Annotated in this window: 53 protein-coding genes, 1 tRNA gene and 1 pseudogene (1 of these 55 running past the window's edge); 24 read left to right on the forward strand and 31 right to left on the reverse strand. The window is 61.7% G+C overall.

Translation table 11 applies throughout. From position 1 onward, the window contains the following. The 5 genes and pseudogenes from AC07UC_RS04250 to AC07UC_RS04270 form a co-directional block, all read right to left on the reverse strand. Positions 1-1599: the 5' portion of a hydantoinase/oxoprolinase family protein gene (locus tag AC07UC_RS04250; RefSeq protein ID WP_140770944.1), read on the reverse strand. The gene continues 444 nt to the left of window position 1, outside the view; 1599 of the gene's 2043 nt are visible here — the first part of the coding sequence; the start codon lies at positions 1597-1599; the stop codon falls past the left edge of the window. Between the two features lie 161 nt (positions 1600-1760). Beyond that, positions 1761-2151: pseudogene (locus AC07UC_RS04255) on the reverse strand (endonuclease domain-containing protein). 109 nt (positions 2152-2260) lie between these two features. After that, positions 2261-2887 (reverse strand): CDGSH iron-sulfur domain-containing protein, encoded by a 627-nt coding sequence (locus tag AC07UC_RS04260; protein ID WP_140770946.1) that lies wholly within the window; start codon positions 2885-2887, stop codon positions 2261-2263. A 121-nt stretch (positions 2888-3008) separates the two neighbouring features. Further along, positions 3009-3380 (reverse strand): hypothetical protein, encoded by a 372-nt coding sequence (locus AC07UC_RS04265; RefSeq protein ID WP_140770948.1) that lies wholly within the window; start codon positions 3378-3380, stop codon positions 3009-3011. A gap of 124 nt (positions 3381-3504) precedes the next feature. Then, positions 3505-3753: a DUF1127 domain-containing protein gene (locus AC07UC_RS04270; protein WP_494904243.1), complete on the reverse strand. Its 249-nt coding sequence runs from the start codon at positions 3751-3753 to the stop codon at positions 3505-3507. Positions 3754-3980: 227 nt separating this feature from the next. Here AC07UC_RS04270 and AC07UC_RS04275 point away from each other — a divergent pair, with 227 nt between their 5' ends. Next, a complete protein-coding gene (locus tag AC07UC_RS04275) occupies positions 3981-5498 on the forward strand; it encodes a winged helix-turn-helix domain-containing tetratricopeptide repeat protein (RefSeq protein ID WP_494904244.1) in 1518 nt (505 codons plus the stop codon). Between the two features lie 12 nt (positions 5499-5510). On the opposite strand, the gene AC07UC_RS04280 is transcribed toward AC07UC_RS04275, so the two are convergent. The 3 genes from AC07UC_RS04280 to AC07UC_RS04290 form a co-directional block, all read right to left on the reverse strand. Continuing rightward, positions 5511-5867 (reverse strand): hypothetical protein, encoded by a 357-nt coding sequence (locus AC07UC_RS04280; RefSeq protein ID WP_140770954.1) that lies wholly within the window; start codon positions 5865-5867, stop codon positions 5511-5513. Positions 5868-5935: 68 nt separating this feature from the next. Next, entirely contained in the window at positions 5936-7423 is a 1488-nt protein-coding gene (locus AC07UC_RS04285; RefSeq protein WP_494904245.1) for a pyridoxal phosphate-dependent decarboxylase family protein, read from the reverse strand. A 13-nt stretch (positions 7424-7436) separates the two neighbouring features. Beyond that, the gene (locus tag AC07UC_RS04290; protein ID WP_494904247.1) at positions 7437-8525 is read right to left on the reverse strand and encodes a PLP-dependent cysteine synthase family protein; all 1089 of its coding nucleotides are present in this window, start codon (positions 8523-8525) and stop codon (positions 7437-7439) included. A gap of 249 nt (positions 8526-8774) precedes the next feature. Here AC07UC_RS04290 and AC07UC_RS04295 point away from each other — a divergent pair, with 249 nt between their 5' ends. The 5 genes from AC07UC_RS04295 to AC07UC_RS04315 all read left to right on the forward strand — a co-directional run bounded on the left by AC07UC_RS04295 (position 8775) and on the right by AC07UC_RS04315 (position 12332). Next, positions 8775-10766 carry a transcriptional regulator gene (locus AC07UC_RS04295; RefSeq protein ID WP_494908891.1) on the forward strand — a complete coding sequence of 664 codons (1992 nt, stop codon included), beginning with the start codon at positions 8775-8777 and terminating at the stop codon, positions 10764-10766. Between the two features lie 100 nt (positions 10767-10866). Continuing rightward, on the forward strand, positions 10867-11046 hold the full coding sequence (locus AC07UC_RS04300) for a hypothetical protein (protein ID WP_056576321.1): 180 nt from the start codon (positions 10867-10869) through the stop codon (positions 11044-11046). A 70-nt stretch (positions 11047-11116) separates the two neighbouring features. Beyond that, positions 11117-11497 carry a YkvA family protein gene (locus tag AC07UC_RS04305; RefSeq protein WP_494904250.1) on the forward strand — a complete coding sequence of 127 codons (381 nt, stop codon included), beginning with the start codon at positions 11117-11119 and terminating at the stop codon, positions 11495-11497. A 108-nt stretch (positions 11498-11605) separates the two neighbouring features. Beyond that, a complete protein-coding gene (locus AC07UC_RS04310) occupies positions 11606-12088 on the forward strand; it encodes a DUF2127 domain-containing protein (protein ID WP_494904252.1) in 483 nt (160 codons plus the stop codon). Positions 12089-12158: 70 nt separating this feature from the next. Further along, positions 12159-12332, forward strand: a complete 174-nt coding sequence (locus tag AC07UC_RS04315; RefSeq protein ID WP_494904254.1) for a hypothetical protein — start codon at positions 12159-12161, stop codon at positions 12330-12332. A 23-nt stretch (positions 12333-12355) separates the two neighbouring features. On the opposite strand, the gene AC07UC_RS04320 is transcribed toward AC07UC_RS04315, so the two are convergent. The 3 genes from AC07UC_RS04320 to AC07UC_RS04330 form a co-directional block, all read right to left on the reverse strand. Then, positions 12356-12895 carry a cytochrome b gene (locus AC07UC_RS04320; RefSeq protein ID WP_494904256.1) on the reverse strand — a complete coding sequence of 180 codons (540 nt, stop codon included), beginning with the start codon at positions 12893-12895 and terminating at the stop codon, positions 12356-12358. A 188-nt stretch (positions 12896-13083) separates the two neighbouring features. Next, positions 13084-13392, reverse strand: coding sequence for a UBP-type zinc finger domain-containing protein (locus AC07UC_RS04325; RefSeq protein WP_023777710.1), 309 nt, complete (start codon positions 13390-13392; stop codon positions 13084-13086). A 61-nt stretch (positions 13393-13453) separates the two neighbouring features. After that, positions 13454-15151, reverse strand: a complete 1698-nt coding sequence (locus AC07UC_RS04330; protein ID WP_494904258.1) for an FAD-dependent oxidoreductase — start codon at positions 15149-15151, stop codon at positions 13454-13456. A 699-nt stretch (positions 15152-15850) separates the two neighbouring features. Here AC07UC_RS04330 and AC07UC_RS04335 point away from each other — a divergent pair. Next, positions 15851-17029: a restriction endonuclease gene (locus AC07UC_RS04335; RefSeq protein ID WP_494904260.1), complete on the forward strand. Its 1179-nt coding sequence runs from the start codon at positions 15851-15853 to the stop codon at positions 17027-17029. Here the strand turns inward: AC07UC_RS04335 and AC07UC_RS04340 are convergent. The 9 genes from AC07UC_RS04340 to AC07UC_RS04380 all read right to left on the reverse strand — a co-directional run bounded on the left by AC07UC_RS04340 (position 17026) and on the right by AC07UC_RS04380 (position 29438). After that, positions 17026-19107 carry an AIPR family protein gene (locus AC07UC_RS04340; RefSeq protein ID WP_494904262.1) on the reverse strand — a complete coding sequence of 694 codons (2082 nt, stop codon included), beginning with the start codon at positions 19105-19107 and terminating at the stop codon, positions 17026-17028. The two genes, AC07UC_RS04335 and AC07UC_RS04340, sit on opposite strands and share 4 nt — an antisense overlap. Beyond that, positions 19104-20081, reverse strand: coding sequence for a PD-(D/E)XK motif protein (locus AC07UC_RS04345; RefSeq protein WP_494904264.1), 978 nt, complete (start codon positions 20079-20081; stop codon positions 19104-19106). Before AC07UC_RS04345 ends, AC07UC_RS04340 begins: the two co-directional genes overlap by 4 nt. Next, on the reverse strand, positions 20078-22852 hold the full coding sequence (locus AC07UC_RS04350; protein WP_494904266.1) for a Z1 domain-containing protein: 2775 nt from the start codon (positions 22850-22852) through the stop codon (positions 20078-20080). Before AC07UC_RS04350 ends, AC07UC_RS04345 begins: the two co-directional genes overlap by 4 nt. Then, a complete protein-coding gene (locus AC07UC_RS04355; protein ID WP_494904268.1) occupies positions 22845-24344 on the reverse strand; it encodes an ATP-binding protein in 1500 nt (499 codons plus the stop codon). The genes AC07UC_RS04350 and AC07UC_RS04355 overlap by 8 nt, the downstream gene beginning before the upstream one ends. Before the next feature lies 1 nt (position 24345). After that, complete coding sequence (locus tag AC07UC_RS04360; protein WP_494904270.1) at positions 24346-25839, reverse strand: DNA cytosine methyltransferase; 1494 nt, start codon at positions 25837-25839, stop codon at positions 24346-24348. After that, complete coding sequence (locus AC07UC_RS04365) at positions 25836-26243, reverse strand: very short patch repair endonuclease (RefSeq protein ID WP_494904272.1); 408 nt, start codon at positions 26241-26243, stop codon at positions 25836-25838. Before AC07UC_RS04365 ends, AC07UC_RS04360 begins: the two co-directional genes overlap by 4 nt. 497 nt (positions 26244-26740) lie before the next feature. Then, positions 26741-27610: a hypothetical protein gene (locus tag AC07UC_RS04370; protein WP_494904274.1), complete on the reverse strand. Its 870-nt coding sequence runs from the start codon at positions 27608-27610 to the stop codon at positions 26741-26743. A 116-nt stretch (positions 27611-27726) separates the two neighbouring features. Beyond that, the gene (locus tag AC07UC_RS04375) at positions 27727-28194 is read right to left on the reverse strand and encodes a hypothetical protein (RefSeq protein ID WP_494904276.1); all 468 of its coding nucleotides are present in this window, start codon (positions 28192-28194) and stop codon (positions 27727-27729) included. A gap of 290 nt (positions 28195-28484) precedes the next feature. After that, positions 28485-29438: a DUF6615 family protein gene (locus tag AC07UC_RS04380; protein WP_494904278.1), complete on the reverse strand. Its 954-nt coding sequence runs from the start codon at positions 29436-29438 to the stop codon at positions 28485-28487. Between the two features lie 1051 nt (positions 29439-30489). Between AC07UC_RS04380 and AC07UC_RS04385 the strand changes: the two genes are divergently transcribed. The 9 genes from AC07UC_RS04385 (at position 30490) to AC07UC_RS04425 (ending at position 39440) form a co-directional block, all read left to right on the forward strand. After that, positions 30490-32202 (forward strand): tyrosine-type recombinase/integrase, encoded by a 1713-nt coding sequence (locus AC07UC_RS04385; protein ID WP_494904280.1) that lies wholly within the window; start codon positions 30490-30492, stop codon positions 32200-32202. An 11-nt stretch (positions 32203-32213) separates the two neighbouring features. Then, positions 32214-33281 carry a tyrosine-type recombinase/integrase gene (locus tag AC07UC_RS04390; protein ID WP_494904282.1) on the forward strand — a complete coding sequence of 356 codons (1068 nt, stop codon included), beginning with the start codon at positions 32214-32216 and terminating at the stop codon, positions 33279-33281. Between the two features lie 653 nt (positions 33282-33934). Further along, positions 33935-34333, forward strand: a complete 399-nt coding sequence (locus AC07UC_RS04395) for a hypothetical protein (RefSeq protein ID WP_494904283.1) — start codon at positions 33935-33937, stop codon at positions 34331-34333. Between the two features lie 632 nt (positions 34334-34965). Beyond that, complete coding sequence (locus AC07UC_RS04400; protein WP_494908892.1) at positions 34966-36006, forward strand: alpha/beta hydrolase; 1041 nt, start codon at positions 34966-34968, stop codon at positions 36004-36006. 69 nt (positions 36007-36075) lie between these two features. Continuing rightward, entirely contained in the window at positions 36076-37167 is a 1092-nt protein-coding gene (locus AC07UC_RS04405) for an alpha/beta hydrolase (protein WP_494904284.1), read from the forward strand. Positions 37168-37234: 67 nt separating this feature from the next. Then, positions 37235-37672, forward strand: a complete 438-nt coding sequence (locus AC07UC_RS04410) for a carboxymuconolactone decarboxylase family protein (RefSeq protein ID WP_494904285.1) — start codon at positions 37235-37237, stop codon at positions 37670-37672. Continuing rightward, entirely contained in the window at positions 37669-38142 is a 474-nt protein-coding gene (locus tag AC07UC_RS04415; protein ID WP_494904287.1) for a (R)-mandelonitrile lyase, read from the forward strand. The genes AC07UC_RS04410 and AC07UC_RS04415 overlap by 4 nt, the downstream gene beginning before the upstream one ends. 90 nt (positions 38143-38232) lie before the next feature. Further along, positions 38233-38715, forward strand: a complete 483-nt coding sequence (locus tag AC07UC_RS04420) for a cytochrome P460 family protein (protein ID WP_494904288.1) — start codon at positions 38233-38235, stop codon at positions 38713-38715. An 11-nt stretch (positions 38716-38726) separates the two neighbouring features. Then, entirely contained in the window at positions 38727-39440 is a 714-nt protein-coding gene (locus AC07UC_RS04425) for a DUF4405 domain-containing protein (protein ID WP_494904289.1), read from the forward strand. On the opposite strand, the gene AC07UC_RS04430 is transcribed toward AC07UC_RS04425, so the two are convergent. Then, a complete protein-coding gene (locus AC07UC_RS04430; RefSeq protein ID WP_494904290.1) occupies positions 39405-40295 on the reverse strand; it encodes a LysR family transcriptional regulator in 891 nt (296 codons plus the stop codon). The genes AC07UC_RS04425 and AC07UC_RS04430 overlap by 36 nt on opposite strands. A gap of 141 nt (positions 40296-40436) precedes the next feature. Here AC07UC_RS04430 and AC07UC_RS04435 point away from each other — a divergent pair, with 141 nt between their 5' ends. The 8 genes from AC07UC_RS04435 to AC07UC_RS04470 all read left to right on the forward strand — a co-directional run bounded on the left by AC07UC_RS04435 (position 40437) and on the right by AC07UC_RS04470 (position 46248). Next, entirely contained in the window at positions 40437-41429 is a 993-nt protein-coding gene (locus tag AC07UC_RS04435) for an aldo/keto reductase (protein ID WP_494904291.1), read from the forward strand. Positions 41430-41482: 53 nt separating this feature from the next. Next, the gene (locus tag AC07UC_RS04440; protein WP_494904293.1) at positions 41483-42154 is read left to right on the forward strand and encodes an FAD:protein FMN transferase; all 672 of its coding nucleotides are present in this window, start codon (positions 41483-41485) and stop codon (positions 42152-42154) included. A gap of 28 nt (positions 42155-42182) precedes the next feature. Further along, complete coding sequence (locus AC07UC_RS04445) at positions 42183-42359, forward strand: hypothetical protein (protein WP_494904295.1); 177 nt, start codon at positions 42183-42185, stop codon at positions 42357-42359. Between the two features lie 14 nt (positions 42360-42373). Beyond that, on the forward strand, positions 42374-42802 hold the full coding sequence (locus tag AC07UC_RS04450; RefSeq protein WP_494904297.1) for a hypothetical protein: 429 nt from the start codon (positions 42374-42376) through the stop codon (positions 42800-42802). Between the two features lie 4 nt (positions 42803-42806). Continuing rightward, the gene (locus AC07UC_RS04455) at positions 42807-43658 is read left to right on the forward strand and encodes an alpha/beta hydrolase (protein ID WP_494904299.1); all 852 of its coding nucleotides are present in this window, start codon (positions 42807-42809) and stop codon (positions 43656-43658) included. A 36-nt stretch (positions 43659-43694) separates the two neighbouring features. Next, on the forward strand, positions 43695-43853 hold the full coding sequence (locus AC07UC_RS04460) for a hypothetical protein (protein WP_494904301.1): 159 nt from the start codon (positions 43695-43697) through the stop codon (positions 43851-43853). Positions 43854-43864: 11 nt separating this feature from the next. Continuing rightward, positions 43865-44635 (forward strand): SDR family oxidoreductase, encoded by a 771-nt coding sequence (locus AC07UC_RS04465; RefSeq protein WP_494904303.1) that lies wholly within the window; start codon positions 43865-43867, stop codon positions 44633-44635. A 227-nt stretch (positions 44636-44862) separates the two neighbouring features. Beyond that, positions 44863-46248 carry an MFS transporter gene (locus AC07UC_RS04470; protein ID WP_494904305.1) on the forward strand — a complete coding sequence of 462 codons (1386 nt, stop codon included), beginning with the start codon at positions 44863-44865 and terminating at the stop codon, positions 46246-46248. 694 nt (positions 46249-46942) lie between these two features. Here the strand turns inward: AC07UC_RS04470 and AC07UC_RS04475 are convergent. The 10 genes from AC07UC_RS04475 to AC07UC_RS04520 form a co-directional block, all read right to left on the reverse strand. Further along, complete coding sequence (locus AC07UC_RS04475) at positions 46943-48640, reverse strand: DUF6538 domain-containing protein (protein WP_494904307.1); 1698 nt, start codon at positions 48638-48640, stop codon at positions 46943-46945. Positions 48641-48736: 96 nt separating this feature from the next. Then, positions 48737-48821 (reverse strand) — tRNA-Leu (locus AC07UC_RS04480). A gap of 139 nt (positions 48822-48960) precedes the next feature. Beyond that, the gene (locus AC07UC_RS04485; RefSeq protein ID WP_494904309.1) at positions 48961-49581 is read right to left on the reverse strand and encodes a 2,3-bisphosphoglycerate-dependent phosphoglycerate mutase; all 621 of its coding nucleotides are present in this window, start codon (positions 49579-49581) and stop codon (positions 48961-48963) included. Positions 49582-49622: 41 nt separating this feature from the next. Then, positions 49623-50444: a 4-hydroxy-tetrahydrodipicolinate reductase gene (gene dapB / locus AC07UC_RS04490; protein WP_202325174.1), complete on the reverse strand. Its 822-nt coding sequence runs from the start codon at positions 50442-50444 to the stop codon at positions 49623-49625. Further along, the gene (locus tag AC07UC_RS04495) at positions 50441-52297 is read right to left on the reverse strand and encodes an ABC transporter ATP-binding protein (protein ID WP_140770973.1); all 1857 of its coding nucleotides are present in this window, start codon (positions 52295-52297) and stop codon (positions 50441-50443) included. Before AC07UC_RS04495 ends, dapB begins: the two co-directional genes overlap by 4 nt. Before the next feature lie 162 nt (positions 52298-52459). Further along, positions 52460-53485 carry a glucokinase gene (locus AC07UC_RS04500; protein ID WP_494904312.1) on the reverse strand — a complete coding sequence of 342 codons (1026 nt, stop codon included), beginning with the start codon at positions 53483-53485 and terminating at the stop codon, positions 52460-52462. Positions 53486-53673: 188 nt separating this feature from the next. Further along, a complete protein-coding gene (gene mepA / locus AC07UC_RS04505) occupies positions 53674-54768 on the reverse strand; it encodes a penicillin-insensitive murein endopeptidase (RefSeq protein ID WP_494904313.1) in 1095 nt (364 codons plus the stop codon). Positions 54769-54830: 62 nt separating this feature from the next. After that, entirely contained in the window at positions 54831-55733 is a 903-nt protein-coding gene (locus AC07UC_RS04510) for an SDR family oxidoreductase (protein ID WP_494904315.1), read from the reverse strand. Then, positions 55730-56884, reverse strand: coding sequence for a tRNA epoxyqueuosine(34) reductase QueG (queG, locus tag AC07UC_RS04515; RefSeq protein WP_494904317.1), 1155 nt, complete (start codon positions 56882-56884; stop codon positions 55730-55732). The genes AC07UC_RS04510 and queG overlap by 4 nt, the downstream gene beginning before the upstream one ends. Continuing rightward, positions 56865-57557, reverse strand: a complete 693-nt coding sequence (locus AC07UC_RS04520) for a glutathione S-transferase family protein (RefSeq protein ID WP_010912586.1) — start codon at positions 57555-57557, stop codon at positions 56865-56867. Before AC07UC_RS04520 ends, queG begins: the two co-directional genes overlap by 20 nt. Positions 57558-57671: the final 114 nt, after the last annotated feature.

A 57671-nucleotide genomic window follows, 5' to 3' on the forward strand; every position in this document is an offset into this window, starting at 1 on the left:
GGGATGGGCGTCGACGGCGCGCTGCACCAGCGCGTGCGCCACGGTCGCGGCGCCATCGAGCCCGTCCTCGGCGAAAGCGGTTTCAAGGATGTATTCGGCCGACCAGCGTGTCAGCGTCACCAGCACCCGCTCCGAGATCACCTCCGGTGACGCCGCTATAGGCTGGCCACGGCCGTCGCGCTTGCGGGCGAACAGGTCGGCGCCAAGGCGGGCGGTGGCGGCATCCCAGTTGGCCTGCTTGCCAAGCACATGCGCCGCGTCCGAAGGGGTGAAGCCGCAAATATGCACCAGCCCGCGCGAGACCAGCCGGTTCAGGGTGGCGTTCTGGGCATTCGACGTCAGCAGCCGGTCGAGGGCGAGCGGGGTCGCGCCTATCGCCTCGTAGAGCCGCGCTTCCGGGGCGGTCAGCCCGGCGGCGAGCCTGTCCGGCACGCCGGTGCGAACCGCGAAGCGGCCGTCCATGCGGCCGGTGTTGGGCGCGCGCAGCTGACGCTCGAGTTCTGACGTCACCGCCTCGCCATGCGCCATGCCGGCCAGCGCCAAAGGCACCAGGCGGCGCGGCCCAAGCAGGATTTTCGGGTTGAGCGCGCCATCCTCCAGCGCCACTTCGGAATCGCCGCCCAGACCGAAAGTGCGCATGGCGACGGCCTCGACCATGGTGCGGAAGCCGCCGACGGTGGCGCCTTCCGGATCGAGCCGCGGCCGGCCGTTGTCGAGCACGGCGACGTCGGTGGTGGTGCCGCCAATGTCGGACACCATGGCATTGTCGAGCCCGGTCATGTGGCGGGCACCGACCAGGCTGGCGGCGGGGCCGGAGAGAATGGTCTCGATCGGCCGCTGGCGGGCGAACGCCGCCGAGACCAGCGCGCCGTCGCCGCGCACCACCATCAGCGGGGCGGCGATGTTGCGCTCCGTGAGAAAGCCTTCGGTCGCCGCCACCAAGCGGTCGATCATCGAGATCAGCCTGGCGTTGAGCAGGGTCGTCAGCGCCCGGCGCGGGCCACCGAGCTTGGCCGACAGTTCGTGGCTTGCCGTGACCGGCAGGCCGGTTTTCTCGCGGATCAGTTCGCGGGCGGCAATCTCGTGCGCCGGATTGCGGGTGGCGAAATAGGCGCAGACGGCAAAACCGGACACCGAGGCGCCGAGCTCCGGCAAGGCGGCCTCAAGCCCGGACAGGTCGAGCTTGGCGGCATTGCCGTGGACATCGTGGCCGCCCGGGCAAAACACCACCGGATCGGTGCCGAGCGCCGTCTTCAGCCCGTCACGGGCAAGATCGGCCTCGGAGAAGCCGATCATGACCAGCGCGACGCGGCCGCCCTGCCCCTCGACCAGCGCATTGGTGGCGAGCGTCGTCGACATCGAGACCAGCTTGATGTCAGCCGGATTGGTGCCGGCCTTTTCGAGCACCGCGTCGACGGCGCCGGAAATGCCGACGGCCAGATCGTGCCTGGTGGTCAGTGACTTGGCCTTGGCCAGCACCTTGCCCTTGTTCGGCCCCTGCTGCGGACCTTCGGTTTCAGACCACAGCACGGCATCGGTATAGGTGCCGCCGGTGTCGATGCCGAGGAACAGGGGTTTTGGCTTGGTCTTGGCGGTCATTGCTGATGGTGGTCCGATTTATCTGCCCCAGCCCTTAGCCGATACAGGCGGGCCGATAAAGCCGCGAGCGCTGGGCCAAGGGAGGAGAGCCAATCTCCCCCCTCGTGGGGGAGATGGCCGGCAGGCCAGAGGGGGGCGCTGTCCCGCCGACATCACCGCGACTACAGCTCCTCCAGCCGATTCGGTGAAGGCGCCGCTGCAAGCCCGGCCACAATCACAATATGCTGGCAGACATTGTCGATGTCGCGGATGATGTCGTCGTTCCAGAAGCGCAGGACGGTCCAGCCGTCTTGTTCCAGGCGCAACGTCCTTGCTTCGTCGCTGGCGAGCACATCGGCTTCTGCATGCTGGGAACCGTCGACTGACAAGTTTCTTCTCCGGGCAAGCGAAGTCGACAATGTAACCGGCGACCGGAAATTGTCGGCGGAAGCCAAGCCCCATCAGCCGATGCGCGCGAAGCTCGTTCCAGAGCTTCAACTCGGCTGATGTCATGACCTTGCGCATCGATCTGGCGTCTGCGCGATGTCTCGGAGGCAACGGTGTGTGGGGCATTGTTGCGCTCGGTGGCTATTGAAGTTGGTGCCCTACGGCGCCCCCCTCTGTCCTGCCGGACATCTCCCCCACGAGGGGGGAGATTGGCTGCGTCGGCCGCAGCGTCAAACTACCCCACAAATCCAACCTTCTTGTGCGACCCGTCGCAAAACGGCTTGTTGGCCGAGTGGCCGCAGCGGCACAGGAAAGCGACCGTCGTGCGATCGATCGTATGGCCGGTGCCGGTGACGATTTCGAGATTGCCCTCGAGCTTGAGCGGGCCGTTTTTCGTCGGGGTGACATTGAGCGGACCATTGCGCGCTTCGAGTGCCGGCGCTTCCTTTAACGGCGGCTCACCGGTAGCGGTGAAGCCGGCCTTGATATGGCTGTTGTCGCAGAACGGCTTGTTCTGCGAGGCGCCGCAACGGCAGAGCGTGGCGCGATGGAAGGTCTCGTCGCCCAGGACGATTTCGGCGTGCACGGCCAGCGGGCCGTTTTCACGGACGCGCACGGTGTTGACCACCGGCGGCTGCTCCTGCGGGCCGCCATCCTTCCTGATGTAGGTGATAGCGCCCGATGGGCAATTTTCGGCCAGTGCAACGATCTTTTCGACGCTGGCCGCCTCTGGGTGGATCCACTGCCCCGGCGCATTGGGCACGAAGACATGCGGGTCGCCGAGCACGCAATTGCGCGAATGGATGCAGCGCTTGCCGGAAAATCCGACGTCGATTTTGTCGCTTTCGACCATGCCGGCCATCGCGGTGCTCCTGTTGCCTGGAGCACGCCGCGTTTCAAAGGAAGCCGCGCGGCGTGCTCGGGGTGATCGTCTCGGCGCAGGCTAGGGCGCCAACAGGAAAACCGTCAAGCTGGCAAACCGGTCAGGGGACGAGATTGATCTCCTCGGTCTCGCCGCCGCTGCAGGTGTAGCAGCAATCCTCGCATTTTTCCTTGTTGCCGGGGCCGACGCCCCAGTAGGTGCCTTCGTCGCCATCGACCCAGGCGCCGTAGCAGATCGATTCGCCCTCATTGCAGGAGATCGGCAACGACTTGGTCTCGCCGTCGTCGAGATAGAAGTCCTTGCCATCGCCCGGCCAGACATAGTCCCGGTCCTGGCTGTATAGCTCGATGCGCATGGCGTTGGGATGGCTATTCTTGATGGCAAAGGTGACGTCGCCGGCATGGGCGGACGGTGCAAACAGGACAGCAAGCGAAAACGCGGCGGCAAGCCGGCGCGCGGACGTGAAAGACATGGAAACCCCCGATGAAGAATCGGCCCTGACGGCCGATCGGGGTTATGCCATGACGCGGGCGGGCGCTAAAGGGATGATGGTGACAATTCCTGACTTAATCGGACACCGGATCTCAAGACATCGCCTATCGCTGCCAGAACGGCAGCTTGGCGATCTCATCCTCGACCTGTCGTCTGGTCAGGCCGATATCGTCGATCAGATGCGGATTGACCTCCGAGATTCGCTTGAGGTCCCAGCGATAGCGCGTCCGTTCGCGCCAGGCCGCGATGGTGTTTCGCAGGGTCGCAAGGCCATAGCGACGACGCGGCGCCTGCCCGACGGTGGTTCCCCGCCGTACGGCCTGATGCGGGGCCGATGCAAAGCTATTGGTCATGGCAACCTCCATGTGGCTTGGGGGCCCAAACGGTTTGAGAATGGGCACCCTCGAACTGAAAGAGGCTGAATTCTGCAGGATACGGACGGCGCCGTAATTAAAGCCCGCCAAATAGTTCTCAAAAGTTCCAAATGGCTCTAACCCTTTGTTTTGGCGCCATTCCCCGGGGAAAGCGCATCGCGTTTTCCGATAAACCGCCTCACGCTTTTCCCGGAATTGCTCTATAGATGCGCCTCATGCAGGGATCGCGCTTTGCCTTTGGTCCGTTCGTGCTTGATCCGGGTGCGGGAACGCTGCTTCGGAACGACGATCCCGTTGCCGTCGGCTATCGCGGGCTGAAGCTGCTCGCGGCGCTCGTCGGACGGCCAGGCGAAATCCTGGAGAAAGCCGAATTGATGGACGCGGCGTGGCCGGGCACGGCGGTCGAGGAAGGCAACCTCACCGTCCAGATCGCACAGCTGCGTAAACTGCTCGGGCCGCCCGCCGACGGCGGCGAATGGATATCGACGGTTCCGCGCGTCGGCTACCGCTTCACGGGCGCCATCGAGCAGCTCGACCGCGCGAAGCGAAAACCCTTGCCGCTGCCCGACAAACCATCGATTGCGGTGCTGCCCTTCGTCAACCTCGGCAACGATCCCGAGCAGGAGGCCTTCGCCGACGGGTTGACCGAAGATTTGATCACCGACCTGTCCAGGGCCCCGGGCCTGTTCGTCATCGCGCGCAACTCGACCTTTGCCTACAAGGGCAAGGCGATGGACGTGCGCGCGATCGCCGAGGAGCTTGGCGTGCGCTACCTCCTGGAAGGGAGTGCGAGGCGCGCGGCGGGGCGCGTGCGCATCAACGCACAGCTGGTCGACGCGTTGAGCGGCGAGCATCTGTGGGCGGAACGCTTCGATCGCGGTCTGGACGATATCTTTGCCGTCCAGGACGAGGCCACGGCCAAGATCGTGGAGGCGCTGCTCGGCAGGCTGCGCGCGCCACCGGCACGCAACCGCCCCACAAACCTGGAGGCCTACGATCTGTGCGTGCGGGCGCGCAAGCTGATCGACGATTCGCCGCAATCGGCACGGGAAGCGCATCTGATGCTGACGCGCGCGGTGTCTCTCGATCCGGCCTACGCCGAGGCCTATCGCTGGCTTGCCATGAACCACTGGATGGGATGGGTGCATTGGGGTGAGCCGGTCGAACCCAACCGCCGCATTGCCCTGGACCTGGCGCGCAAGGCCGTGGCGATCGACCCCAACGATGCCGGCTGCCACTGGGTGCTCGGCAATCTGCTCGCCTATGAGCGCAGCTTCGAAGAGGCCGATGCCGAATTCGCCAAGGCGTTCGAGCTCGACCCGAACGAGGCGGACGCCTGGGCGACACTGTCGGACATCACGACACTGGCCGGGCGGGTCGAGGAAGGCCTCGAGCAGATCCGTAAGGCGTTCCGGCTGAACCCATTTCCGGCAAGCTGGTACTATCTCACCCTTGGCCAGGCGCAATATGCGGCGCGCGACTACGAGGCCGCCGTCGAAACGCTGCGCCGGGACGAGACCTACCGGACGAGCTCACGCCGTTTCCTGGCGGCAAGCCTGGCCCAACTCGGCCGGCTCGACGAGGCGCGCGCCGAGGTCGAGCTGTTCCTCGTCGGCAACCCGCATTTCACAACCCGCCACTGGGTCTGGACGGAGCCCTTCCGCGACACCGCGATGCTCGAGCATTTCGTGGACGGCTTCCGCAAAGCCGGGCTGCCGGACTGACGTGCCGGTCGATCACGGCACCAGATCGATCGTCTCGGTCGAGTGTTCCACGCAGATGAAGCAGCAGTTGTCGCAAGGCTGATCGTTGTCCGGCCCGACGCCGGCGGAGATCTGGTCGTTGCCGTCGACCCAGGCGCCATAGCAGATGCGCTCGCCCTGATTGCAGGACAGCGGCACCGATTTCTGCGAGCCCGGATCGATCAGGAACACCTTGTCGTTGCCCGGCCAGACCGTCTCGCGGTCGCGGCTGAACAGCTCGACCGCAACCGCGCGGCTGTGCAGGTTCTTGACGAAGAAGGCCATGTCGGCGGCTTTGGCTGAATTGGTGAAGACCAGCGCCACGAGCACGGCCATACGAAAGAGCGTCACGGTCTGGCCTCCCGAATCATTGCCGCAGAATCGCATGGCCGCCCGTGCCTGTCGCTCGCGTTTTCTGACTATTTCCCGGAAGGCCCCTGCGCCCTGATCTCCCGGCCCAGCCGCAGCGTCTCACCGACCAGAAGGTCGAGGTCGTCGCGCCTTGTGCGATGGTTGGCGATCGCCACGCGCAACCAGTGCTCGCCATGCACCGTGGTGTCGGAGAGGGTGGCAATACCCTGTTCCTGCAGCCGCAACATGATCTCGGTGTTGAGCGCCTTCAGCGCCTCACCCGTGACGCCAGGCTGGTAGCGGAAGCAGACGATGTTGATGGTCGGCTGTATCGCTAGCTCCAGCAGCGGCTCGGCCTCGATGCGTTCGGCGAGATAGAGAGCCTGCGCGATGTTCTGGTCGATCAGGCGGCCGAATTTGTCGACGCCATGCTCCTTCAGCGCCATCCACACTTTGAGCGCGCGAAAGCCGCGCGACGTCTGCAGGCCGTAGTCGTGCAGCCATTCGCCGGAGGCAAGACCGCGCGGCATCGATTCCAGATATTCCGGCGTCACCGCGAAGGTCCGGCGATGCGCGATTGCGTCCCTGACCAGGGCGCAGCCGACCTCGAATGGCGCGTGCAGCCATTTGTGCGGATCGAGCGCGACCGAATCGGCCCATTCGATGCCGGCAACGCGATGCGCGTTCTCAGGCGCAATCGCAATCAGCGCACCGATGCAGCCGTCGACATGAAACCACAGGTCTTCCTCATGAGCGAGTTTGGCCAACGCCCGCAGATCGTCGATCGCCCCGGTGTTGACCGTGCCGGCATTGCCGATGACACAGGCCGGTCTGAAACCCGCCGCGCGATCCTCCGATATGGCTGCTCGCAGGGCCGGTATATCGATGCGCAACCCGGCGTCGGTCGGGATCCGGCGCAGCGCCCGGTTGCCGAGGCCAAGCGCTTCCATTGCCTTGCGATGGCAGGAGTGGATCTGGTCCGATCCATAGAAGCGCAGCGGCTTTTCGATCGCGGCAACGCCGTGCTCGCGCACGTCGATGCCGGCCTTGGTGTTGCGCGCCACCGTCAGCCCGATGATGTTGGCCATCGAGCCGCCGCTGACCAGCGTGCCGGAGGCGGAAGCGGGAAAGCCCAGCATCTGTTTGCACCAGTTGACCACCTGGCCGTCCATCAGCCCGGCGGCGTGGTTGCCGCCGCCGAGGTTGGAGCCCTGGATTGCCGCCAGGAAGTCGCCGAGCGCACCGGTGAAGTTGCTCGAGCCCATATACCAGGCCCAGAAACGCGGATGGACGTTGCCCATCGGGTAGGACATCACGGTGCGCGAGACCTCGCCATAGACAGCGGCCAGCGGCGCGGGGAAGCGCGGCAAGGGTGCCGCGAAGGCTTCTCTCACATCCGCCGGCATTTCCCGCCAGGCCGGCCGGTCCCTGACATCACGCAGATAGTCGACGGCATCGTCGATGACCTGGTGCGACAGGGCCTGGACAGAGGTCCAGTCGGCGGGGTCAAGCGTTTCCTCGGCCACCAGCCCAAGGGTCTCCTGCGCGATATCCATGACCGGGCTCCCGTCAAGCCGCCGGGAACTGGCAGCCGGGCGTCGAGCGCGACAGCGCCATCTCGTCGGCATCCATCTCGGCCTCGATGCCGTCGAACAGCGGCGTCGACATGTAGCGCTCGCCGGTGTCGGGCAGCATGCACAGGATCACCGATCCGGGCGCTGCCTTCTCCGCGACCTGCCGTGCGACGGCGAAGGTGGCGCCGCCGGAAATGCCGGTGAAGATGCCTTCCCTCTGCGCCAGGGCCTTCGCCCATTTGATGCCCTCGGGCCCGGCGATCGGCATCACTTCATCATAGAGGCTGGCGTCGATGGCTTCCTGCAGGACATTGGGGATGAAGTCCGGCGTCCAGCCCTGGACAGGATGCGGCTCGAAGGCCGGATGGCTGGCGGCTGGCGCCCCATGGGCGCCGCGCTGCTGCGTCTTGCCGCTACCGACCAGCTGGGCGTTGGCCGGTTCGCAGAGCACGATGCGGGTGTCCGGCCGCTCGCGGCGCAGCACGCGCGCCACGCCGACGACGGTACCGCCAGTGCCATAGCCGGTGACGAAGCAATCGAGCCGCGACCCGGCGAAATCATTGACGATCTCGCGCGCCGTGGTCGCCTCGTGGATGGCCGCATTGGCCGCCGTCTCGAACTGGCGGGCGAGGAACCAGCCATTGGCCTCAGCCAGTTCAACCGCCTTCTTGTACATGCCGAAGCCCTTTTCGGCGCGCGGCGTCAGCACCACCTTGGCACCAAGCATGCGCATCAGCTTGCGGCGTTCGACGGAGAAACTGTCGGCCATGGTGACGACCAGCGGATAGCCCTTTTGCGCACAGACCATGGCGAGCCCGATGCCGGTGTTGCCGCTGGTCGCCTCGACCACGGTCTGGCCAGGCTTCAGCGCGCCGCTGCGCTCGCCCTCCTCGATGATGTTGAGCGCCAGCCTGTCCTTCACCGAGGCGCCTGGGTTGAAGAACTCGGCCTTGACATAGATCGTCGCATGGGCCGGTCCGAGATTGTTGATGCGCACCACCGGCGTGTCGCCGACAGTGTCGAGAATGCTGTCGAACAGGCGGCCGCGTCCGGCCGTGGTCCTGATTTTCTGCTTATTCAACATCGTTGATCTCCTCGATCGTGTTCATCTTCACAGGCCGGTTACAAACCGGCGGCTTGGGCGGCGAGGTTTCGAGACATGGCCGCGCTAGGACTGACGTGCCGACGATGCGGCAATAACGGTACCCGGCGTGGAAATTCGCCGCCGGATGCGCTGTGTCGTGTTTGGTGATACAGCAAAGGCCGGCGGATCAGCGTGGGAGCAGGCGTGGAAACGGACGTGGAATCCGCACCATCGAGGCTGGACGGCGACATGCCGCGCCTGTCGGTGCGCCTGCTCGGACCGCTGGAAATCTTGCGTAATGGGACGCCGGTAGCGCTACCGGCATCGCGCAAGCTGCGCGCGCTGCTCGCCTATCTGGCGCTGGCGCCGCACGCGGTTGGGCGCAGCCGCCTGTGCGAGCTGTTGTGGGACGTGCCCAACGATCCACGCGGCGAGTTGCGCTGGTACCTGAGCAAGCTGCGCGCGGCCCTCGACACGCCGGACCGGCGCCGGGTCGAGACACGGGGCGACACGGTGGCGCTCGATCTCGATGGCTGCCTTGTCGATGCGCTGGACGTCACCCGCGCCGCCGCGCAAGGGATCGGCACGCTCGATCGGGAGCGGTTGCGGGCGCTGTCAGAACTCTTCGCCGGCGATTTGCTCGACGGGCTGGACCTCGAGCGCAGCCCGCTTTTCGACAGCTGGCTGATCGCCCAGCGCCGGCGTTTCCAGGCGTACCACGCCGCCGTGCTCGAACAGCTTGCCGTAAACCATCCGGAGGGCTCGCCCGAAATGTCCATGCATCTCGACAAATGGGTCGAGCTGGCGCCGTTCGACACGCGCGCGCATCTGGCCTTGCTGTCCAGTCTGGCGGAGCGCGGCGCCATCGGCGCGGCCGAGGAGCATCTGGCTTCGGCGGCTCGCCTGTTCCAATCGGAAGAACTGGATTTCGCTCCGCTTCGCGCGGCCTGGCAGGCAATCCGTGACCAACAGTCCGGCAGCTCGCTCAAGGCGCAACCGGCCTGCCTGTCCACACCATCGCAATTGGCAGTCCCACCGGATGCCGGCACGGTCGAGCCAAGCCAGGCCTCGCTGGCGGTGATGCCGTTTGTCGAGGAAGCCGGCGAGGGCACACGCGGCGGGCTTGCCGACGGCTTCACCCATGACATCATCACCCGCCTCGCCAAACTCCGCGATTTCTTCGTCATCGCGCGCGGATCGGTGTTTGCGCTGGCTGAAAAAGCCATCGCGCCGGAAGAAGCCGGCAGAAAACTTGGCGTCGACTATGTCGCCACCGGCACGGTGCGCAACGCGGCCGGCCGGCTGATCGTCAGCGTCGAGCTCATCGAGGTGCGCACGGCCAGGATCGTCTGGGCGGAGACCTTCGAGCGCCGGCCCGACGACATTTTTGCCGTGCTCGACGATATCGGCGACAGCATCGTGTCGTCGATCTCTGCCGAGATCGAAACGGTCGAGCGCAACCGCGCTATGCTGAAGGCACCCAATTCGCTCAACGCCTGGGAGGCCTACCATCGCGGCCTCTGGCACATGTACCGCTTCACGCAGGCCGAGAACGAGCAGGCGCGGCATTTCTTTGACAAGGCCTTGCAGCTGGACCCCACCTTTGCCCGCGCCTATGCCGGCCTGTCGTTCACCCACTGGCAGAATGCGTTCCAGCGCTGGGGCGACCGCGACCGCGAAAGCGCGCTGGCCTATGAGAGCGCCGGCCACAGCCTGCTGGTCGACGACCACAATCCGGCCGCGCACTGGGCGATGGGCCGGGCGCTGTGGCTGCGCGGCGAGCAGGATGGATCGCTCTCCGAACTGGGGCGGGCGGTGGATCTCAGCCCGAATTTCGCGCTCGGCCATTACGCGCTGTCCTTCGTCCACTCGCAATCGGGCGACCCGCGGGCGGCGATAAGCTCCTCCGACCATTCGCGTCATCTCAGCCCCTTCGACCCGCTGCTGTTCGGCATGCTGGGCTCACGCGCTATGTCGCATGTCCGGCTCGGCCAGTTCGAAGAGGCGGCCGACTGGGCGCTGAAAGCGGCGGCGCGGCCGAATGCGCATACCATCATCCTGGCGATCGCAGCGCACTGCCTGGCGCTGGCCGGCCGGCTCGAAGAGGCGCGCGGCTTTGCCGCCGCCATCCGCAAGACATTGCCTGATTATCGCGCCGACGATTTCATCGGCACGTTCCGCTTCGATCCCGATGCCGAGGCGCTGTTCCGGCAAGGCGCAAGGCGCATCGGGCTCAGCTGATTTTCGCGCTGGACTTGCGTCCGTTAACGAAGTCGGAAGGAGTTGTTTAACCGTTCACCTCTATGTGACCTCCCGGGGGGTCCATGGCAAAGTGAGTATGATGAGCGACAGCCCCGACAAGCGCAGCAACGAATGGCGCGCCATTCTCCACGTACAGGCCCGCGTCGCCGTCCTGTTCGTTCCGGTTGTCGCCAGCCTGCTGATCATAGCCGCGCTTGCCGGCAACGAACGCAAATCCGTTCCCGATGTCGACCGCACCGTAACCGGGTCGGTGCGATAGACGGCACGACAGCCGGCCGCGAACGCTGTGCGCTATTGGGCGCGTCATCCTTTGGCGCTACAGTCATCCAATGGCTACAGCACTGCGCGAATGGGCCCGAGCGATCAAGCGCGACGTGCATGCGCTCTACCTTGCCGCGCGCGATCCCCGAACGCCGTGGTACGCCAAGGCGCTTGCCGTGTGTGTCGCGGGCTATGCCTTGTCTCCAATCGACCTGATTCCCGATTTCATCCCCCTGGTTGGCTACCTCGATGATGCGATCCTGGTTCCCTTGGGGATCCTTGCCGTGGTCAAGATGATACCGCCCGAGGTCATGGCAGAGCACAGGGAGGCCGCCGCCCTCGCCGTTGACAGGCCCGTGAGCCGCAGCGCGGCGGTGATGATCGCCTGTATCTGGGGCGCCTCGGTCGCGCTGGCGGGATGGCTGGCGTATCGATACTTCGCCGGCTGATCTTGAAGCCGCGCCTTGTAACGTGGAACAACGCGATTGCGCTCCCGAATGCGTCTTTAGAGCGACTCCATCGGCATGGGTTTCCGTGGTTGGTTGTGAGGTGGATTCTTGAAGCTTGTCGATGAACACCGCATCCACCAGATCTTCAAAGTCAGCCTGTGGCTGAAGGGCGCGCATGCCCTGATCGAATGCATCGGCGGGATTCTGCTCTATGTCGTCACCACCGATACCATTGCCTCCTGGGTCAATGCCCTCACCGCGGAGGAATTGATCGAGGATCCCAACGACTTCATAGCTGGCCATCTGTCGCGGATGGCAAGTCATTTTTCGATCGCCAGCAAGGAGTTTTATGCCTTCTACCTGCTTAGCCACGGCCTGATAAAGCTTGCCTTGGTGGTCGGGCTTTTGAGAGGCAAGCTCTGGTCTTACCCTGCCTCGCTCGCGGCCTTGGGCTTGTTCATGGTCTATCAAGTCTACCGCTACTCATACACCCAATCATTCGGCCTGCTGGTCCTGACCGTCTTCGATGCGGTCGTCATGGTGTTGATCTGGCACGAGTGGAGGATCGTGCGGCAACAAAAGCCGGCATGATGGTTGAGTTGCCGGCGGAACCCCACGCACTGTCGGACATTGTGTTCCAGTACAGCCCCTGGAGGACATGATGACCAGAGCTTTCGATATCAACGACAACACGGAAGAAAATCCGAAGCGCCCGCCGCAGCCTGAGACCGGTGACGACCTCAGGAAAAAGAAGGTCGAAGGAAAGGCCTTCCAGGTGAACGAGAACAGCGTCGACAATCCGGCATCCGCGCCGGTGGCGCCAAAGCGGGACTGATCGAAGGAAGGCGGCGTGCGCGATCAGCGCGTGCTTTCCGGCAGCATTCGCTTGAGCACGTCATCCCTGCGGATGAAATGATGCCACAGCGCCGCCGCCGCATGCACGCCGGCAAGGATGAGGATCGAATTGGCGCAGAGGCTGTGCAGCTCCCTGATGAACCGGGCCGTGTCGCGATCCGGCGAAACTGGCGCCGGGATGGTGAAAAGATCGAAGAAACTCAGGGCATCGCCCCTGTACCAGGTCAGCAAGATTCCAAGCACGGGAATGGCCATCAGCAGCGCGTAAAGCGCGAGATGCGCAACCTTGGCCGCCCATCGCTCAAGCGGTGACATTTCCTGCGGCAGGCCGGGCGTCCCCAGCGTTAGGCGCAGGCCGACACGGATGACGACCAGCGTGAAAAGCAGCAGCCCGAACGAAATATGCAGCCACCAGACGAGCGCGCGGCCGGGATCGCCGCGCGGAAAGAGCTCCTCCACATAGGTCAGGCCATAAAGGCCGATGACCAGCAGAAACACCGCCCAGTGAATGGCCTTCTGCGCGCTTGTATAGGTGGGGTGCATGCGAGGCTTCCAGTTTTGAATACTTCTAAACTAGCCGTGATCATGTCAAAGCTTTGTCGGGCGACGATCCCGTTGGCCGTGCCTGGGCCACAGCTCATGCCTTGGACGACAAAAAGCCCGGACGAACCGGGCTTTTCGGATACTGAATCGTCGAGCGGTTCGAGTTCCGCTGTCCGCCCGATGCGGCCTCAATAAAACCTTGGGATCGGGCCGTTCTGCGGCGTCGTGCGGTCGCCTAGGTCGAGAAAAACCTCGTCGACATAGCACCAGCCCCAGCCTTCCGGCGGATCGTAGCCCTCGATGATGGGGTGGCTGGTGGCGTGAAAATGTTTCGTCGCGTGGCGGTTGGGCGAGTCGTCGCAGCAGCCGACATGGCCGCAGGTGCGGCAGAGCCGCAGATGCACCCACCACGAGCCGCTCTTTAGGCACTCCTCGCAACCGAGCGCGCTCGGCGTCACGTCCTTGATCCCAGCCGCATGCTTGCATTCATCCGCCATCACACTCTCCTGGCCAGTTGAGGCTCAACTCTTCCTTTTTGCGCTTTTCCCGGGAAAACCGTTACACACTTTTCCTGAAATTGCTCTCCGCGGCGTGGGTTCCGTCCTGCGCGAGATAGGCATGCAGCGCAGCCACCACCTGGGCGCCTTCGCCGACAGCCGCCGCGACGCGTTTGACCGAACCGCAACGCACATCGCCGATAGCAAACACCCCGCTGCGGCTTGTCTCCATCAGGCCCCGTTCCGGTCCGAGCTCGGATCCGGTGCGGATGAAACCCTTGGCGTCCAGCGCCACGTTGCACTGCGCCAGCCAGTCGGTGTTCGGATCGGCGCCGATGAACAGGAAGAGATGGCGGATCGGGCGTGTCGTCTGCTCCCCGCTGACGCGGTTGCGCCAGCGCACGGTGGCAAGATTGCCCTCCTCGCCCTCCAGCGCCTCGATCTCGGTCTCGGTCAACACCTCGATGTTTGGCTGCGCCTTGATACGCTCGACTAGGTAGCGCGACATCGAGGCATCGAGGCTGCCGCCGCGCGCCAGCAGCGCCACCTTGCGCGCATGGCTGGCCAGATAGACCGCCGCCTGCCCGGCCGAATTGCCGGCGCCCACCAGCGCCACCTCCTGGCCGGCGCAAAGCCGCCCTTCGATGGGCGAGGCCCAATAGTGCACCGACGTGCCCTCGAACCGCGACAGATTGGCGACATCGAGACGCCGGTAGCGCGCGCCACTGGCGATCACCACGCTGCGCGTGCGCACGGTCTCGCCGTCGCCGACATCGAGCAGGTAGCGGGCGCCTGAATTGTCGGCCGCGGCGCTCAGCAGCTTGGCTTCGTCCGGGATCACCATTTCGACGCCGAATTTCTGCGCCTGGTTGTAGGCGCGCGCCATCAGCGCCATGCCGGTGATGCCCGTGGGGAAACCGAGATAGTTCTCGATGCGCGAGGAGGCGCCGGCCTGCCCGCCGAAAGCCCGGCAATCGAGCACGATGGTCGACAATCCTTCCGACGCCGCATAGACCGCCGCCGCCAGCCCAGCCGGCCCGGCGCCGACAATGGCGACGTCATACAGCGTGTCGGCATCGATCGGCCTGAGCAGGCCGATACAGCGGGCGAGGTCCTTCTCGCCGGGATTCATCAGCAGCCTGCCGTTCGGGCACAGCACGACCGGCAGATGGTGGGGATCGACGTCGAAGCGCTCGACCAGGGTTTTCGCGCAGGGGTCGCTGGCGGAATCGAGCACGCGGTGCGGCTGGCCGCTGCGGGCGAGGAAGCCTTGCAGCCGCAAGACATCGGCATTGCCTGATGGTCCGATGATGATCGGTCCGCTGGTCGCGCTTTCCAGGAGCCCGACGCGGCGCAGGATCAGCGCCCGCATGATGCGCTCGCCGAGATTGGCCTCCTGCACCATCAGGTCGCGCACGCGCTGAGAGGGAATGACAAACGCCTCGACAGGCTCGGCGGCCTCGGCATTGACCAGCGAAGGGCGGGCCGAAAGCTGCGCCAGCTCGCCGACGAAGCTGCCCGGACCATGCGTGACGATCGTCTCGCGCCGGCCGAGCCCGCCGTCCTGGGTGATATCAACCCTGCCCGACAGCACGACGATCAGGCCGGGCGCCACATCGCCGGCCCTGATGATGTGCTCGCCGGCGGCATAGAAGCTGGCTTCGCCGAAACGGCGCATGTGGTCGATGTCGGTCTCGCTCAGCGTGGGAAACGCCTGATCGCGCCGGGCGCCGAAGATTGCGGTGCTGGATTGAGACATGGTTTTGAGCGTAGCGAAGCAGCCGCGCGGTTTGAAGCGGTTTATTGGCGGACTGGCCGAAAGGGGAGGTTGCTTCAAAAAGAAAAAGCCCGGGCGAACCGGGCTTTTTCTTTGGGTTTCTGAACCATGGAGTGGCTCGAAACTGGAATTTGGTGCCCAGAAGAGGACTCGCCAAAACGCGCCACATCTGAGCTATCTAATTGAATCTACTCATCAAGAAGGCCAGTTCTCGACTGTGCACTATCACACTTTCTAACACAGTCCAAGCCGGACATCGGTGTCATTGTTTGAATGTAAGTGTCAGTCGGGACCGGTGATCCTTCGAGGCGACGCCATGACTGCTTTGCGCCCCATTTCAGAAGGTTGTGCTGCTGCTTCCCAAGAGGTGCCCTCAATGATAGGCAGCTTCGTGTTCGCGCAAGAGTGCTTGTGGAGCGATGGAGCTGTAACAGGCTCTTGCTGATCCAGACTGTTGAGCGCAGCGGCCACGCAATCCGCCGTCGTCATGACGACATTTCAGGTTAGGCTTCCAGGTCTGCGCCGCCAACACGCCAGGGATGGACGCCGGATGGCGGATACCGAAGGCCTCGTTCACGAGAGCCCGTCCGAAGCAAACGCCATTATTGGTTATGAAAATACAACAAGGCCTTCGTCTCGACTTCAGCAGCAAATGCCCCCAAAATCGCTTCAGGGGGAATCGTGAAAGTCGTTCCAGTTGATCAGCTATCCAGTTCCGATCTGCATGTAGACGCAATCTACCAGGGCGGCCGCAAAGGCAATGCGGGCGATGATCCGCTCCCTACGCTCATGCGCGTCGACAGTCAGGGCGGTTTTCGCTACCGCGGCAAGGTGAAGGGCAAGCTGGAGATGCTCGTGCTGATGACGAGCATGAACGATGCGGACTGGCCTGACGATCTTGATGCCGAGACGGGCATCTTTACCTACTACGGCGATAATAAGAAGCCGGGGCGCGACCTGCACGACACCGGGCGCGACGGCAACCTGATCCTGAAGACGATCTTCGAAGATTCTCGCTCGGGCGCCGAAGGACGAGGCGTTGTCCCGCCGATCTTCCTTTTTTCAAGCGTAGGCGTATCGCGCGATGTCAGATTTCTCGGATTGGCGGTGCCCGGCGCCAGCGATCTTGATGCCTCTGAGGAACTGGTCGCGATCTGGCGCAACGTCAAGGGCAGTAGATTCCAGAATTATCGGGCGCGTTTCACGGTTCTCGATGCGGCACAGATGTCGCGCGCATGGATCGACAGCATAGCTGCGAAACAGCCGAATCACGGGCTTGCTCCCGACGCCTGGAAGACATGGCGCAAGACAGGCAAGCGCAAGGCACTGATCGCAGCTCGTACCATGGAGTACCGTTCGCGGGCGGAGCAGCTGCCTGACGACAAGGACGGCCAAGCATTGATCGGCGCTGTCCGCGAGCATTTCAAGGGCCGTCCCCACGCCTTCGAGCATTGTGCCGCTGCACTTGCGCGACTGATGATTCCAGACATCGCGGGCCTGGACGTAACGCGACCATCGCGTGACGGAGGTCGAGATGCTGTAGGCCAGCTGCGTGTCGGTACCGGTCCGAGTGGTATCCTTATGAACTTCGCCCTTGAGGCGAAGTGCTACTCGCCGCCGACCGCTGTGGGGGTAAAGGACATGTCCCGGCTGATTTCCCGTCTGAGGCACCGGCAGTTCGGTGTTCTGGTCACCACGTCATGCGTTGATCTCCAGGCTTACAAGGAGATCAAGGAAGATCAGCACCCGATCCTGATCCTATCTGCCAAGGACATCGTAGAGCTGTTGCGAAGGAATGGCCGAGGCAGCCTGCCCGCCGTCAAGGCATGGCTCGAAGAGGAATTTCCGAAAGAAGCCTAACTGGCTTCAGCGGCCTGCTCGGTAAGGCCGGTTGCTACGATCCCCGCGCGGTCGACAGCGAACGCAGCTTCAAGTGCCGGCTTTGCCTGCTTCGGTGATGGCTTCTGTCCCCAGCCGCCAGCCGCATAGCTGGCAAGTGTCCGGCAGATCGCGGCCACGCGGTAGTGTACCACACCGGCGTTCTGACCTTTCTCCGCCACGTCGAGCCAGATCGCACCGTTGAGCTTCATGCACAGAGCTATGCGGTCATAGTCCGCGACGGAATGCGTCGTGCCCACGGGCGCGACCATAGAACCATCTTCAGCGCTCACCGCAGCATAGGACAGCTCTGGAGGAAGCGGGTCGCTGAGAGGCGGAAGCTGCTTCTGAATTTCCTGCCAGCATTCGTCCTTCTTGTACCACTCGCTGGGGTTCTTCTGACCGGCGGACGCGCGCATGGCGATATCCATCTGCGGGGCCCAGGTTTCAATGAGCTGTTCCAACTCCGGGCTGATGGCTTGGCGAGACCAGAGGCGGTTGAAGTCGATCCTGCCCCCGGTTCTGTGGGAGAGACCGGCCACGACATAGGCTGTGATCTGCGCTCCGTAGGCCGGAAACTTCATGCTTCGGACCTTCTTCTCGGTCGCGCGGTAGAGTACCGCCAGTGCAACCAGCCTTTTGAACCATGCGTCGCCGATAGGCCTCTGAGGCTCATCTTTGAGTAGCTGCATGAAGTGCTGGAAGTTCTTCTGGCCACCAAGGCAGACCCGGTATGGAAGTCCACCCCAGGCGGCGAGATAGCGGGCGACGTCCAGCTTGCTGAGACGCCTGTTCTTGGGCGTCTGCATGCGGAAGGCCTGCTGTTCCGTCTTGCGGTAGGCCGCCTTCTGTTCGGCTGCGATGTAGGAGCCGCGAGCCCTCTCATAGAACCAGCGGCCTTTGCCATCATCGAGCCACGTATTGTTAGCGATCGTCTCGATGTTCTGGTGGAAAGGATCGTTTGCCGAGAAATCGGCGAGTTGCACGGTGTTCTGGCGGTTGGCGGCCCGGGAAATGGAGGATACCATTTCGCCGAGGTCGGCACCGCCCACCTTGATGATCTTGATGGGAACCGAGACGTTGTCGAGGCTGAGACTTTCCTTGCGGCGCGCGCGGTGAAGGGATGCCGTCGTCTGGCCGCCATTCACGATCTGAAGTCCCCTCAAGGATGTGATTTCTGTTCCGCCAGCGCCGTTGTCGGCGAGTTCGAGGTCATCGACTGTTGCCACGATCCCGTTATTGAAGGCGAGGAACATGGACGGCTGTTCGACGATCGTGCGGCGCAGCTCGGCGTTGACGCTCTTCCTGCCCTGAAGGCCGAGAAATGCCCGGACGTTGAGTTCGAGCAGGCGCACACCGTAGCGCTCGTAGATTTTTGAAAGGGCCTCACCGGGTAGAACTGCAAGGTACGCGTCATAGCCGCCGTCATGGCTGGGCACATGGAGACAGGAAACGCCGTCGCCGGTAAGTGCCACAAGGTCTACCGTGATATCGGCCCGCGTTTCGCCTTCACCGAGGACGCGCTGAAGCCTGACGATATCATATGCCTCGAACAGGACCTCGCGATCCCGCCACTGCGTTGAGCCGGCCAGACTCCCGACGATGCAATCGGTGAGCAGGACCACGCGAATGACGGCCAGGTCCTTAGCCTGCGTTTCGATCAGGCGGGCCAGATCGCTTGCGTCTGTGTTTGACGGCTCCAAGTCCTTTGCCAAGCCGTTAACGCACGCATTGGCGAAACGAAGCGCGCGCTCGATGGCCTTTGTCACATCGGCAGTCGGCAGCTTCGCTGCCGGAAGCTCACCACTGTAAATGGTCGTGAACAGGTCAAGGCGCGAGCGCTCTTCGTCAAAGGCGTAGCCATCGATCCGATAGAGCGCGTTTTTAACACGGCCTTCCTGGTAGAGCGGAAACGTCGATTCCAGGTGTCCGGCATCTTCCAGTCGTTCAAGGACGAGACGAGTGAACACCTCCTGGGAGAAGGGTGCGTCGGTCGTGAGGCCTTCTTCGACCTCGGCGGCGATTTCTTGTGAGAATGCCGCTACTACGTCATCTGTCATGACGGGTCTCCTTGAACGAACGCTTCAAGGACGAGGGCCTTATCGGTGGCAAAGCCTGCGATGGCTCGCACTTCGAGCGAGTAGGTGGCGTCGGTAATGGCGACCGGAAGATTTGCACGGACCAAGCGTGGGAAGTTCTCCTGGACCTGGTAACTGTCGATAGCGCGGAGCTGAACCTTGGGCACGGCGCGTGCAACGTCGTCATCGGGCATCAGGCCACGACTGAGAAGCGCATTTTCGAAGGCACGGCGCCCTGTATCATTCGGCAGACGGGCTGAGACATCGGAGATGAAATCCCGGAGGGGCTTTCCTTCCGGGGTCTCAATCAGCCTGACATGCATGAGATCGAGGCGGCTGAGGCCGGAGGCATCAAGCTGGTCCAGAGCGGAAATTGTAATCGTCGATGAAGGTCCGAGCCCCGTCTTGATTTCTAGAGCATGGCCTTCGTCTACGAAGTCATGCAATCCGTCATTAGGCGCTTGCCAGGTCGAGAGGCCGTTAGCGCGGAATGTGAGTATCTGATCGAGAATGATGAGCTCTCCGATCAGGCCCACGGTTTCGAGTCTTGAGAGACCGTCGCGTCGATCGCGGAGGAACTGTCGCCAAGCGTCCAGGCGTGCGAGAAATTGATCCAGTGCATCAGCGCGGTTTGCCAGTGCTGCAGCACTCACCACGTCGGCACAGATTGTGGCGAAGAGATCGCGTCTGGAGCTGTCTTCGAGTGAAAGCACCAGGAATATGCCAGCCGTGTCGGGCACGAGGCTTAGGCGCATGCCGCCGAGTTCGAAGAGCGCATCCGGATTAAGTTCCGCCTGCAGCATCAGACACGGTGCATTGTCGGTGGCTCGCATCGCGGCCAGGACATCGAGAGGAACCTCAGTCGAAATCAATTTGGAACGATACTGACGCGAAACTGGCGCGCTTTTGGCGAGCGTATTCCAGGCTTTGTTCAGTGCGTCAAGCCAGCCGGTCATGAGACCTCGCGCTGACGGACGCTGTTGATCAGATACACGCGGTTGTCGGCCGCATCACTGTCCGGGAAGCTGACAACGATGCTGATTACGGGGCGTTCAGTCTTTTCGACCTGTGCCTTTACGGGATCGATGGGATAGATGATCAGCAGGCCGTTCTGCGGGCGCGCACCGCGGGCTTTGCGGATGAATTCACCAGAGGGGACATCCGTCGGCAGCTTGGTGCGTGTCAGCCGTTCGTTGTTTGTCATGGTCAGCGCAGAATCGAATTCCTCATCGGTAAGATCGATGGCCTGATCAAGCGGGCTGAGGGCGGTGCCGATAATAAAACGGTCGCCCGGCATGGGCTTGTCGTTTCTGGATTCCCGGGGTGAACGCAGGATGGACTTGATGCGGCGGTTACCGAGATCAACGGGCTCTTCATCACCGGTGGCGAGGTAGACAGTCCAGTCTGTAAGCTCAGCGGGGTTCATCGCCAGCTGATCGCTGATGTAAGTCCCCAGCTTCTTGCCATCGACTTGCTGGCTTTCCGGGGGGAAGGTCAGGTTTCTCAGGTAGGCAGCAATGTCCTGGCCCGAAACGCCCGACCACAGTGTGCCCGAGGCCCTCTTGTCACCCGGTCCCGGACGGCGTGGATTGTCCGTTCCGGTACCGAGTGCGACGAGGAAGTCATCGGTCACTGAGGCGTTGCGCTCAATAGTCGTTGCGTCCTGGAACATGACCGTCTGGACCTTGCCCTCACCGGCGTAGCTGCTCTGGTGAAGTTCGGCGTGACGCTGTTTGTTCTTCGCGGTGACTTCGAGAATGTCATGCACCGCGACCTTGAGGCCGAATTGCTTCGGCGTCGCGTTCGTGATGGACATCTCATAGAACTGGCCCCGCAGTTCCTTCTGCGCGGTCGCTACGTACCGGAACCAGTCTTCCATGTCTGAAGTCGTGAAGAGCCGGCACAGATCGGCGAACCCGCGGCGATAGCCGAACCAGCGTCCCATCTGCAGAAGACTGTCATACTGGCGCGAAATGCGCAGGAAATAGCTGACTGAGAGCCCTTCGAGCGTAAGTCCCCGAGAAAGCTTGTCACCGCCCACGGCGATGACGGAGTAGCCAGTCTTCTTGTAGGCGTCGTAGTCAATGTCGGCCTTCGTCTTGCCGTTGGCGGTGATGACCTGGATCTTGTCCGAGCTTTCCGGAAGCTCGGTCAGAACCTGTTCCCAGGTCACGGGCAATGTATTACGCCCATAGACCGTTGTTCTGACTTTTTCGGTCGTCGGCAGGTAGTCGAGTTCCCACACCGACTTGAGGCGCTGGAGTATTTCGCGGTCGCCGTTGGAAATCATGGCGCGAGCTTCGAAAAGGTACTTTTCTACCTGTCGGTGAACCTCGGAATGAACGTCGACGTATCGCGACACATGCACAAGCATCGAGTTGTGTTCGGTTTCCTGCCCTCTGGCGGCGCGTGCCGCGCAGGTGAGCAGGAAGGCGTCGATTGCTCTTTCCAGGCTTTTCGGAATGACATCCTGGCCGTTGAACAGGGGCTTTAGCGTCTTGTCGTGCTTTTCCGGTATCCAGTTTTCTTCGGTCTGCTCAAGCGGCCGGACAAGAGGCAGGCCAGGGTTGTCCGCATCATCGTTTGTACCGAAGACCGCGGCTGGGCCGAAATAGTCATCGGGCGGCGTGAGCGAAACGATGAAGGTCGAGGGGAAGAGGTCAGGGCCGAAATTCTTCGCCGATCGTTCGTCGTGGATGAAAATATTTGCAAACGGCGTTGCCGTGTAACCTACGTATACCCGGCGCTCGAAGGACATCAGCAGGCGACGGATTTCACCATTGACCCGTTTGGGCTCGTATTCTTCCTTGAACGTCCCGTCTTCCAGGAGCGGCTGGTCGCCCGTATCGACTGACGCCTGGTCGGATTCATCGTCGATGACGAGGACTGGGGCGGCCTTCGCAGGCCCCGGCAGACGCGAAATCCAGCCGTTGAGGTTCTCCAGCACCTTTGCGTTCTTCTTGACGACGAACACACAAGGCTGGTTGACGGGAGAGAAACTGAGCTGGTCGGCGATGCGCTGATTGAAGTCTCCGTTCGGGTCAGCCATCGTCAGGCTGTCGACTGTCAGCTGCGCGTTGAAATTACCAACGCCGATGATGCGCATCGGCTGGTTGGGCTGTCGGGTCCTCGGATTTGTATCGTAACCCAGGAAGTCGTTGTCGAAGCGCTTCTGCGTCTGCAGGCGCAGAATCTTATGCATGCCGGCTAGGACGATGATGATCCGGTAGCCGGCGTCTGCAGCGCGGTTGACGACGCCAGCATAGCTGGCGGTCTTTCCTGATTGCACGTCGCCCACGACAAGACCGCGCCAGTCCCAGCTGCCGGGCCGCTTGGGATCGTCCATTACTTCAAGGATTCTCGCAGTGCTGTCCTGCAGCTGCAGAATGGATTCTTCTGGCCATCCGTCTTCCTCAAGCTTGTTTAGGTAGCGCCGCATGAAATCTCCCGGCTGGCGTCGCTCGCCAACATACCAGGCGGCCGGTCGTAATGTGTCGATCAGCGAGAGCGCTGGCCCTTGTTCGGTGACAAAGATAGTCCAGAGCAAGCGCGTTGCCGCCTCAAGCTGTTCGGGGGAGATGATCTGCTTCGTGGTCAGGCTGAAGATGGGCGCATCCAGGCCGATGATCTTCGCGATGCTTTCGCGCGTGATCTCGTCGCCAACGTCCTTTTGAATCTGCAGAATTTTCCGCGCTCTCAGAGCGAGAGCCTCGACAACATCAGCCATGCCGACCCCCCAATCTTCTTGTCAGTTCCGTTCGCAGCTGTGTCAGGTCTCCCGGAAGATTGAGTAGAAGTGCATCGATGCGCTGGTCTGTCGTCATGGTGGCAGGCAGAGCCTTGCCGAGCTCGACGAGCGGTTCAGTCAGCTGAGCAATATCGTCGGCGTCAAGAGCAGGGACTTCGGCGCCTTCAGATTCCGACACGTCGAGCCAGATGCGTTCCACGGGAACGCTGCGCTCGATGATTGACAGTACGGCGTTAAGCGGGCGCAATCCGCCGGTCGCGGCCGCACGACATGCGACAACAACTGGATGATCCCGATTGATGCGGTACTGAATGCCTTTGGCGCTCGGTACAGCCAGCCAGACTGCGGGTACATCGTGGCGCGCGCCGCGATGATGGGGACCATGGCCGCGGAAAGCGAACACTTCTCGAGCTTCTTCGCGGGAGCGTCCTGCGATGGCAGTCAGTCGGGCACGTAGTGCGCCGGGCGGACGCGCCTGGGACTTGCGCACATCAATTCGCCAGTCGCGATCAAGCCCGGTGGGCAGGTCGACTTCGATGCGAGCGAGGCGGCTCGCTTCGTCGCGCGTCCAGGTTCGAACGCCGCCGAGACCGAGCCAGCTGCCTGCGACAAGCAGGCGCTTGCCGCGATAAACGTAAAAGCCCTGCCGTGCGCCCCAGCCACCAGGGCCGCCTGCGAGTTCATAGTCCCGATCGTTTTCGAAGCGGTCGCGGTGAGGAAGCACATAGGGTTTGACAGTGAACGACGCCCCCGCGTGGCGAATGCGTTCGGAGGGCATCTCCTGCGTTGAGGGGTGTGTTGTCTGGAAGGGGTCCCACGCCTTGATTGCGCGTCCGTTGAGCGTGATTGAAAGGCGCGACGCATCACCGCTGATGAAGCGGTGAAAGACCATGCCGAGATGCGCGCGGATTTCTTCGATGCGCAGATAGAAAGCTTCTTTCTGGAGGCCCGCGAGACCGCTCAGTTCGTCGATCCGGTCCCAGATGATGAGGGTGCCGGTCGGGCGCTGCGCGAGTTCCGCCACGAACGGATGTATCGGAAGCGGATCGGGTACGATCGCGATCCAGCCACGCGTGGCGATCGTGTCGACATCAAGTGTGATGGCACTAAGGGTCGCGTCGGCCTTGGTGATGACGGTCATTCGACGACACTGCGAGAGGGAGGCGGTCTTGAGCCCCATGCCGAACCGGCCGAGGTCGGATGCCTCACGGGGACTGTCGGGTCCCTGTCCGCCGAGTTTCAGTGCCTGGGCGAGGCGCTTTTCATCTATGCCTTTGCCGTCGTCGAGAATTGCGACGACTGGCGTTCCGTCATTCCATTGGAGGTCAATCTCGACGGAGCGAGCCTGCGCGGTGATGCTGTTGTCGATCAGATCGGCGAGCGCCGTTTCAGGCGAGTAACCCAGGCCTCTCAGCGACGTGATGAGGGCCGGTGCTTCCGGGGTAATCTCGATGATGCGTTCAGGCGACATGTCACGCCGCCTGCCGGTCAGAAGCCTCTTTATTCTTGCCGGTTCGACTGGTCAGCTGCTCTTTGAGGACGCGGGCAACTGCGAGGCCGAGTAGCGGCGGGACGGCATTGCCGATCTGACGGAAGGCAGCATTCATCGCGCCGGCAAAGACGAAACCGTCTGGAAACGACTGGAGCCGTGCTGCTTCGCGCACTGAGACAGTCCGCTTCTGCGTGCTGTCGTAGTGAATATGCGAGTAGGTGTCCTTCCCCATGTGCGCGGTCAATGTGCGAGAGGGCTTCGACGGATCAAGCTTCCACCACTTGTTCGGAAACTTCTCCGGATCATACGGCGGGACCACCTGCGCACGCAGATCCCTGTAGGCGTTCGACTCCTTGCTGATGTGTGTCAGCCCCTGGGCGATCAGTGCGTCCTGGAACATCTGTTCAGCAAGCGCGCGTGCCTGCGGATAGTCGGCGCCGTGCTTCATGCCCGCGAAGATCGGGAAGTCACGCGGGGTTAGGCGAATGAGGTGGCCGTTGGCGCCATCGGCGGTTTCGAAGCCGGGCCAGTTCCGCATTTTCAGTGCGTACGCCGACGGGCCGGTAGTCAGCTCCCGATAGGGCAGAACTTCCGAGAGCTTGCGGCGTCTTATGACGGCAGGATTGCTGGCGTGTTCCTTGATCCTCGGCAGGTCATCGAGCGCGGCTTTCACGCCGACGGCGTCGGCTAGGTCCGCCGAGGGGATATGGATTTCGTGGAAGCGGTGGCTTCCGGGGTCAACATGCTTAAGGGCTACACGACGAGAGCCTTCGTACCCGCGCGGCAGATCGAGGAAGTGCAGCGGTTCCGGAAATTTCGGTGCTTTGCCCAGGACATCGGCGAGTGCGACGATGAAGAGACGCTCCCGGACCTGGGGTACGCCGTAGTACGCCGCGTTGAGGATTGTGTAACCGGTGCGATATCCCGAGAACTCGAGGGTCTCGCAGATTTCCTCGGGCACGTTGTGACCACCGAAATTCAGAATGTCCGGCACATTTTCAATGAGAATGATCAGCGGCTGCGTGTCTTCGACGAATTTGAGGAAGCGGCGGTAGAGCGAAGCGCGCGGGTCTTTCTGAAACGCGTCTTCGTGGCCGGCAATCGAGCGTAGCTTGGAGCGCCCAATTCGCGCGAACGCTTGGCACGGCAGGCCGGCGGCAAGAACGTCGAAGGATTCTGAAGCTGATGTTTCGAACCCCAGATCCTTGACCAGCTTCGCGGCCGTTACATCTTCCATATCGCGCGGCTTCGACCAAGCGTCATCAGGCTCGCGGTCTCCGCCGAAATTAAACGCATAGCTTCGCGCGGCTTCAGCATCGAGTTCGATGTGCGCGGAAAGTTCGAAGCCGGCAGTCTTTAGTCCGAGTGATAGCCCCCCGCAACCCGAGCAGATTTCGAGTGCGCGCGGGGTCGCCCCGGTCTGCAGGCGAACGAGCTTGTTTCGGCGAATCTGCTGGTGGTCGGATGCGATCATGATTCCAAATATGCCTGGAGCTTCGATTTCAAGCCAGGCAGATCATCGACCTCGCATTCCCATACGACTGCAACCTTCCACCCCAACTCCTGAAGCTCCCCTAGCACGCGTTCATCGCGGGCAACGTTATCATTAAACTTTCCCAGCCAAAATTCAATGTTTGACTTGGGAGTATAGCAGCACTTGCAGCCTTCGTGGCGGTGCCAGAAGCAACCGTGGACGAAGACGACTGTATTTCGTGACGGAAAGACGAGGTCGGGCTTTCCCGGCAGATCTCGGTGATGGAGTCGGAAGCGATAGCCCATCGCATGGGCCAGCTTGCGAACGGCCATCTCGGGCTTCGTGTCCTTGCCTTTGATGCGGCCCATCATGGCCGACCGTGCTGCGGGTGTGACTATGTCCATGGCGTAGATGATAAACGAGATGCCCTGCGTCCTCGATAGAAAATCGACGCGCCGTTCTTAAGTTATAGAAACTTCTGCCGCAGGCGGCAGCCTTCTCTCAAACCGGGGGTGCCTGACGAGGTTCGAACGTACCGGCTGCTTCGAATGCAAACCTATGTCTGTTTTCCCGGCCTAGTCCCAAAAAGCTGCCAGTCCGCCTCCAGCCCAAAACTGGCTGGCGGCAATGCGCCTGGTCTCGGACATTGAGGTTGCGGCTTCCAAGTCCTGAAAGCTGCCATTTCCGACGCGACCACGTTGCAGGTCACGGTTGCGCCACAAGGAGACGCGATACCGTTGTCGCGGGAGAACCGAGCAGTTTCCGGGCAGGATTCTGCTCACCGACTGATTGAGCCAAGTCCCCTTCGCGCCCGCATTACGGCCGTTCAGAAGGTAGATCGGTAAGTCCTCAAGCCTGACGATCATCGAAGCGGCCAATAGCCCTTAGATGCGCGAGCTTTCTATTTCCGTAAGGGCTGGCGATCCCAGCCGCGGTCGGGTCTGCCGGTTGGCCGGTCGGTCCGAGGATGACCCAACCGAATCTGGACGATCCTGCCTTCGCGACGGCGCTTTTGCCAAGAAAGGAAGATGCGCGAGGTCCGCCCCTTGCCGATCAAGTCGATCATGTCGGGACGTGCTATTTCCGCTTCGGGAAGCGCCTCCTCAGCAGGCAGGTCAATGTTGAAGACCAGGGCAATGCCATGCATCCGGACTAGAAGCCCGGAAAGCCGCCGGCTCTTCTCATCGACGATCGGCCCGATCGAAACCGCGCGCCGGCCGACTAGGTCCTCATGTGCATCCTGTGTCAGGGGCAGGCTGAGCGTCATGAAGCTGCGCGGACTCTGCGAGGACAGCTCCGTCACGATTCGATCCATCGGCGGCCCGAAATCACGAAACCGGTGATCGGGTGTCGTGAAATCGATCTGCGAGGCGTAGAGACTGGCAAGTGTCTTCATCGCCCACAGTTCCAGTCCGTCGCCGGAGGTCATGAAGAATCGGCTTCTGCTCGACAGCGAACGCCGCTGCGCGTGCTTCAGCCCCTGCTCAAGCGCTAGGAAGAACCGGATCGCGTGTGCGTCGAGCGGCGACAATGCGCTGTTGTGACGGCGACACAGGATGCGCGCGACGAGATTGTCGGGGGAATAATGCGCAACCTCTTCACGCTGCCAGGGCATGCCGCGCACCCTGAGTTCCGGACCGCCTATCAAGCCGCGCGAGATATAGTGCTCGCGGCTGAGTCCGCCATTACAGTCCGCGGTCGCCGCCATATAGCAGCCGCTCTGCGCTTCGCCGGTCACCGGCGCGGGCGGGACGAGATCGCCGAGGACCATTGCTGGCCAGCCATCACCACCGAGGCAACAGTTGGCGAAGCTCGACCCGCTGTCGCATGGGCAGGGATCGTCTCGCTTCCAGGGGAACCCGAACCCGTCTGTTGGGGGCCTCGCCATCAGTAATAACCGATATAGTCGGCCTGCATACCGCCGAGCTCGGCCAGTTCTTCGAGCACGGTGATACAAAGCGGCAGCAGCAGCCGTATCCGTTCGGAATCGTCCCAATAGGCACTTCCATGCTTGCCGCCGTGGAACAGGTTGTTGCGCACCGTCTTTAGCAGCAATGTGACGCGGTCGAGCTGCGAGGCGCTGTCCTTGAAAGTCACATCGGTGAACGTCAGCCCGGCATCGCCGATGATCTGCTTCTGCGGGTTGGCGACGACGAGGCGTCCGGCGGCATCGGACGGAGCATAGTCTCCGCTATACGCTTCGACGAAACCCTTCCAGTCCGCCAGCGCAGTCGCGCCGACCGTTTTGGACTGGAGCCAGTTATTCTCTTTTAGGGCGGACTCGAACCGCGAAAACCAGAAGAAGAAGTCTAAAATCAGCGGCCGCAGATCTTCCTCCACCTCTTCGTGGCGCATGATGTTCCCCCGAAACTAAGCCTGCCAGACTGTCGGTGCGATCGGATCATGTTGACGACGGTTGGGACGATTATGCAAGTCCGCAGAGTGAAGCTTCTCGACGAGACAACCGCGCTCGACGCGATCCGCATGCTGATGGCTGAGGCGGGCAGGGCACGTCTCGCGGTTGCGTTTTGGGGCAAAGGTTCCCGACCGTCCGGGGACGGTCGACGAGGATCAGCGCGAGCAGGTTGAAGCGCGGAGCGTCCCTCCGCCTCGGGACGCCGGTAGATCTTGCCATGCGGTTGCGGTTAGTTGCCGGCGGGACGACCCCTTCTACGACGCACGGCGGCGCGAGCCTGATCAAAGCTCGGGTCCTCGCGCGTCAGCGGCGTGCTGAGGATGACCCTCGGCCGTTGCAGAGTGGCGCGGTCCTTGTCGGTCACCTCGCCAGCAATCGCCCGGCGAATGCTGTCGGGAAGTTCCCCTGACGGACGGACCTGGAAATCCGCGTCGGCGGCACGGGCGGCCTCGCCGCGGATCAGATTGATGCGCTCGGCGACAAGGTCCGGATGGAAGGCGATTGACAGATATCTGAGCTCCCGGAATCCGCTAGGCAGGAGGAACTCGGTTGCGGGATCCGCCGCCGGTGACGGCGGCGAGGGCAGGTCAACCACCGGCCAGCACAGAAGATCTGACAGCGACATGAAGCCCGACCGCCATCGGCTGACCTTCTTCTCCTTCCGCTTGCAGCCGCCGGCGACGATGCCGACGACATCGCGCGCAAGCCGGATGTTGATGCCTTCGATCGCCGGGAGGGCTCCTGCCGCTCGCTGCAGCGCCGACTGAGGATGATAGAACATGTAGAGTGGAAGCGTGGCCATGCCGTCGGGCGATGTCGCAGCATGGTTCACCAGCGTCTGAATCTGACTCCCTTTCGGCGCGCCATGATCGAGATGATCGTAATACCAGTAGCTTGAGCCATCCTTGAGCTTCTGTTCCTTACAGCGCTTCGACTGGATCATCAGGCGCAGATAGCTACCGCCACCAACCTCATGCGGTGCTGCATAGATCCAGTCCATGTCCGCGCCCGTGACCTTCTCATCGGGGAAGTCGACGCGGACGCCGAGCGGCTGGAGCGGCATGAGACCCATCATCAGCAGATCGGTCGCGGTCTCCTCGCGGAAGTTGCGGGTAAGATAACGGTCGCGCTCGAGGAGTTGAGCAAGGTCGCACGGAAAGCGGTTGGCAAACTCACAGAGCATCAGTCACTACCCCTTCTCACCGACCGCTATTGCCGACTCCCAAAGAGGATCTGATGCGGCTTGACAAGATGGCGAAATAAACTGCTTAGCTCCAACTGGCAATTTTCCTTGCCAGCTCCCGGATTCGCCAGCTGTATTGCACCGCAGTAGTCCGCTTTCCTGTCCGCGCGCAAACGAGGCTGCCCAGCAGCTAACGGCCCGATTCCGGTCATTGTATTATTTGCGCCGATTAGTCACTTGGGCGCAAACAGGATAGAGAAAACGACCTAGTCACAGAAGGGCTGGGGACCCTACGAATCCACCATAGAGTCGCAAAAACAGCTGAACTCAGAACTTCGAACGTTCGCCTGCTGCCGGCGAAGTGGCTGAGATAACCCCAGCGTCGAGTGGCGCTGCTTGGGATCGTGGAAGCGGTCGCTCGTATACTGGCTCCGGCCTGATCGGAATGATGCAGCAGACTGTCCAACTTACCTCACCAAAGCAAGAGCCGGAGCAGCGAGTAGCTTTCAACAAACGCGAGCGCGCCCGCGACCGACCATGCCTGGCTGGTGTCGAAGCCCAAAAAATCATGGCAGGGGACCCCAGGAATCCTGTGACATGGAGCTTGTTAGTACGGTGAGTTATGACAACTCCGTGCATAGTTTCGCCGGACGGCCCGAGGATTTGATGACCTGAATAAGCATCGCGCGTGTACTCGTGGCTACCGCTTAGTTTTTTCGGTATGTAATAGAGAATTGGCCGCAGTTTATAATTTGTGTTAACTTGCCTTAACCAAATTTCAGTAAGGTAAATGGTCGAATGACGACTTTTACCTTAACATAATATTCAATTTGACTTGGATGCCTTGCCGAGTGAATTTGCCTCGGCTGCAGGACACCGCAGCGCGGAGCGAAATGCAGGCAAACAGCGGAGCTCGCCGGTGACGCTTGTGGGGAATGACTTTCTACGATGAGTTTGTGTGTTTCGTAGAAAGAGGTGTTCCCGAAATTCGCTCCTTCAACGACACGTTTGGGAACTGAACGTGCACCCCAACTGAAGGAGAGAAATGACCATGAATCAATTCACTGTTATTATCCCGACCCTTGCGGATGTCGTCGCAACTACCATCGACTGCCGTGACCTCCCGCCAGAAAAGCGCGAGGCAGTAACATCGGCACTTCGCGCCGTAGAAAAATGGTCTGGCAAAAGCCTCAAGGATATTGGTGCCACCGTGCCGGACCTTGCAGCTCTGTTCGAGACAATCAAACCCGCGGCCTTGGGGATCAGGCCCAAGACACTGGCCAATACAAAGAGCCTTTGCCTCAAAGCGCTGACTATCAGCGAATTGGCGCCAGGCCTAGTTCAGACCGTGTCTCGCGGCAGGCCCAAGCACGCGGCTTGGGTATCCGTCTACGGTGCGTTGACGACCAATGCCCAACGGAATGGGCTCTCACGCCTCATGAATTGGTGCAACCGGAATGGAGTGACCCCCGAAGCGGTGGACGATCCAATCATCGACCGCGTCATGGCCGAAATGGCTGCCAGCTCTCTTCGACCAAAACAGTATCATGTTCGACGCGCGACGACCAAATATTGGAACGAAGTGGTCGATAAATTCCCAGACAGGGGATTGCAAAAAGTCACCGTGCCGCCATCGCGACTGCGCCTGACCCGGATACCACTTTCTGAGTTTCCGCAGTCCTTTCTGGCTGACTGGAATGCGTATGCGAAGTGGGCCCATGGCGAGGACGTGTTCGCCGACGACGCTCGCCCCGTGCGTCTGAAGCAGTCTTCGCTCGATGTAGCGTTGCGGCGCGTCCATCTGGCCGCGAATGCTTTGGTGGAGACCGGCATCCAGCCTTCCTCGATTCGCAGGCTCGCGGACCTGGTCACGATCGAAGCGTTTCGCAGCATTTTGCGGCGTCGCTATGAAGTGGCTGAGGGCAAGCCGACGTATGACAACTTCGGCATGACTATGAACCTGCTGCAGATTGCAAGCGAATGGGTGAAAGTCGATGCCGAGACACTGGCTGAGCTCAAGCGTTTGAAAAACAAAATGCCGAAGGTTGCGTTTGGGATGACACGGAAGAACAAACTTCTGATCACCCAGTTCGACCAAGGCACACTCAGGGACCGCCTGCTCACTGCCCCTGATCGCATGTGGCGGGAAGTACGGGCGAGCACTAAAAACAACCGGCTCAGGCTTGCCGAAGCGCAGGCCGCACTAGGCATCAATATCTTGATGTACCTGCCGGTGCGACTTGGCAACCTTTGTGTGCTCGCCTTCGATCAGCATCTTGTCATCCGGGAAGGTGGAACTTCAACACTCACTCTCTCGGCCGATGAAACCAAGACAGGAGCCGCTGTGGAATACGAGCTCCCGCCAACCCTGGTGGAGCGATTGGTCGAGTATCGAGAGGTCATTGCGCCGAGCGTGCTCGGTAATAGGCCAAAATTCTTGTTCTGCAACGTTGATGGAGACCTGAAAGGATTGGCGAACGCTCGCTATCTTATTGAGCGCTACCTCAAGCTGTACGTTGGCATCCACATGAACCCGCATGCGTTCCGGCATTTGGCAGCGAAGTTCATTCTCGACAACAACCCCAGTGCGCATGTCGTTGTCCAGCATTTGCTTGGACACAAATCGCTGGCGACGACGGCGACCTTCTATGCCGGCGTCGACACTGTTCGCGCTGGGCGCCATCATCAAGCTCTGCTCGGGCAGGCTCTTGCTGCGCGCAACGCAACCAGATCCGCCAGCAAAGCTAACCGTCCGGCGCCATAAGGGAGGCAGAGATGACAAAACACTTGAATTTTGCTCTCCCATTTGGCTCATGGCCTGAGCAAGACCGCCAAAGATGGGCTGCTTGCTTTACCAGCGTTGATATCTTCGACGACACACCGGGATCTCACCTATCCCATGCAACACGACAGGGACGTCGGGCCGCCTATGGTCATTGGCTCGGCTTCCTGAGTCTCCTGGAGCCGGAATGTCTGGAATGCCCAGCGCAGGACCGGCTTACGGGAAAACGCATTGAGGATTACGTGGCATATCTGCGCGAGAACTGCCGCGACACAACAATCGCGCATCAGCTCGCTCGTCTCTTCTATACGGCCCGCGCCATGTATCCTGAGGCGGATTGGGATTGGCTATATCGCCTTGCTCGCCGAATAAACCGGTCTGCAGAACCGATAAAGCATCCAGTAGTGCTGAGCAGCGATCTCTATGCCCTCGGCCTACGGCTGATGGACAAGGCGAAAGCCAAGGTTGAGCGTGCTGCGTTCGTAACCAAAAGTGCGGCGGTGATGTACCGTGATGGGCTTTTGATCGCGACGCTTGTCGAGGCCCCGATGCGTCGGCGTGCCTTTTCACAGCTACGGATCCAAGAGCACCTTCGCAAGGTCGGCGAGCTCTGGGAAATCACCGTGCCGGACGGCCTCACCAAAACCCATAGGGGTCAAGAGTATTTGCTGTCGGAGCGGTTGTCGAAAGCAATGGATGTTTATCTCGATCACTTTCGCATCACCTTCCCAAGCGCAGTAGATCACGACTGGCTTTGGACCCACATCCGACGACCGATGACCGACAAGATGATCCGGCGACGTACTTTCCGTTGGACGCATGGCGCGCTTGGCGTGGCTGTTAGCCCGCATCGATTTCGCAATGCGGTTGCGAACTTCATTTTGGCAGCCGATCCTCAAAATGTCAGAGTCACCAAGGACCTGTTGGGCCATGCCTCCTTCGCTATGACGGAGAAGCACTACATCGATGCTGCACACAGCCGCCTCGCGGGAAAGCGCCTTCATGCAATCCTAACCGCAATGGAGCGCGAGGCGAGAATGGCGGGAGGCGGCCATGCGTAGCTGCAGCACCTGTCGCTTGGCGATTTGCGTGGACTGCTTTTTCGCTATGCAAAGCCGCTCCACCCATCGAAATCAAGACGTCTACTGCTCCCACGATCTTGCGAGCAAATCTGGAGAAATGTCGTTGCGTCGACCAAGTCATCTGAAAACAAAGATAAACTCGAGGATTGCCGTTATTGAACTGCGGAGCCTCCTTGTTGCTGATGCTCCAATAGGTATTCGCCAACGAGAGGATCTGATCCGCAGAGCATGTGGCCTCGCGCGAACTCCTGAGAAGGAGGATTGGGCTTACGCAACACTTACTGATTTGGTCAAAGAACGATTTGCGCGCAACCCGGAGACTTTTCAGCCATCGCCGGCAACGGACGAAGCCCTCCTGCTTCTTTCGATGCTTCAGGAAGGGAGTCTTTAAGTCCGCGCCAACATGGACGCGTGACAACGGAGATATGGCGTGAGTGACACTGACTTAACGTGAGCCGTCTCGCAAAATAGCGTGACGGCTCTTTCGCTTTCAGCTATTATCTTCCGCGACGATCACTGCGGGGCAGTGCGTCGACAACCTCCAAGAACTCAACTCTGAATGGCCTAGATTTCGGGAGCGGGATTTCCGCTCGACCGAACACTTTGCCGGTTAATAAATTAAGGAAACTGCTATGGAAGCAACAGTATGCTCCGAAGAATACACCGATGAGCAGACCGAAATTCTCACCCGCGCAGGTGTGTCTCGGCCGCAGGAATTAACTGACGTGATGCAGCGCTTGAACTTTGCAAATTCGGGCAAACCGGTCGAAGAGAAAAATCCTGTTGACGACTTCCGACTGCGTCTCAGCCCCAATCGTCTTGAAGCTGCAGATATGCTGCCGGCCGAACGGCTTCGTCTGCAGTATTTGCTCGATGACGTCTCCCTGTCCCGATTCGAGCGATCAAGCGAAAGTCAGGTAAAAACCCATTCCGACGTTGATTACGTTTGCGCGTTGCGGGCAGTCTTGCCTTTCCTTGATAATGAATCGGCTATCATCGTGGAGCGCATTATTCCCCACTTTGACCGCTGACGGTGAAGGTGGGAGTTCGTATAGGGCGGCTTCAGATATTCGCTTTCGCGGTATGTTCTCGACCAAAAGTGTCGGAGAGACTTCGTGAGTATGGAATCATTTGCCAGACCTACCGCTCAGGCTGAATCGCGCCTTGTCCAATGCCGCGTGTTATCATCGCGTGTCAATGGAGGACAATGACGATCCGACGAAGGCGGGAGATTTGTCCTTCAGGCGACGGCAAGCCAATCTCTACTGCCGATACGCGGCGCAAAGTGTCGATCACCTCTCGGCAGATTGAGTTCGGCACCAACCGCGAACCTGGCGTTTCACCGGAAGCCGAATTGGCCTGCCAGGAGGCGAACGGCAGCTTTGCGCCCAATGTCGGTCATTCCGGCCGACTTGGCCGCCTACCGAAAGCGGACATTGCTGTTGCGCGTCGACGGCCGATCTCTCGCAGGGAGAGCTGACACCAAGCATCACCCATATCGAAGCGAAGCAATGGAATTATGAAGCTGAACTTAAAGACGCATACGAATATCGGCGTCTAATCAAGCAATCCAGTTCGGCCTACCCTTCTCGACAACAAATGGATCGAGTTGGAGGACACCGTGAGTTTGCTGAATCAGTACGTTGCGTCATTGCTGGCTGCAGTGGCCGTATTGGGCCCCGCAGGCGCCCTGGCCGATCAAAAGGGGAAGCCGGAGCCGCTGACGATCCAGGAGCAGGGCAGCTTCTCTGTGGGCGGCAAGGTGGTGAGCACGCCTGGAACCTACAATAACAACAAGCCGAGCTCTGAAGGCCAGACCTTCCACGGCGATCACCTCTATGCCTTCTATCAGGTTCCGCTGAACCCCAGGCCACTGCCCATCGTCATGCTGCACGGCGCCTACGAGTCGGGCCGCAGTTGGGAAACCACCCCGGATGGCCGCGAGGGATTTCAGACCATCTTCCTGCGCCGGCATTTCCCGATCTACATCGTCGATCAGCCCCGCCGCGGCCGAGCCGGTAACAGTACTGTCGCCACCACGATCGAGCCGACGCCCTACGACCAGCTCTTCTTCGATCAGTTCCGGATGGGCAAGTGGCCGAACTTCTTCGACAACGTCCAGTTCAGTCGCGACCCGGCGGCATTGGATCAGTTCTTCCAGGCTGTCACGCCCAACACCGGACCTTATGATGCAGGCGTGATTTCGGATGCGCTGGCGGCGCTGTTCGACAAGATCGGCCCTGCCATTCTCTTCAGCCACTCGCAGGGCGGCGAGCCGGGCTGGCTGACCGCGATCAAGAGCCGGAACGTCAAGGGCATCGTCGCTCTTGAGCCAGGCAGCGGCTTCATCTTCCCCGAAGGCGAACTGCCCGAGGAAATGCCGAGCGCGGCGGGTACGTTGAAACCCGGAGCGGTGCCGCTCGCTGATTTCGAGAAGCTCACCCGCATCCCGATCGTCATCCTTTACGGCGACAACTTTCCGACCGAGCCGACCAAGGAGCGCGGACAGGACAATTGGCGCGTGCGGCTGGCCATGGCCAAGCTCTGGGTCGAAGCCATCAACAGACATGGCGGCGACGCCAAGCTCGTGCATCTCCCGGACATCGGCATTCGCGGCAACACGCACTTCCTGATGTGGGATCTGAACAACGTCCAGATCGCCGACCAGATCTCGAAGTTCCTTGGCGAGAAGAAGTTGGACTGACGCGCTCCGCGCGGCCTCTCGCGACGTCGTGCGCGCCCATCATACGCAACGCCAGGAAAGGAGACCGAAATGAGCGAAAAAACCATCAACCAGAGACGGCGCGAGTTCCTCGGAGCCTCCGTGCTCGGTCTCGCAAGTGCAATAATAGGAGTTCCAGCAATGGCAAACGCAGCAGAGTCCAAGATCGATGGGTTCACTCCGGTCTACCGGGGGGCGATCACGCAAAATGAGCCAGGCAAGGTCAACGTCCACCCGGTCACGTACAAGCTCCACGGCCTCGACATCGCCGCCAACGTCTACACTCCGGCGAACTACGACCCGCAGAAGAAATATCCTGCGATCGTCGTGGCGCACCCGAACGGCGGCGTGAAGGAACAGACAGCGGGCCTCTATGCCCAGCATCTGGCGGAACAGGGCTTTGTCACGATCGCAATGGACGCCGCCTATCAGGGTGCAAGCGGCGGCGAGCCGCGCAGCGTGGACAAACCCACAAACCGCATTGAAGACATCCACGGCGCGGCGGACTTCATTACCCAGTATCCTGGCGTCGATGCGGATCGGCTCGGCCTGCTCGGCATCTGCGGCGGCGGCGGATACTCGCTGGCAGCGGCGAAGACCGACAAGCGCTTCAAGGCTGTCGCGACGCTGAGCATGTTCAATTCGGGGCGTGTTCGCCGCAACGGCTTCGCGGATTCGCAGCTCAAGACGATCCAGGAGCGCCTGCGGCAGGCTTCGGCCGCTCGCGCCCAGGAAGTGGCCGGGGGAAAGATCCTCTATTCCGGCGATGCCGACATGACGGATGCGCAGATCGCGGCGCTGCCGTTCGAGATGTACCGGGAGGGATACCAATATTACTGGCGCACGCACGCGCACGCCGGCTCGACCTTCAGATACACCACCAGTAGCTTGCTGGACCTGATGCGCTGGGACGCCACCGACCAGATCGAGTTGATCGACCAGCCGCTGCTGATGATCGCCGGCAGCAAGGCCGACAGTCTTTACATGACCGAGGATGCGTTCCCCAAGGCTACCGGGACGACGGACAAGGAGCTGTTCAAGATCGAGGGCGCGACTCACATCCAGACCTATTGGGTTCCCGAATATGTCAAAGCCGCCATGAGCAAGCTCGCGCCGTTCTTCGCGCGGGCCCTCGTTTCCTGACCGATCGAGACGTGGCGTCCAAGCCATGGCCTAGGCGCCACTTACCGCCAACCGAGGAGTCGCAACATTGAAGATACTCACCCGAAACCTGCTCGTCGCAGCCAGCCTCATGCTTACCGGAGGAATTGCCACCATGGCCAACGCCCAAAACCAGAATCCCGCCGCGGCCGATGCAACGGCCAAACAACCTTCGCGTGCGCAGCAGCTCTATGGCGACATCGCGCCGAAGATGGTCGAACTGACCGACAATGTGCTCTATGGCGACATCTGGGAGCGTCCTGGCCTCTCCAAGCGTGACCGCAGCCTTGTTACCATCACGGCCCTGATCGCCCTCAATCGGCCCGATCAGCTTCGATCTCATATCAATATCGGCCTTCAAAACGGCCTGACCAAGGATGAGATCGTCGAGGCCATCACCCACATGGCCTTTTACTCAGGTTGGCCGAGCGCGGTGTCGTCTCTCGCGATCGCCAAAGAGGTCTTTCAAGACAAAGGCGCTAAATGAAGTCCTATGCCGCAGCCATCCTTTCCCTCGCCGTGCTCGCGTCGTCCGCCTCAGCCGGGTCAAATCAGATGATCACCGTTACACATCCCGACACACAACCATCCTCCTTCGGACCGGTCGACAATTTCACCGGGCGGGTGCGTGTCGACTCGCGCTTCAAGGGAAGTGGCGAGGCCCGGATAAGCGGTGCGACGGTCACTTTCGAGCCGGGCGCGCGGACCGCCTGGCACACGCACCCACTCGGTCAGACGTTGATCGTCACTGCGGGTGTCGGCCTCGTGCAGGAGTGGGGCGGTCCCGTTCAGGAAATCAGGCCCGGCGACATCGTCTGGATCCCGCCCGACGTGAAGCATTGGCATGGCGCCAGCCCAACCGTTGGAATGAGCCATATCGCTTTCTCCGAAGCGCTCAACGGGAAGACCGTCGAGTGGATGGAGAAGGTTTCAGACGAGCAGTACGGACGCCGCTGATCTGCCAATCGAAGTGAACCGCTGCAGACCGTGAGCGCGGCGGCCGGCCGTCGAGCCCATTCATTCCTCGAATTTGAGGCGAGCTTGTTGATGAAGAAATTCGCATATCCTGTCGCATTGAGCGCTCTTGCCACCTGCGCTGTCTCCTTGATCGGCTGGCAGGTCCATGCCGAACCCAACCGCGTCCAGTTTCCCAACCTCGACCAGTTGGTGCACTACACGACGGTCAGGCGTGGCAATGTGATGGAGCACATCATGACCACGCCCGCGGCTATTGCAGCCGTCGAGAGCGGCAAGCCGATCCCTGCGGGCACGCATTTCGTGCTGGTCGACCATCGCGACGGCGAACTCTATCGCTACTTCGTCATGGAGAAGGGCGAAGGCTTCGGCGCCGACTATGACGAGAGCCGCCGCACCGGTGACTGGCAGTTCCAGTGGTTCTGGCCGGACAAGTCGATCAACACGAGCGAAAACACGGCACGCTGTCAATCCTGTCATCGTGGCCAGGAAGCCAGCGATTACCTCTATACGGCTTATCGCATCCCCGGGTTCAACGGCATTCCGGTCGAGTAGGAGGCCAGCGTTTGAGCCCTGTTTTCCTGTCTCGTCTGGCTTTCGACGTCATCGCCGCGGGATTGCTGCTGTTCGCCTTTTCCTATTGGTGGCTCGGCAACGCCGCTCATGAACTGGCCGGAACCGCTATGTTCCTGCTCGTCACCGTCCATAACGTCTTCAACCGCCGCTGGTACGGCACGATATCCAAAGCCCGCCGGGAGCCGCGCGGCCTGTTCAATATCGCGGTGACGTTTCTGCTGCTTGTGGCAATGCTGGCGTTGCTCGTCACCAGCGTACTCATTTCCAACGCACTGTCCGGGGGCATGTCCGCCTATGGCGGCTTCACAGTCAGGCAAATTCACACCCTGGCTGCCTATTGGGTTCTCGTGATCGTGGCCGTCCATTTGGGCCTGCGTTGGCCAATGCTCATGGCCGTGGTGCGTAAGCTCGCCGGCATCTCACAGCCCAGCGCCATCCGGACGCTCGTGCTTCGTGTAATAGCCGTCGCGATCGCGATTCATGGGGTGTGGAGTTCGTTCGAGTTGGCTGTCGGTACAAAGCTCTCGATGCAAGTGACACTCGACTGGTGGAATTTCGAGGAATCTGTCGCAGGCTTTTTCATCCACTGCATCGCGATCGCCGGGCTCTATATATGCCTGACCTACTACGCCATGAAATGGCTCCAGAAGAGCAGGAGCACGACCAGGTCAGTCGCCGCGGTGCCGGAGAATATCCACCAATAAGGCCAGAGCCGGCGATTGCTGTCGACGGCTCGGGTAGTAGAGGTGATAGCCGGGAAAATACGGACACCAATCTTCCAGCACCCGCACCAGCCGCCCGTCAGCAACATAGGGGAGTACCTGGTCTTCGGGCATGTACGCAACGCCGAGGCCGTCCAGGGCCGAGGAGAGCCGCATGGCCAGACTGTTGAAGACCAACTGTCCCTCTCCCCGCACCTTCACCTCGCGCCCTTCTTTCTCCAGGCCCCAGGCAAACAGCCCGCCATAGGTGGGAAGGCGAATGTTGATGCACTTGTGCGCGGTCAGATCCTGTGGCGTCTGCGGCGGAGCATATTGCTCGAAATAGGCCGGTGACGCGACGACCGCCATGCGCATGTCCGGGCCGATACGGACGGCGATCATGTCTTTCGCGACCTGCTCGCCCATACGAACGCCTGCGTCATATCCCTCGGCGACGATATCGGTCAGGCCGTAGTCGATAATGATTTCGACCTGGATGTCCGGATAGTCCGGCAGAAAGCGTTTGAGCGCAGGTTGGAGGATCGAGATTGCAGGATGCTCGCCGACAGTAATCCGAACAGTGCCGGCAGGTTTGTCGCGAAGCTCGCTCAAAGCCGCGAGTTCGGTTTCGATTTCTTCGAACCGTGGCGCGATCGTGCGCAGCAGCCGCTCGCCGGCTTCGGTCGACGCGACGCTACGTGTGGTCCGGGTCAGGAGCCTCAGGCCCAGGCGCTCTTCGAGATTACGGACGGTCTGACTGAGGGCCGATGGCGAAACGCGAAGCTTGGCAGCGGCGCGCGTAAAGCTTCGCTCCTTAGCGACGACGGCGAATGCGGCGAGGTCGTTGAAGTTTTCCATCTTGAGTTGAGGTTTTCCGTTTTGATTTATTAGCCCAGCTAAAAGGCTCATGCGGATTATAGCATCTTATCGCAAGCTGCGGCACGCGCTAAATTTGCCGTCAAGATCGTTGCTGGCGACGAACCACGATGGAGAAGAACCATGAAAACCCGCAAACTTGGACAGAATCTGGAAGTGTCAGCCCTCGGCCTCGGATGCATGGGCATGACGGGCGTCTACGGTCCGGGTGTCGAAAAGGCCGACATGATCAAGCTCATCCATGATGCGCACGATCGCGGCGTCACGTTCTTCGACACGGCCGAAGCCTATGGCCCGTTTGCCAATGAAGCACTGGTCGGCGAGGCGCTGAAGCCCATCCGCGACAAGGTCGTCATCGCCACCAAATTCGGCTTCGACATCGACCTCGAAACAGGCGCCCGCAACGGTGGCACCAATAGCCGTCCCGAACATATCAAGGCGGTGGCGGAAGCCGCACTCAAGCGCCTGAAGACCGATCGTATCGACTTGTTCTACCAGCACCGTGTCGATCTCAATGTGCCGATCGAGGATGTCGCCGGTGCGGTCTGGGACCTGATCGCCGAAGGCAAGGTGAAACATTTCGGTCTGTCGGAAGCCGGTATCCAGACCATCCGCCGCGCGCATGCCGTTCAGCCGGTCACCGCCGTTCAGAGCGAATATTCGCTGTTCTGGCGCGGGCCAGAAGCGGAGCTTCTCCCCGTGCTGGAAGAACTCGGCATCGGCTTTGTTCCCTTCAGCCCGCTCGGCGCTGGCTTCCTGACCGGCAAGATCGATGAGAACACGAAGTTCGAGCCGGACGATTTTCGGAATCTGGTGCCGCGCTTCTCTCCGGAAGCCCGCAAGGCCAACATGGCGATTGTGGGCGTGGTCAAAAGCGTCGCGGACCGCAAGGGCGCGACGCCGGCGCAGGTCGCTCTCGCCTGGTTGTTGGGGCAGAAGCCGTGGATCGTCCCGATTCCCGGCACCACCAAGCTCACTCGCCTCGAGGAAAACCTCGGCGCGGTCAATCTGGAACTGAGCGCCAGCGATCTCGCCGAGATCAACGCCGAAGCCTCCAAGATCGAGGTCCAGGGCGAGCGCCTGCCGGAAGCCGTGCTCAAGATGACCGGTCACTGAGACCAAGGGAGACGGCCGCTCTGCTTGTCATGCCGGGCGGCCGGGCCGGCGCCATGTTCAAATTCGCGTTCGACGCTATTGGGACATCCTGGGAGATCGATACGCCTCAGCCTATCGTTGCATCGCTGCGGCAGGAGATTCTTGAACGCATCGAGCGTTTCGATGCCACTTATTCGCGCTTTCGATCGGACTCGCTTGTCACGCGGATCGCCGCGGCGACAGATGGCGGGAGCTTCCAGTTTCCCGATGACGCGCCGGCGCTGTTTGAGCTTTACGACAGGCTGCATGTGGCGACGTCTGGGGCGGTTGATCCCCTGGTCGGACGAGATCTGGAACTGCTTGGATACGATCCGCACTACTCCCTGACGCATGATCCGGTCGCAATCGCGCGACACTCCCGCGAGCGACCGAACTGGACCGCTAATATCCGAAGACAAGGCTCCACCATCGTCACGCGGCATGCGGTGGTGATCGATGTCGGGGCGGCGGGCAAAGGATATCTCGTCGATATCGTCGCAGGAATGCTCCGCGACGATGGCATCGACGCCTTCGTGGTGGACGGCAGCGGCGATCTCATCCACGCCGGACCGGAACCGCTCGCCGTCGGATTGGAGCATCCGTCGGACCCGAACCTTGCAATCGGCGTCGCCCGGCTCAAGGGACGCGCGCTCTGCGCCTCGGCTTCCAACCGGCGCTCTTGGGGGGCCTTTTCACCATGTCGTTGATGGACGCACAGGCGTTCCGGTCCGCGACGTGATCGCGACGTGGGTGGTCGCGGACGACGCCCTGACTGCTGATGGTCTGGCGACCGCGCTGTTCTTCACGGAAGCGGAAGTTCTCGCATCATCTTTCAACTTCTCATTCGTCCGCATGTTCGCTGACGGTCGGGCGGAGATTTCCCCGAATTTCGACGGCGAACTATTCACTTGAGAAAGGATATCGAGATGCACAATCACAGAAAAATGCATATCTTGAGCATGCTGCCGGCGGCCATTGTGTTGGTTATGATCTGGGGTTCGGAAGCCGGCGCCCAGGCAACTCAGGCACAACGTACAGACGGCAGCGTTTCGACCGCCGCAAGCCGCTATGCCGACGGCGTCTATACCGCGACCGGCCAATACGGTGGAGCGCCATCATTCATCACGGCAACCGTGACATTGAAGGACGGCATCATCACGGATGTCGTGGTTACGACCCACGCCACCGTTCCGACCTCGCTGGACTTTCAGCGACGCTTCGCCGCCGCGGTGCCGGCCGTGGTGGTGGGCAAGCCCATTGATCAGTTGCGGGTGGGTAAGCTCGCCGGATCAAGCGGCACGCCAGAGGGCTTCAATGCGGCGCTGCAGCAGATCAGAGAGAAGGCCAAACAGTAACGCCATGAGTGCTTTCCTATTGCAAACCGCCTTGCTGGCTGCGTCAGTGCTTTTGGCGCCTCTCGTGGCGGAAGCCAGGGAGGGTGAGGTAGCGCACTCCAGTCGCAGGGTTGATCCGACGAGAAACAAAGCATCGTCCGGAGTGGCGGGCGGTCACCTCGATGCTGACAGCACCATCGGGGACGTTCTGAACCATCCGGCGTTCGCCGGATATTCGCAACTTCTAATGCCATGGAGCGGCCGCAGCTATGACCAAGCGATGCGGCTCCGCGATTTTGGGATACTTTTACCTTATCACAGCCATGTCGATGCCGGCACGGTCGTTGCCGGCTTGAACCACATGATCGACGATGTGAGCAACGGCAGCCCCGTCTTCTATGATGTCTACTCCGAAGCGCAGAGACGGGCTGATCCGACAAAAGAACAGACGGGGCTGTCTTTCTTTCGGGGCAAGCCCGGCGCACCGTTTGCAGTTATATCGCCTGGCGGCGGGTTTTCCTATGTCGGCTCTGTTCATGAGGGGTTTCCCTACGCGGTCGAAATCGCCGGCAACGGCTACAACGCCTTCGTTCTGAAATATCGAGCGGGCCTTGGCGGTCGCGTGGCCACGGAGGATCTGGCCGCGGCGATCTCCACCATCTTCCGAAATGCAAGAGCGCTCGGTGTCGACACCCGCGACTATTCGCTGTGGGGCAGTTCGGCGGGCGCCAGGATGGCCGCGGCGATCGGATCGCATGGCGTTGCTGCTTTTGGAGGCGACGATCGTCCAAAACCCGCTGCTGTCGTGATGGCCTACACCGCGCACTCGGACACTTCGTCCCACGAGCCGCCGACCTTCGTCGTTGTCGGTGAGTAGGATGGCATCGCACCGCCTTCCATCATGGAGCGGCGGGTGGCGACCTTGCGACAGGCCGGCACGGAAGTGGAGTATCACAAGTACAAGGGCCTTGGTCACGGCTTCGGGCCGGGTATCGGCACCGATGCCCAAGGATGGACCGCCGATGCGACGAGATTCTGGGAAAAATTCATCAGGAGCGCCAAGGCGCGCTGAAAGGAAGGGTGATGGACAAGTCTCCACTCAAGGTACTGGTTGTTGGAGCAACCGGAAGCATCGGCCGATACGTGGTCGCTTCCGCACTCGATCATGGATTTGCCGTGCGTGCTCTGGTTCGCCACGCGCATCGCGGGGAGCCCTTTCCGCCGGCGGTGGAGGTTGTCGTCGGGGATCTGACCCATGCGGAAACGCTTTCCCGAGCGGTCGCTGGTATTGATGCCATCGTGTTTACACAAGGAACTTATGGCAACCCGGCTGCAGCGGAGGCCGTCGACTACGGCGGTGTGCGCAACGTGCTTGCCGCTCTCCGGGGACACAACGCGCGCATCGCGCTGATGACGGCGATAGGGACCACCGACCGCAAGGGCTCACATGACTGGAAGCGACGCGCCGAGCGCCTGGTGCGGGCCAGCGGCTTGCCCTACACGATCGTGCGTCCCGCCTGGTTCGATTACAACAAGCCTGATCAACACCGGCTTGTCATGCTGCAGGGCGACAAGCCGCTGGCTGGCAATCCAACCGACGGCGCGATTGCGCGCCGTCAGATCGCCGAGGTGCTGGTCCGCAGCCTGTCTTCGGAGGCTGCGCTGTGTAAGACCTTCGAACTGCACAGCGAACGAGGACCGGAGCAGGGGGATTTCGATCCGATCTTCGCCGCGCTTGAAGCCGATGCGGCCGGCGCATTGGACGGAGCGCGTGACGTGCCAAATATGCCGATTGGTAGCGAACCGGCTCAGATCGTTGCCGATATGGACCGTATTCGCGCATTTGCGGGATAGGCGTAGAACGGCGAACCAGCAGGGGGGAGAGGGCGATCAACTCATCACCGCATTATTTATTAGCCACACTTAAAGGCTCATGCCGATAATATCGGCTAATCGACATAGTCGACGTGGCTTACGTTGGTCTCAGCAATCCGGCCGATGCCGGACAGATCAACGAAAGACATACCATGACCCTTCAACGCGCCGCGCGGCCGGCCGGCCCCAACACCATTCTTGGCGTCGTGCTGACCGCCTATCTGATGATCCTGCTGGATCTGTCCATCGTTTACACCGGCATGCCGGAAATCGGCAAAACGATGGGCATGAGCCCTGTGATGCAGACCTGGGTCCAGAATGCCTATCTGCTCTGCTTCGGTGGCTTCCTTCTGCTCTCGGCCCGGCTGGGCGACACCTTCGGCCGTCGGCGGATCCTGCAGATCGGTGTCGTCCTGTTCACACTTGCTTCTCTGGTGATCGGCATCGCCCAATCATCCTATGAGTTGATCGCGGCGCGGGCTGTGCAGGGGCTAGGCGCGTCGATCCTGGCGCCAAGCGTGCTCGCCATCATATCGGTCACCTTCGCCGAGGGCAGCGAACGCACCCGGGCGCTGTCGTGGTACTCGGTCGTCGCCGGTGCCGGCTCGAGCCTCGGCATGGTGCTGGGCGGAATTTTCGCGGGCCTTCTGTCCTGGCGCATCGGCTTCCTGGTGAACATCCCCATCGGCATTGCGCTGCTGTTTGCGGTAGCGCGTTTCATCCCGGAAGGCGAACGGACCGTGGGCAGGTTCGACGTGCTTGGAGCCTTCACCTCGACCTGCGGGATGAGCCTGCTGGTCTACGGCCTGGTCAACGCGGCCGACACCGGATGGGTTGACCCGGTTACGCTCGCGAGTTTGGCGCTTTCGGTGGTTGTCCTGGGTTTCTTCCTTTGGCACGAATGTCGTGCGGACGTGCCGGTGCTGCCTTTGCGCCTCTTCCGCAGCCGCGAGCGTTCCGCCGCCTATCTGGCGCGCATGCTCTATGTCGGCTCAATGGTTTCGTTCTTCTTCTTCGGCACGCAGTTCATGCAGCAGGTGCTGGGTTATTCCGCCCTGCAGGCCGGCCTTGGTTTCCTGCCGGTGACGTTGCTCACCTTCGTCTCCGCCATGGCGATCCCGCGTGTCACCCGTGTGGTGGGAGGCGTTCCCATGCTTATGGGAGCCCTGCTGTTCATCATCGTGGGCCTTGCCTCGCTGGCGCAGGCGGGCGTCGATGCCGCTTACTGGCAGCTCGCTCTGCCGATGGTGCTGATCGGGATCGGTAACGGCGCCGCCATGGCGCCTCTGACCACTTCCGGCGTGCGCGGCGTGGAAAGTCGTGACCAGGGCGCGGCCTCCGGGCTCGTCAACGTGGCCCACCAGCTGGGCGGTTCGGTTGGTCTCAGCATGCTGATTGTGGTCTTCGCTGCCAATGCCAGCCCGCAACTGACTGGCGCTGCGGAAATGGCCCACCAGGTGAGCGCGGTCCTCGTCGGAGCCGCCGTCATGAACGTGCTCGCGCTTGTTCTGACCGCGGTGTTCATTCTGCCGGCCAATCGAAGGAAAGATGAACCGCACGTCTTGCCCGCCGTCGCTTGCTCGGTCGAATGACAAACAGCGCTAAGCGATCTCCGCCTCTGACAAGGAAATCTGCAAAGGCCTGCAGCGTGGTAAGACCAAGACAAAGCTCGCGGCGAGCTGAATGTCCGCTCACCTAGAGCTGAAACCAGAAGCCGCCACTCCGCTGTCGACCCGCTACTGTCTTTGAATGTTCCGACCCCGCAAATGGCGCGCTACGGATGTTTATGTAAACATGTTACGCTTTGACTGCGGCACGATCTCAGTGGCGAGTTCGCACAAATGCAGGTGGTACGTAAGACAAAATCGTCTTAACCACCTGAACCATCCTGCGGGCGCAACGCTGATTTCTCCGGCGCTCTCATCTTTAGTTGTCTGGGTCCCATGCCCACGATGCCGGCTACCCAAACTGTCTAGATGAACTTTGAACGATGCCTCTCCTCCGGGGCTACCCAGCTCTCTATGAAATCCAGCGGATCCGCGTTTCCCATCATTGCCTTCGCGAGCGCCAGACGCTCCTCCAGGGCCGCCGGCTTAGTCCTCCTCTCTTTGCATCAAAAAGTCGCGCAAAGGCCGCCTAGCGGAGATCGTTGCGCCTCCGCGCGGTGTTGTCGGGACGGTGGGCGGGTGGGCGCGGCTCTGTCGGAGCGTCAACTGCGGAGGCGAAGGCACGTTTCGCAGTTAGACTTAGGTATCGCTGACGATAGTCACACTCACGCTTACTGGTCTACGGAACGATATCTGTGATAATGGGACGCGGCGGTAGCTCGATCTGTTCAATGGCATCGGACATCATCCGCAACGCTATGTGACGGTATCCACTTGATGCTCTTCCATCGCTGTGGCCTTGGATCGCATCCGCCACACTATCGGGAATGCCAAGTCTCGCAGTTTCTGACTTGAACCAGTGGCGCAGAGCATGATTCGGCGCTTTCCTCAGATCGGTGAATCCATTGTCTCTTATCCACGCCGCCAAGCGGTTTGAGAGCCCCTTCGATGCGTGCTTTCGCTTGGGGTCGCCAGATGTGCGCTTGTAGAACAGGGGGCCATCACCACGGTCCTTGACGAAATCGAGGAAGCCATCCTGGATAAGCTTGGAATGGATCGGGACGAGCCGTTCACTCTCGGCATTCTTAATGCTTCCGCCGTCTGTCGCGGGCGCTATCTTCAAGACAGGGATGCCGTCGCGCTCGACAATATGACTGCCGTGCAGCTGCGCCATTTCACCAATGCGCGATCCGGTCGCTGCTGAAAGCCAAGGCAGCCACCGCTTCCAGGGCTCCGAGGCTGCAGATGCCAGTTCCAAGAGCCGGGCAACTTCATCGTTCTCATATGCCAGCATCTTTGTGCCCGGCTTCAGTTTCCGAGAGACACGGACGCCCTCTGCGGGATCCGCATCCATCAACTTGTTCGCCACGGCGAAGCGGAACAATGCACGGGCACAACCCAAATGCCCGTTCGAAATTGTCTTGGCCGCTTTTCCGGACTTTACCAAGATATCCTTCCAGTCGACGATATCGCCCGGCTCGATTGAACGGATATCGTCAGCTTTGTCACCAAGGTGAGCCTTCAAGTTTCGCACGATGCCCCGCCACGACGACAACGTGCTTGCGCTCGGATCGCTTTCCTTTTCCCACCGTTGGAAAAGCTCATCCAGCGACACGGATTCTGGTTTCGATGCAGTAGATTGAGACAAAGCGGGACTGCTTGGTTGACTGCCCCCATTCGATTCGCCTTGCGCGACCGAGAATTGCACTACGTCGATCCTTTCATCCCGAAGGGACTGTAGCGTGCGAAGCTCCTCGGTCAGAAGAAGACGCGCGAAAACGAGCCTTTGATTTTCGGCCAATCCCGGACAAAGGCGATCGGCAGCAGCCGAAAACTCAGCCAAGTCGCCTATTGCGCGCCTCCGTGTGAGGTCGTTGATACGCATGCGCACACGAAACCGCTGCAGGTATGCGATCACAGCGTCTAGATCGCCCTCCGCAACAAGACGATCAAAGTGGGTGAAGGAATCTGCTTCGCCCTGGCCATAGTCCGCAGGCGTCGGCAAAATGATGAGATCGCCACTCCAGAGCCTTGCGGGATCGCTGGACGCCTGCGCGAAGAAATTCGCCTGCGCAACGATTTCGCTCTCGGCTACCTCTGCGCTGTACACTTTCGCAAGTGCAAAAAGGTCGCCCTCGGTCCGCTGCGAAACCGCAGAGTGATTCGCGGTGTCTCTTTCCGACCGAACACGTTCGAACTGGTCCTCCAATTCGACGGTCTTACGGGCAAGCCTGGATTTTGCGATTTTCAGATCTTTTGTGTGCAAAGAGGTCACAACCAGCGTTCTGCCGAAGGTTGGCGCCACGTCCGTCGGCACCCAGACACGGCAATAATACGTGCTGCCCCGCAACATCATTCGCTCAGGCATTCCAGCCATGCAATCTGCCCCATCTATAACAGCGACTGTTACAACTGGGCCAAATTGCCGAGCAAACTCAAAAAGAAAAGCGGAATCAACCCCCTAAGGGGTTGATGGTGCCCAGAAGAGGACTCGAACCTCCACTCCTTGCGGAACACGGACCTGAACCGTGCGCGTCTACCAATTCCGCCATCTGGGCTGGTGCGGGCTCATGTAAGCGGGCAAGCGATGGCTGTCAACGCGCTTTTTGGACCATCATCCCGAAAGGTGAATTCGGCTTCCGCAAAAGTTCACCCCCAAGCAAAGGCCGCGGCCTCCGCTTGCCGGCTCATGAACCCTCAGCCGTCCAGTACTTCCTTCGACGCCACGGTCGAATCGGCGTTGAGCTGGTAGATGACCGGCACGCCGGTGCCGAGTTCCAGCTTGACGATCTCCTCGCCCGACTTGCCGTCCAGCGCCATGATCAGCGCGCGCAGCGAATTGCCGTGGGCGGCGACCAGCACGGTGCCGCCGCCCAGCACGTGCGACTGCATGTCATGCAGATAATAGGGCCAGACGCGGGCGCCGGTGTCCTTCAGGCTTTCGCCGCCGGGCGGCGGCACGTCGTAGGAGCGGCGCCAGACATGCACCTGCTCCTCGCCCCATTTCTTGCGCGCATCGTCCTTGTTGAGGCCGGAAAGGTCGCCGTAGTCGCGCTCGTTGAGCGCCTGGTCGCGGATGGTCTTCAGGTCGCTCTGGCCGACCGCGTCGAGAATGTGCTGGCAGGTCTTCTGCGCCCGGATCAGCGCCGAGGTGAAGGCGATGTCGAACTTCAGGCCGCGCGCCTTGAGCTTCTGGCCGGCGGCCTTGGCCTCGGCGTGGCCCTGCTCGGTCAGGTCGACGTCGCGCCAGCCGGTGAACAGGTTCTTCAGGTTCCATTCGCTCTGGCCATGGCGCACGAGCACGAGGGTTCTCGACATGTTTGCTCCTTCAGATTGGCAAATTTGGCAGATTGGCCGCTTCAGCTCAGGCCGAGCACGTCCCGCATCGAATACAGTCCTGGCTTCTTGCCCCGTGCCCACAGCGCTGCCTTGACGGCGCCGCGGGCGAAGATGGCGCGGTCCTCGGCATGGTGGGACAGCGTGATGCGCTCGCCGGTGCCAGCCAGGATGACGCTGTGGTCGCCGACCACCGAGCCGCCGCGCAGGGTGGCGAAGCCGATCGTGCCGGTTTTTCGCACACCCGTATGGCCGTCGCGTGAACGTACGTCATTGCCGGCAAGTGCTATGCCGCGCCCGGCGGCGGCGGCTTCGCCCAGCAGCAGAGCGGTGCCCGACGGCGCGTCGACCTTGTGCTTGTGATGCATCTCCAGGATCTCGATGTCGAAATCGTCGGCGTCGAGCGCGCGCGCCGCCTGTTCGACCAGCACCGCCAGGAGATTGACGCCGAGGCTCATATTGCCCGACTTGACGATCGTCGCGTGGCGCGCTGCAGCGGCAATCCTGGCATTGTCGTCGGCCGAGCAGCCGGTCGTGCCGATGACATGGACGATGCGCGCCTGCGCCGCATAGCCGGCGAACTCGACCGATGAGGCCGGCGTGGTGAAATCGAGCACGCCATCGGCCTTGGCGAAGACCGGCAGCGGATCGTCCGATATCGGCACGTTGATGATGCCGATGCCTGCCAGCTCGCCGGCATCCTTGCCCAGATAGGGCGAATCCGCGCGCTCGACAGCGCCGATGACGCGGGCGCCCGGAATGGTATGGATGGCGCGGATCAGGGTCTGGCCCATGCGGCCGGCTGCGCCCACCACCACCAGGCCCATATCGCCTGCTTCGCTCATGTGCTCCTCACAGCAGTCTTCTTCGCACGCGTGGCTCGGACCGGAGTTTGGATCGGCTTGCTGTCATCGACAAGCCCCAGCCCTTTCTTGCCCTGGATGCGGTGGAAGCGGGAATAGATGCTGTCCGGGTCGGCCATCAGCGTCGCATGGGTGCCTTCCTCGACCAACCGTCCCTCTTCCAGCACGATGATGTGGTCAGCATTGACCACCGTCGACAGCCGATGCGCTATGACGATGGTCGTGCGGCCTTCCATGACATGGGTCAGCGCTTCCTGGACGCGCGCCTCCGCCTCGTTGTCGAGTGCCGATGTCGCCTCGTCGAGCAGCAGGATCGGTGCCTGGCGCACGATGGCGCGGGCGATCGACACGCGCTGGCGCTGGCCGCCTGAAAGGGTCGAGCCGCCTTCGCCGACCGGCGTATCGTAACCTTGCGGCTGCTGGCGGATGAACTCGTCGGCTGCCGCCTGTTTCGCCGCCTGCTCGATCTCGGCGTCCGTGGCCGACAGGCGGCCATAGCGGATGTTGTCGCGGATCGTGCCCTCGAACAGATAGGGCGCCTGCGCCACATAGGCGATCGACTGCCGCAGCGAATGCTTGGTCACCTTCGAAATGTCCTGGCCATCGACCTCGATGCTGCCCTGGTCGACGTCGTAGAAGCGCTGCAAGAGCGCCACCAGCGTCGACTTGCCGGAGCCCGATGCACCGACGATGGCCGTGACCTTGCCGGCCGCGGCGGTAAAGCTCAGGTCCCTCAGCACCGGCATGTCGGCGTTGTAGCCGAACGTCACATTGTCGAAGCGCACTTCGCCGGTGGTGACCCTGGCCTCGACAGCGTCGGGCGCATCGCCCTGTTTCGGCTCCAGGTCGAGCAACTCGTAGATCATGCGCGCATTGACCAGCGCCCGCTCCATCCCGACCTGCGTACGCGCCAGGCGTCTTGCCGGGTCGTAGGCCATGATCAGAGCGGTGATAAAGGAAAACACCGCGCCCGGCGGTTGCCCAAGCACCAGCGCCCGGTAGCCGGAATAGGCAAGCACGGAGGTAATGGCGAGACCGCCCAGAATCTCGGAAATCGGCGACAGCCGCTCCGAGACGCGGGCAATCTTGTTGTTACGCTGCTCGGCCGTGTCCGCCATGATGCCGATGCGGCGCGCCAACTCGGCCTCCAAGGTGAAGGCCTTGACGATGGCGATGCCTTGCGTGGCCTCCTGCACGGATCCGTTCAGCCTAGAATTGATCAACACGGATTCCCGGTTGATACGCCGCAGTCGGCGGGTGATGTAGACGACGGCCCAGATCAGCGGAGGCCCGATCAGCAGCGAGCTGAGCGACAACACCGGATCCTGGTAGATCATGACGCCGACGAGAGCGACCAGTGTGACCGCGTCGCGGCTGATGGAGGTCAGTGTCAGCGACAGCAGGTCGCGAACGCCGCCGACATTCTCGCTGACCTGTGCCGCCAGCCGACCGGAACGCGTATCGTTGAAGAAGTTGACGCCGAGCTTCATCAGATGGTCGAAGGCGCGCTTCTGGTAGCGCGCGACCAGATTGTTGCCGATCTTGGCCAACGCGACTGCCTGGCCGTAACCAGCGAAGCCGCGCAGCAGGGAGGCTCCCATGAAACCGGCGCAGATCCAGACGAGCATATCGCCGCGCCGTTCGTAGAAGATCTGGTTGATCATCGGGGCCATGATCCACGCCGTGAAGGCAGTGGTGCCGGAAACAATCAGCAAGCAGCTGACGGCAACGACATAGGTCCAACGATACTCGTTGCCGTTTTCAGCGAGGATGCGGCGGAGCACCGCCGTGACCTCGCCAGGCCGGACTTTTTGTTTGGGGGCTTGAAGTGTCAAATCAGGAGCGCTTTGTGGTTTTCCGCCTCGTGGGATCGGGCTGCGAATTCGGCACCCCTCTTAACGTCATGAGGCCGGCTTGCCTATGCCCGCGGCTGATTAACTTCGTCGCGGGCGGCTCAAGCGCGCCCGCGGGGAATATAGGCACATCCAGTCGAAGAGCTAGGCTTGCCAGCGCCGGCCGGCGGTCTGGACGCCGAAAAGCGACGGGTTTCGGGCATAGGCGGCAAGGCCGAGAAGTGCCGCCAGCGGATGGGTGATGACGTAGACGGGCATGGTGCGCATCAGCGCGCTGTGCGGCGCCTTGTCCTCGAAGGCGGCGCGGAAATTGCCTTCCTTCAGCGCCGGCACGATCTTTTGCGCGATGCCGCCAGTGAGGAAGACGCCGCCACGGCTAATGAACACCAGGGCAAGGTCACCCGCCGTGCGCCCGAGGCAGGTAACGAAGGTCTCCAGCGCTTCCTGCGCCACCGGATCGGTCTTGGCCAGTGCCGCGCCGGTGATCTGCGCCGGCGTGGTGAAGGGCGACGGTTTGCCGTCCGCCGTGGCCACCGCGCGATAAACGTTGACGAGGCCGCGCCCGCACAGGATCTGCTCGCCGGAAATGCGGCCCTCGAGCTTCTCTATATGCGGGAAAACCTCGAAATCGCGCGGCGTGCGCGGGCCGATGTCCATATGGCCGCCTTCGCCGGGCACCGGTATCCAGTGACGTAGCGCGTAGACCAGCCCGGCGACGCCGAGACCGGTTCCCGGCCCGAGCACGACGCGGCCGGCATTGGGCTCCGGCGCGCCGCCGCCGATCTTTTCCATATGCTCTTCGCCCAGCGCCACGACGGCCAGCGCCTGCGCCTCGAAATCATTGAGCACGACGATGTCGCTCAGGCCAAGACTGGCGAACATCTGCCTCGGCCTGACGACCCATGGGCAGTTGGTGAGCTCGATCTCGTCGCCATCGACCGGACCGGCCACCGCCAGGACCGCCGAATTCGGGCGGACCGACGAGCGGTCGAGAACGGCCGCCTGGATCGCCTCGTCGATGGTGTTGTAGTTGGCGGTCTGCACGATGGTCGGCTCGCCGGCCTCGGAATTGGCGTCGAGCACGATCGAGAAGCGCGCATTGGTGCCGCCAATGTCGCCGATCAGAATCGGGAACCGCAACGACGTGTCGGTATCGCTTACGCTTGGCATGCTCTGGTCCGTCCCCGGCGCCCCTGACGGCGTCTCGCCGTTCTTCCGTTGACTAGCGCATGAGTTTGAAAAGGGAAACGGTTTTCGAACCGGGTGATGCGCAGGGAAAGGTTCTGCGGCCAAACGGCCACTATTTCGCGGAAAACTCGATGCTAAACCGATTGAGACCGCCGATGCCGCCGCGACGATCAGTTCGCGGGCGGCCGTGGCCGTGGCACCGGCACGCCGACCTCGGGCGTAGCCGTGAAGGCGTTCAGCGCGCCTGGCAGGCCGGCTGTGCCGCTGGCCGTGGTGGCGGGCAACGACGGTGCTTCCGGTTCGGGTGTGGCGACCGCGACCGGCATGGCGCCGCCGTGATAGGTCGCCGCCTCGGCCGAGGCCGGACCGGGCGCGTCGAGCACGGCGCGGCACTCCCTGGGCAGGTTGGCCATCGTCATCACGTCGCGTGCCTTCGGCGCGTCCGGGTTCTTGTTGGGACGCCACGGTTCTTCGGTGAACCACCAGGCCAGCGGCTTGCCGCAACCGTCATCATCCGGCGTCGCCTCCTGCCCCTTGCAGTTGGGCGAACCCGGCTGGCAGCCGATGCGCATGTGGAAATGATAGTCGTGGCCCCAGAACGGCCTGATCTTGCGCAGCCAGGTGCGGTCGCCCTTGACTGTGTCGCAGAGCTTTTTCTTGATGCCCGGATTGACCAGGATGCGTTCGACCTCGGGGTAACTCGCGGCGCGCTTCAAAAGCGCCGTATGCTGCGGCTTCCACAGCGCGTCCTTCACCAGATGCGTCTTCTCGTCGACCATCAAGGTAGCGCTCATCGATTCGCGCTGCGCGATCGACAGCGGCCGGCTGGGCATCGGCGTCAGCCAGATGTCGGCATCGAGGCCGATCTGGTGCGAGGCGTGGCCGGTCAGCATCGGACCGCCGCGCGGCTGCGAAATGTCACCTATGAGCAAGCCCGGCCAGCCATCGGCGGCGGCATCACGTGAAAGCTTCTCGATTACGGCGATCATCGCCGGATGGCCCCAGCGGCGGTTGCGCGAGGGGCGCATCACTTCCCAGTTCGGGCCATCCATGGGAATGGCGACGCCGCCGGCAAAACAGCCCTTGGAATAGAAGCCGATCGACTGCGCCGCGGTCGCTGCCGGCAGCTTTTCGGCGCCGAACAGGTCTTTTGCCCGTTCCTCGGAGCGTGCCGGCTGCACGGCGAGACCGGCCAGGGCAAGCAGGCCAAGAGCGACCACCAACCGTGACGACCTGCCGAAATATGGACGCATCGCTGAGTTCATGAAACCGGATCCCCACCGCAATCCCGAAACCGAATCATAGCACGTCGGCCGCCAGGCTTCGATCATCCGCCCTTCATCGGGCTGCGCGCCTCGCCGTCGCGCCAGTCGCCGCTTGCCCACATATGGTCGAAGGCAGCGCGGTAGTCCGGAAAGCGAAAGCGATAGCCCGCCGCCTTGATCGCCGCATTGGCGACACGCTTGTTCTCGCCATAGAAGGACCGCGCCATGGGCGAAAGTTGGGCGGTGTCGAAGGGAATTTCCGGCGGCGGCTCGACGCCCATCAGCGACGCGGCGTAGGCAACGACATCCTGCGGCGGCGCCGGCTCATCATCGGTGACGTTGAAGATGCCGCCTGTGTTGCCCCCGATCAGTTGCCAGAGCGCGCCGGCAATATCGTCGCAATGGATGCGGTTGAACACCTGGCCGGACTTGACCAGCCGCCGCGCCGTGCCGTTTTCCAGATTGACCAGCGCGTTGCGGCCCGGACCATAGATGCCGGACAGGCGCAGGATCGCCACCGGCCGGCCGATATGCTCGCCGAGCTTCAGCCAGTCCTGCTCGGCCTCGACCCGCATGACGGAGCGTTTCGACACCGGCCGGCACGTGGCCGTTTCATCGACCCAGGCGCCGCCATAGTCGCCGTAAACGCCGACCGTGGAGAGATAGCCGATCCATTGCAGCGCCGGCATCCCCGCGATTGCGGCGCGGGCGGCATTCAGCGCTGGATCGCCGGCCGCTTCGGGGGCGACTGAAATCACCAGATGCGTCGTTTTCTCCAGCGCCTCGCCGATTTCGCCCGTCAGCGCGCCATCAAACAGCAGCGGTGCGATGCCGGCCTGGCGCAACGCATTGAATTTATCCTCTGACCGCGTCGTGCCAAGGATCGCAGCGGCATCCTTGCCGGCCCGGGCAAAAGCTTTGCCGGAATAGCCGGCGCCGAAGATGAAGACCTGTTTTTCGCTCATGCATGCGTCCTGTCTGGCCGCGCCAGGCGCCATTCCTCGCGCACGACGCCATCGCTTTCGGTGTTCAGGCCGCTCGCGGCCCGCTCGGCATATTCGGCATGAGACACCAGCCGCGCCAGCGCCCATATTGCCGCGCCGCGAACCAGCGGCGAGGCGTCGCCGAGCAGTGCACGGACAGGGCCGGCCAGCCCGGCATCGCCGGAATTGCCGGCTGCAATCAGCACATTGCGGACAAAACGGTCGCGGCCGATGCGCTTTATCGGCGAACCGGAGAAGAAGGCGCGGAAGGCCGCGTCATCCAGCTGCAACAGCTCGGCGAGCGGCGGTTCGCGCAAATCGGCGCGCGCGGCGAGCTTTGCTTCGGAGGCTACCTGGGCGAACTTGTTCCAGGGGCAGGCGGCCAGACAATCGTCGCAGCCATAGATGCGGTTGCCGATTTTTTTGCGGAATTCATGCGGGATCGGCCCCTTGTTCTCGATGGTGAGGTAGGAAATACAGCGCCGCGCATCGAGCCGGTAGGGCGCGGGGAAGGCATCGGTCGGGCAGGCGTCGAGGCAGGCGCGGCAGGAGCCGCAATGGTCGATCTCGGCCCGGTCGGGCGTGAGTTCGGCCGTGGTGAAGATGGTGCCGAGGAACAGCCAGGAACCGTGCTCACGGCTGACCAGATTGGTGTGCTTTCCCTGCCAGCCGAGCCCCGCGGCTTGCGCCAGCGGCTTTTCCATCACGGGTGCGGTGTCGACGAAGACCTTCACGTCGCCGCCGGCGCGCGACACGATCTTGCCGGCGATCTCCTTCAGCCGGCCCTTCATCACATCGTGATAGTCGCGGTTCTGCGCATAGACGGAGATGGCGCCCCGGTCGTGCCGGGCCTGCAGGTCACGCGGATCATGGTTGGGGCCGTAATTCATCGCCAGCACGACGATCGAGCGCACTTCAGGCCAAAGCGTGGAAGGTTCGCTGCGCCTTTCCAGCGTCTCGGCGATCCAGTCCATCGAGCCGTGAAAGCCGTCGGCGACAAATTCGGCGAGGCGGGCCGGAGCCAGCGGGATCGCATCGGGAGAGGTGACGGCAATGGCATCGAAGCCGGCGCGATGCGCCTCCGCGTCGATCAGCGCGCGCAGTTTTGCGGCGTCAGAAGTCGAGGTCCGCATAATGCGACACCGGCGACAGGCCGCGCACGCGGTCGGTCAGGAGCGGCCGGAAGGAGGGCCGCGACTTTACCCTGGTGTACCATTCGCGCGCCGCGGCGTGTTCTCGCCAATCGATCTCGCCGAGATAGTCGAGCACCGACAGCGTCGCGGCGGCGGCGAGATCGGCATAGGTGACCCTGCCGCCGGCCAGCCAATGGCGGGTGCCGGCCAGCCAGTTGGTGTATTTCATATGCTGGCGGATGTTGGCGCGCGCGGCACGGATGGCGCCCGAATCGGGTGAACCGCCGCCGGCCGTTTCCGGCATGATCGGCTTCAGCACGCGTTCGCGCACCAGATGGCGGGTGACTTCGCTTTCGGCCTTGTTCAAGTACCAGTCGATCAGCCGGCGGATTTCGGCGCGCTGCATCGGGTCCTCGGCGAACAGCCGCTTGTCGCGCTTCAAGACGCCGCGCGTCTCGTCGAGATATTCCGAGATCACGGTCGCGCCGACGATCGGCACGTCGCCTTCGGCGAGCAGGATCGGCAGCGTGCCGGCCGGGTTCAGCGCCAGGAACTCCTTGCGCCGCGTCCACGGCTTTTCCTCGATCAGCGCCAGCTCCTCGCCATACTCGCCAAAGGCGAGGCGGACGAAGCGGCAAGTTGCGAACATGGGATGGTGGAAAAGCGTCAGCATGGTTCCGCGATGATAAAGCGCACTGGCGAATCGCCGGGCGCACCGGTAAGTCTTGGCCGCCCGGTTAGCGGGCCGTCAGGGTGTTGCGACCTATAGGGGCACTTCAACGCCATG

The organism is Mesorhizobium sp. GW821-FHT04C10, assembly GCF_059420305.1.

Coding starts and splice junctions, on each gene's coding strand:
- AC07UC_RS04260 (WP_140770946.1), bottom strand. CDS start 2,887: ATGGCCGGCATGGTCGAAAGCGACAAAATCGACGTCGGATTTTCCGGC.
- AC07UC_RS04265 (WP_140770948.1), bottom strand. CDS start 3,380: ATGTCTTTCACGTCCGCGCGCCGGCTTGCCGCCGCGTTTTCGCTTGCT.
- AC07UC_RS04270 (WP_494904243.1), bottom strand. CDS start 3,753: ATGACCAATAGCTTTGCATCGGCCCCGCATCAGGCCGTACGGCGGGGA.
- AC07UC_RS04275 (WP_494904244.1), top strand. CDS start 3,981: ATGCGCCTCATGCAGGGATCGCGCTTTGCCTTTGGTCCGTTCGTGCTT.
- AC07UC_RS04285 (WP_494904245.1), bottom strand. CDS start 7,423: ATGGATATCGCGCAGGAGACCCTTGGGCTGGTGGCCGAGGAAACGCTT.
- AC07UC_RS04290 (WP_494904247.1), bottom strand. CDS start 8,525: ATGTTGAATAAGCAGAAAATCAGGACCACGGCCGGACGCGGCCGCCTG.
- AC07UC_RS04295 (WP_494908891.1), top strand. CDS start 8,775: ATGCCGCGCCTGTCGGTGCGCCTGCTCGGACCGCTGGAAATCTTGCGT.
- AC07UC_RS04300 (WP_056576321.1), top strand. CDS start 10,867: ATGAGCGACAGCCCCGACAAGCGCAGCAACGAATGGCGCGCCATTCTC.
- AC07UC_RS04305 (WP_494904250.1), top strand. CDS start 11,117: ATGGCTACAGCACTGCGCGAATGGGCCCGAGCGATCAAGCGCGACGTG.
- AC07UC_RS04315 (WP_494904254.1), top strand. CDS start 12,159: ATGACCAGAGCTTTCGATATCAACGACAACACGGAAGAAAATCCGAAG.
- AC07UC_RS04320 (WP_494904256.1), bottom strand. CDS start 12,895: ATGCACCCCACCTATACAAGCGCGCAGAAGGCCATTCACTGGGCGGTG.
- AC07UC_RS04325 (WP_023777710.1), bottom strand. CDS start 13,392: ATGGCGGATGAATGCAAGCATGCGGCTGGGATCAAGGACGTGACGCCG.
- AC07UC_RS04330 (WP_494904258.1), bottom strand. CDS start 15,151: ATGTCTCAATCCAGCACCGCAATCTTCGGCGCCCGGCGCGATCAGGCG.
- AC07UC_RS04340 (WP_494904262.1), bottom strand. CDS start 19,107: ATGACAGATGACGTAGTAGCGGCATTCTCACAAGAAATCGCCGCCGAG.
- AC07UC_RS04345 (WP_494904264.1), bottom strand. CDS start 20,081: ATGACCGGCTGGCTTGACGCACTGAACAAAGCCTGGAATACGCTCGCC.
- AC07UC_RS04350 (WP_494904266.1), bottom strand. CDS start 22,852: ATGGCTGATGTTGTCGAGGCTCTCGCTCTGAGAGCGCGGAAAATTCTG.
- AC07UC_RS04355 (WP_494904268.1), bottom strand. CDS start 24,344: ATGTCGCCTGAACGCATCATCGAGATTACCCCGGAAGCACCGGCCCTC.
- AC07UC_RS04360 (WP_494904270.1), bottom strand. CDS start 25,839: ATGATCGCATCCGACCACCAGCAGATTCGCCGAAACAAGCTCGTTCGC.
- AC07UC_RS04365 (WP_494904272.1), bottom strand. CDS start 26,243: ATGGACATAGTCACACCCGCAGCACGGTCGGCCATGATGGGCCGCATC.
- AC07UC_RS04370 (WP_494904274.1), bottom strand. CDS start 27,610: ATGGTCCTCGGCGATCTCGTCCCGCCCGCGCCGGTGACCGGCGAAGCG.
- AC07UC_RS04375 (WP_494904276.1), bottom strand. CDS start 28,194: ATGCGCCACGAAGAGGTGGAGGAAGATCTGCGGCCGCTGATTTTAGAC.
- AC07UC_RS04380 (WP_494904278.1), bottom strand. CDS start 29,438: ATGCTCTGTGAGTTTGCCAACCGCTTTCCGTGCGACCTTGCTCAACTC.
- AC07UC_RS04385 (WP_494904280.1), top strand. CDS start 30,490: ATGAATCAATTCACTGTTATTATCCCGACCCTTGCGGATGTCGTCGCA.
- AC07UC_RS04390 (WP_494904282.1), top strand. CDS start 32,214: ATGACAAAACACTTGAATTTTGCTCTCCCATTTGGCTCATGGCCTGAG.
- AC07UC_RS04395 (WP_494904283.1), top strand. CDS start 33,935: ATGGAAGCAACAGTATGCTCCGAAGAATACACCGATGAGCAGACCGAA.
- AC07UC_RS04405 (WP_494904284.1), top strand. CDS start 36,076: ATGAGCGAAAAAACCATCAACCAGAGACGGCGCGAGTTCCTCGGAGCC.
- AC07UC_RS04415 (WP_494904287.1), top strand. CDS start 37,669: ATGAAGTCCTATGCCGCAGCCATCCTTTCCCTCGCCGTGCTCGCGTCG.
- AC07UC_RS04420 (WP_494904288.1), top strand. CDS start 38,233: ATGAAGAAATTCGCATATCCTGTCGCATTGAGCGCTCTTGCCACCTGC.
- AC07UC_RS04430 (WP_494904290.1), bottom strand. CDS start 40,295: ATGGAAAACTTCAACGACCTCGCCGCATTCGCCGTCGTCGCTAAGGAG.
- AC07UC_RS04435 (WP_494904291.1), top strand. CDS start 40,437: ATGAAAACCCGCAAACTTGGACAGAATCTGGAAGTGTCAGCCCTCGGC.
- AC07UC_RS04440 (WP_494904293.1), top strand. CDS start 41,483: ATGTTCAAATTCGCGTTCGACGCTATTGGGACATCCTGGGAGATCGAT.
- AC07UC_RS04450 (WP_494904297.1), top strand. CDS start 42,374: ATGCACAATCACAGAAAAATGCATATCTTGAGCATGCTGCCGGCGGCC.
- AC07UC_RS04455 (WP_494904299.1), top strand. CDS start 42,807: ATGAGTGCTTTCCTATTGCAAACCGCCTTGCTGGCTGCGTCAGTGCTT.
- AC07UC_RS04465 (WP_494904303.1), top strand. CDS start 43,865: ATGGACAAGTCTCCACTCAAGGTACTGGTTGTTGGAGCAACCGGAAGC.
- AC07UC_RS04475 (WP_494904307.1), bottom strand. CDS start 48,640: ATGGCTGGAATGCCTGAGCGAATGATGTTGCGGGGCAGCACGTATTAT.
- AC07UC_RS04485 (WP_494904309.1), bottom strand. CDS start 49,581: ATGTCGAGAACCCTCGTGCTCGTGCGCCATGGCCAGAGCGAATGGAAC.
- dapB (WP_202325174.1), bottom strand. CDS start 50,444: ATGAGCGAAGCAGGCGATATGGGCCTGGTGGTGGTGGGCGCAGCCGGC.
- AC07UC_RS04500 (WP_494904312.1), bottom strand. CDS start 53,485: ATGCCAAGCGTAAGCGATACCGACACGTCGTTGCGGTTCCCGATTCTG.
- mepA (WP_494904313.1), bottom strand. CDS start 54,768: ATGAACTCAGCGATGCGTCCATATTTCGGCAGGTCGTCACGGTTGGTG.
- AC07UC_RS04510 (WP_494904315.1), bottom strand. CDS start 55,733: ATGAGCGAAAAACAGGTCTTCATCTTCGGCGCCGGCTATTCCGGCAAA.
- queG (WP_494904317.1), bottom strand. CDS start 56,884: ATGCGGACCTCGACTTCTGACGCCGCAAAACTGCGCGCGCTGATCGAC.
- AC07UC_RS04520 (WP_010912586.1), bottom strand. CDS start 57,557: ATGCTGACGCTTTTCCACCATCCCATGTTCGCAACTTGCCGCTTCGTC.